Origin of the sequence: Actinomadura sp. NPDC023710 (assembly GCF_040639875.1) — a bacterium.
Lineage (GTDB): Bacteria > Actinomycetota > Actinomycetes > Streptosporangiales > Streptosporangiaceae > Spirillospora > Spirillospora citrea.
In genome coordinates, this window is record NZ_JBFAGB010000031.1 from 1 (window position 1) to 53304 (window position 53304).

67 protein-coding genes (1 of these 67 only partly in view) are annotated in these 53304 nt (G+C 70.1%); 52 read left to right on the forward strand and 15 right to left on the reverse strand.

All coding sequences use genetic code 11. The features are described 5' to 3' along the window. Positions 1-597 precede the first annotated feature (597 nt). On the forward strand, positions 598-789 hold the full coding sequence (locus tag AB0H37_RS30750; RefSeq protein WP_360616556.1) for a hypothetical protein: 192 nt from the start codon (positions 598-600) through the stop codon (positions 787-789). 226 nt (positions 790-1015) lie between these two features. Here AB0H37_RS30750 and AB0H37_RS30755 read toward each other — a convergent pair whose 3' ends face one another. Then, the gene (locus tag AB0H37_RS30755) at positions 1016-4375 is read right to left on the reverse strand and encodes a DUF4132 domain-containing protein (RefSeq protein ID WP_360616557.1); all 3360 of its coding nucleotides are present in this window, start codon (positions 4373-4375) and stop codon (positions 1016-1018) included. A 258-nt stretch (positions 4376-4633) separates the two neighbouring features. Here AB0H37_RS30755 and AB0H37_RS30760 point away from each other — a divergent pair, with 258 nt between their 5' ends. Then, positions 4634-5551, forward strand: a complete 918-nt coding sequence (locus tag AB0H37_RS30760) for an NADP-dependent oxidoreductase (RefSeq protein WP_360616558.1) — start codon at positions 4634-4636, stop codon at positions 5549-5551. A gap of 80 nt (positions 5552-5631) precedes the next feature. On the opposite strand, the gene AB0H37_RS30765 is transcribed toward AB0H37_RS30760, so the two are convergent. After that, the gene (locus AB0H37_RS30765) at positions 5632-7212 is read right to left on the reverse strand and encodes an MDR family MFS transporter (protein ID WP_360616559.1); all 1581 of its coding nucleotides are present in this window, start codon (positions 7210-7212) and stop codon (positions 5632-5634) included. Positions 7213-7218: 6 nt separating this feature from the next. After that, positions 7219-7812 carry an NAD(P)H-dependent oxidoreductase gene (locus AB0H37_RS30770; RefSeq protein ID WP_218935420.1) on the reverse strand — a complete coding sequence of 198 codons (594 nt, stop codon included), beginning with the start codon at positions 7810-7812 and terminating at the stop codon, positions 7219-7221. Positions 7813-7930: 118 nt separating this feature from the next. On the opposite strand from AB0H37_RS30770, the gene AB0H37_RS30775 reads away from it, so the two are divergent. Beyond that, on the forward strand, positions 7931-8662 hold the full coding sequence (locus tag AB0H37_RS30775; RefSeq protein WP_179837697.1) for a TetR/AcrR family transcriptional regulator: 732 nt from the start codon (positions 7931-7933) through the stop codon (positions 8660-8662). A 51-nt stretch (positions 8663-8713) separates the two neighbouring features. Next, positions 8714-9229, forward strand: a complete 516-nt coding sequence (locus tag AB0H37_RS30780; RefSeq protein WP_360616560.1) for a hypothetical protein — start codon at positions 8714-8716, stop codon at positions 9227-9229. On the opposite strand, the gene AB0H37_RS30785 is transcribed toward AB0H37_RS30780, so the two are convergent. After that, positions 9222-10103, reverse strand: a complete 882-nt coding sequence (locus tag AB0H37_RS30785) for an NAD(P)H-binding protein (protein ID WP_360616561.1) — start codon at positions 10101-10103, stop codon at positions 9222-9224. The genes AB0H37_RS30780 and AB0H37_RS30785 overlap by 8 nt on opposite strands. 51 nt (positions 10104-10154) lie before the next feature. Here AB0H37_RS30785 and AB0H37_RS30790 point away from each other — a divergent pair, with 51 nt between their 5' ends. Beyond that, entirely contained in the window at positions 10155-10523 is a 369-nt protein-coding gene (locus AB0H37_RS30790) for a MerR family transcriptional regulator (protein WP_218935419.1), read from the forward strand. A gap of 250 nt (positions 10524-10773) precedes the next feature. Next, entirely contained in the window at positions 10774-11631 is an 858-nt protein-coding gene (locus tag AB0H37_RS30795; RefSeq protein ID WP_360616562.1) for a phosphotransferase, read from the forward strand. A gap of 39 nt (positions 11632-11670) precedes the next feature. On the opposite strand, the gene AB0H37_RS30800 is transcribed toward AB0H37_RS30795, so the two are convergent. Next, positions 11671-12123, reverse strand: a complete 453-nt coding sequence (locus AB0H37_RS30800) for a pyridoxamine 5'-phosphate oxidase family protein (protein ID WP_179837694.1) — start codon at positions 12121-12123, stop codon at positions 11671-11673. A 160-nt stretch (positions 12124-12283) separates the two neighbouring features. Here AB0H37_RS30800 and AB0H37_RS30805 point away from each other — a divergent pair, with 160 nt between their 5' ends. Together AB0H37_RS30805 and AB0H37_RS30810 are read left to right on the forward strand one after the other, a co-directional pair. Further along, positions 12284-13306: a DNA polymerase IV gene (locus AB0H37_RS30805; RefSeq protein ID WP_360616563.1), complete on the forward strand. Its 1023-nt coding sequence runs from the start codon at positions 12284-12286 to the stop codon at positions 13304-13306. Between the two features lie 129 nt (positions 13307-13435). After that, positions 13436-13684, forward strand: coding sequence for a hypothetical protein (locus AB0H37_RS30810; RefSeq protein ID WP_179837692.1), 249 nt, complete (start codon positions 13436-13438; stop codon positions 13682-13684). 59 nt (positions 13685-13743) lie between these two features. Here the strand turns inward: AB0H37_RS30810 and AB0H37_RS30815 are convergent, their stop codons facing one another. Beyond that, a complete protein-coding gene (locus AB0H37_RS30815; RefSeq protein ID WP_360616564.1) occupies positions 13744-14952 on the reverse strand; it encodes a CU044_5270 family protein in 1209 nt (402 codons plus the stop codon). Between the two features lie 2 nt (positions 14953-14954). Beyond that, positions 14955-15518 (reverse strand): RNA polymerase sigma factor, encoded by a 564-nt coding sequence (locus AB0H37_RS30820; RefSeq protein WP_360616565.1) that lies wholly within the window; start codon positions 15516-15518, stop codon positions 14955-14957. 352 nt (positions 15519-15870) lie between these two features. Here AB0H37_RS30820 and AB0H37_RS30825 point away from each other — a divergent pair, with 352 nt between their 5' ends. Then, positions 15871-16323 (forward strand): hypothetical protein, encoded by a 453-nt coding sequence (locus tag AB0H37_RS30825; protein WP_360616566.1) that lies wholly within the window; start codon positions 15871-15873, stop codon positions 16321-16323. Positions 16324-16572: 249 nt separating this feature from the next. Here AB0H37_RS30825 and AB0H37_RS30830 read toward each other — a convergent pair whose 3' ends face one another. After that, positions 16573-17055 (reverse strand): Lrp/AsnC family transcriptional regulator, encoded by a 483-nt coding sequence (locus AB0H37_RS30830; protein WP_329085231.1) that lies wholly within the window; start codon positions 17053-17055, stop codon positions 16573-16575. Between the two features lie 34 nt (positions 17056-17089). Here AB0H37_RS30830 and AB0H37_RS30835 point away from each other — a divergent pair, with 34 nt between their 5' ends. The 32 genes from AB0H37_RS30835 to AB0H37_RS30990 all read left to right on the forward strand — a co-directional run bounded on the left by AB0H37_RS30835 (position 17090) and on the right by AB0H37_RS30990 (position 38998). Continuing rightward, the gene (locus AB0H37_RS30835) at positions 17090-17929 is read left to right on the forward strand and encodes an EamA family transporter (protein WP_360616567.1); all 840 of its coding nucleotides are present in this window, start codon (positions 17090-17092) and stop codon (positions 17927-17929) included. A gap of 32 nt (positions 17930-17961) precedes the next feature. Continuing rightward, the gene (locus tag AB0H37_RS30840; protein WP_360616568.1) at positions 17962-18942 is read left to right on the forward strand and encodes an aldo/keto reductase; all 981 of its coding nucleotides are present in this window, start codon (positions 17962-17964) and stop codon (positions 18940-18942) included. Positions 18943-19185: 243 nt separating this feature from the next. Beyond that, positions 19186-20835 (forward strand): hypothetical protein, encoded by a 1650-nt coding sequence (locus AB0H37_RS30845; protein ID WP_360616569.1) that lies wholly within the window; start codon positions 19186-19188, stop codon positions 20833-20835. 560 nt (positions 20836-21395) lie between these two features. Further along, complete coding sequence (rpsL, locus tag AB0H37_RS30850; RefSeq protein WP_021597495.1) at positions 21396-21770, forward strand: 30S ribosomal protein S12; 375 nt, start codon at positions 21396-21398, stop codon at positions 21768-21770. Further along, positions 21770-22240 (forward strand): 30S ribosomal protein S7, encoded by a 471-nt coding sequence (rpsG, locus tag AB0H37_RS30855; RefSeq protein WP_067806994.1) that lies wholly within the window; start codon positions 21770-21772, stop codon positions 22238-22240. The genes rpsL and rpsG overlap by 1 nt, the downstream gene beginning before the upstream one ends. A gap of 42 nt (positions 22241-22282) precedes the next feature. Then, positions 22283-24394: an elongation factor G gene (gene fusA, locus AB0H37_RS30860; RefSeq protein ID WP_179837687.1), complete on the forward strand. Its 2112-nt coding sequence runs from the start codon at positions 22283-22285 to the stop codon at positions 24392-24394. Positions 24395-24474: 80 nt separating this feature from the next. Beyond that, on the forward strand, positions 24475-25668 hold the full coding sequence (gene tuf / locus AB0H37_RS30865; RefSeq protein ID WP_179837686.1) for an elongation factor Tu: 1194 nt from the start codon (positions 24475-24477) through the stop codon (positions 25666-25668). A gap of 108 nt (positions 25669-25776) precedes the next feature. Continuing rightward, on the forward strand, positions 25777-26085 hold the full coding sequence (rpsJ, locus tag AB0H37_RS30870) for a 30S ribosomal protein S10 (RefSeq protein WP_018657599.1): 309 nt from the start codon (positions 25777-25779) through the stop codon (positions 26083-26085). A 15-nt stretch (positions 26086-26100) separates the two neighbouring features. Next, positions 26101-26751: a 50S ribosomal protein L3 gene (gene rplC, locus AB0H37_RS30875; RefSeq protein WP_179837685.1), complete on the forward strand. Its 651-nt coding sequence runs from the start codon at positions 26101-26103 to the stop codon at positions 26749-26751. Then, positions 26748-27350 (forward strand): 50S ribosomal protein L4, encoded by a 603-nt coding sequence (gene rplD, locus AB0H37_RS30880; RefSeq protein WP_329085277.1) that lies wholly within the window; start codon positions 26748-26750, stop codon positions 27348-27350. Before rplC ends, rplD begins: the two co-directional genes overlap by 4 nt. A gap of 12 nt (positions 27351-27362) precedes the next feature. Further along, complete coding sequence (rplW, locus tag AB0H37_RS30885; RefSeq protein WP_329085279.1) at positions 27363-27662, forward strand: 50S ribosomal protein L23; 300 nt, start codon at positions 27363-27365, stop codon at positions 27660-27662. A gap of 45 nt (positions 27663-27707) precedes the next feature. Then, on the forward strand, positions 27708-28541 hold the full coding sequence (rplB, locus tag AB0H37_RS30890) for a 50S ribosomal protein L2 (protein ID WP_179837683.1): 834 nt from the start codon (positions 27708-27710) through the stop codon (positions 28539-28541). A 12-nt stretch (positions 28542-28553) separates the two neighbouring features. Next, the gene (gene rpsS / locus AB0H37_RS30895) at positions 28554-28835 is read left to right on the forward strand and encodes a 30S ribosomal protein S19 (RefSeq protein ID WP_089314946.1); all 282 of its coding nucleotides are present in this window, start codon (positions 28554-28556) and stop codon (positions 28833-28835) included. Positions 28836-28875: 40 nt separating this feature from the next. Further along, positions 28876-29259 carry a 50S ribosomal protein L22 gene (rplV, locus tag AB0H37_RS30900; protein WP_089314945.1) on the forward strand — a complete coding sequence of 128 codons (384 nt, stop codon included), beginning with the start codon at positions 28876-28878 and terminating at the stop codon, positions 29257-29259. Next, positions 29259-30113 (forward strand): 30S ribosomal protein S3, encoded by an 855-nt coding sequence (gene rpsC / locus AB0H37_RS30905; RefSeq protein WP_179837682.1) that lies wholly within the window; start codon positions 29259-29261, stop codon positions 30111-30113. Before rplV ends, rpsC begins: the two co-directional genes overlap by 1 nt. 7 nt (positions 30114-30120) lie before the next feature. Next, positions 30121-30540, forward strand: a complete 420-nt coding sequence (gene rplP / locus AB0H37_RS30910; protein ID WP_089314943.1) for a 50S ribosomal protein L16 — start codon at positions 30121-30123, stop codon at positions 30538-30540. Next, complete coding sequence (gene rpmC, locus AB0H37_RS30915) at positions 30540-30779, forward strand: 50S ribosomal protein L29 (protein ID WP_089314942.1); 240 nt, start codon at positions 30540-30542, stop codon at positions 30777-30779. The genes rplP and rpmC overlap by 1 nt, the downstream gene beginning before the upstream one ends. After that, positions 30776-31048, forward strand: a complete 273-nt coding sequence (gene rpsQ / locus AB0H37_RS30920) for a 30S ribosomal protein S17 (RefSeq protein WP_089314941.1) — start codon at positions 30776-30778, stop codon at positions 31046-31048. Before rpmC ends, rpsQ begins: the two co-directional genes overlap by 4 nt. Positions 31049-31158: 110 nt before the next feature. Then, entirely contained in the window at positions 31159-31527 is a 369-nt protein-coding gene (gene rplN, locus AB0H37_RS30925) for a 50S ribosomal protein L14 (protein WP_021596728.1), read from the forward strand. Next, positions 31527-31835, forward strand: coding sequence for a 50S ribosomal protein L24 (rplX, locus tag AB0H37_RS30930; RefSeq protein WP_141580642.1), 309 nt, complete (start codon positions 31527-31529; stop codon positions 31833-31835). Before rplN ends, rplX begins: the two co-directional genes overlap by 1 nt. A 5-nt stretch (positions 31836-31840) precedes the next feature. Beyond that, positions 31841-32416 (forward strand): 50S ribosomal protein L5, encoded by a 576-nt coding sequence (gene rplE / locus AB0H37_RS30935; protein ID WP_089314939.1) that lies wholly within the window; start codon positions 31841-31843, stop codon positions 32414-32416. Between the two features lie 2 nt (positions 32417-32418). Next, positions 32419-32604, forward strand: coding sequence for a type Z 30S ribosomal protein S14 (locus AB0H37_RS30940; RefSeq protein WP_018657585.1), 186 nt, complete (start codon positions 32419-32421; stop codon positions 32602-32604). A 147-nt stretch (positions 32605-32751) separates the two neighbouring features. Next, the gene (rpsH, locus tag AB0H37_RS30945; RefSeq protein ID WP_089314938.1) at positions 32752-33150 is read left to right on the forward strand and encodes a 30S ribosomal protein S8; all 399 of its coding nucleotides are present in this window, start codon (positions 32752-32754) and stop codon (positions 33148-33150) included. Positions 33151-33166: 16 nt separating this feature from the next. Beyond that, positions 33167-33703: a 50S ribosomal protein L6 gene (gene rplF / locus AB0H37_RS30950; protein WP_329085301.1), complete on the forward strand. Its 537-nt coding sequence runs from the start codon at positions 33167-33169 to the stop codon at positions 33701-33703. A gap of 2 nt (positions 33704-33705) precedes the next feature. Then, on the forward strand, positions 33706-34092 hold the full coding sequence (gene rplR / locus AB0H37_RS30955) for a 50S ribosomal protein L18 (protein ID WP_089314936.1): 387 nt from the start codon (positions 33706-33708) through the stop codon (positions 34090-34092). Between the two features lie 31 nt (positions 34093-34123). After that, positions 34124-34747, forward strand: coding sequence for a 30S ribosomal protein S5 (rpsE, locus tag AB0H37_RS30960; RefSeq protein WP_149259522.1), 624 nt, complete (start codon positions 34124-34126; stop codon positions 34745-34747). Next, positions 34744-34926 carry a 50S ribosomal protein L30 gene (gene rpmD, locus AB0H37_RS30965; protein WP_179837680.1) on the forward strand — a complete coding sequence of 61 codons (183 nt, stop codon included), beginning with the start codon at positions 34744-34746 and terminating at the stop codon, positions 34924-34926. Before rpsE ends, rpmD begins: the two co-directional genes overlap by 4 nt. A gap of 1 nt (position 34927) precedes the next feature. Then, on the forward strand, positions 34928-35413 hold the full coding sequence (rplO, locus tag AB0H37_RS30970; protein WP_179837679.1) for a 50S ribosomal protein L15: 486 nt from the start codon (positions 34928-34930) through the stop codon (positions 35411-35413). 230 nt (positions 35414-35643) lie between these two features. Beyond that, positions 35644-36939, forward strand: coding sequence for a preprotein translocase subunit SecY (gene secY, locus AB0H37_RS30975; RefSeq protein ID WP_179837678.1), 1296 nt, complete (start codon positions 35644-35646; stop codon positions 36937-36939). Continuing rightward, positions 36939-37589 carry an adenylate kinase gene (locus AB0H37_RS30980; protein ID WP_179837677.1) on the forward strand — a complete coding sequence of 217 codons (651 nt, stop codon included), beginning with the start codon at positions 36939-36941 and terminating at the stop codon, positions 37587-37589. Before secY ends, AB0H37_RS30980 begins: the two co-directional genes overlap by 1 nt. Before the next feature lie 107 nt (positions 37590-37696). Beyond that, on the forward strand, positions 37697-38521 hold the full coding sequence (gene map, locus AB0H37_RS30985; RefSeq protein ID WP_329085307.1) for a type I methionyl aminopeptidase: 825 nt from the start codon (positions 37697-37699) through the stop codon (positions 38519-38521). A 30-nt stretch (positions 38522-38551) separates the two neighbouring features. Continuing rightward, positions 38552-38998: a DUF1707 domain-containing protein gene (locus AB0H37_RS30990; protein ID WP_179837675.1), complete on the forward strand. Its 447-nt coding sequence runs from the start codon at positions 38552-38554 to the stop codon at positions 38996-38998. 19 nt (positions 38999-39017) lie between these two features. Here AB0H37_RS30990 and AB0H37_RS30995 read toward each other — a convergent pair whose 3' ends face one another. Both AB0H37_RS30995 and AB0H37_RS31000 read right to left on the reverse strand, forming a co-directional pair. Continuing rightward, positions 39018-39833 carry a phosphodiesterase gene (locus AB0H37_RS30995; protein WP_179837674.1) on the reverse strand — a complete coding sequence of 272 codons (816 nt, stop codon included), beginning with the start codon at positions 39831-39833 and terminating at the stop codon, positions 39018-39020. A gap of 203 nt (positions 39834-40036) precedes the next feature. After that, on the reverse strand, positions 40037-40648 hold the full coding sequence (locus tag AB0H37_RS31000) for a hypothetical protein (RefSeq protein ID WP_360616570.1): 612 nt from the start codon (positions 40646-40648) through the stop codon (positions 40037-40039). 262 nt (positions 40649-40910) lie between these two features. Here AB0H37_RS31000 and infA point away from each other — a divergent pair, with 262 nt between their 5' ends. The 8 genes from infA (at position 40911) to truA (ending at position 45844) form a co-directional block, all read left to right on the forward strand. Beyond that, a complete protein-coding gene (gene infA, locus AB0H37_RS31005) occupies positions 40911-41132 on the forward strand; it encodes a translation initiation factor IF-1 (RefSeq protein ID WP_018657567.1) in 222 nt (73 codons plus the stop codon). Between the two features lie 66 nt (positions 41133-41198). Further along, on the forward strand, positions 41199-41312 hold the full coding sequence (rpmJ, locus tag AB0H37_RS31010; protein WP_021596712.1) for a 50S ribosomal protein L36: 114 nt from the start codon (positions 41199-41201) through the stop codon (positions 41310-41312). Between the two features lie 198 nt (positions 41313-41510). After that, on the forward strand, positions 41511-41891 hold the full coding sequence (gene rpsM / locus AB0H37_RS31015; protein ID WP_329085315.1) for a 30S ribosomal protein S13: 381 nt from the start codon (positions 41511-41513) through the stop codon (positions 41889-41891). Between the two features lie 48 nt (positions 41892-41939). Further along, a complete protein-coding gene (rpsK, locus tag AB0H37_RS31020; protein ID WP_021596710.1) occupies positions 41940-42341 on the forward strand; it encodes a 30S ribosomal protein S11 in 402 nt (133 codons plus the stop codon). Between the two features lie 20 nt (positions 42342-42361). Beyond that, complete coding sequence (rpsD, locus tag AB0H37_RS31025) at positions 42362-42988, forward strand: 30S ribosomal protein S4 (protein WP_179837672.1); 627 nt, start codon at positions 42362-42364, stop codon at positions 42986-42988. 104 nt (positions 42989-43092) lie between these two features. After that, positions 43093-44106 carry a DNA-directed RNA polymerase subunit alpha gene (locus AB0H37_RS31030; protein WP_067454600.1) on the forward strand — a complete coding sequence of 338 codons (1014 nt, stop codon included), beginning with the start codon at positions 43093-43095 and terminating at the stop codon, positions 44104-44106. A gap of 96 nt (positions 44107-44202) precedes the next feature. Further along, positions 44203-44739, forward strand: a complete 537-nt coding sequence (gene rplQ, locus AB0H37_RS31035) for a 50S ribosomal protein L17 (RefSeq protein ID WP_329085319.1) — start codon at positions 44203-44205, stop codon at positions 44737-44739. Between the two features lie 208 nt (positions 44740-44947). Beyond that, positions 44948-45844 (forward strand): tRNA pseudouridine(38-40) synthase TruA, encoded by an 897-nt coding sequence (truA, locus tag AB0H37_RS31040; RefSeq protein ID WP_360616571.1) that lies wholly within the window; start codon positions 44948-44950, stop codon positions 45842-45844. A gap of 16 nt (positions 45845-45860) precedes the next feature. Here the strand turns inward: truA and AB0H37_RS31045 are convergent, their stop codons facing one another. The 3 genes from AB0H37_RS31045 to AB0H37_RS31055 form a co-directional block, all read right to left on the reverse strand. Beyond that, the gene (locus AB0H37_RS31045; protein WP_360616572.1) at positions 45861-47357 is read right to left on the reverse strand and encodes a hypothetical protein; all 1497 of its coding nucleotides are present in this window, start codon (positions 47355-47357) and stop codon (positions 45861-45863) included. Between the two features lie 24 nt (positions 47358-47381). Continuing rightward, complete coding sequence (locus tag AB0H37_RS31050; RefSeq protein WP_360616573.1) at positions 47382-48548, reverse strand: hypothetical protein; 1167 nt, start codon at positions 48546-48548, stop codon at positions 47382-47384. A gap of 120 nt (positions 48549-48668) precedes the next feature. Further along, positions 48669-49439 carry a CAP domain-containing protein gene (locus AB0H37_RS31055; RefSeq protein ID WP_329085326.1) on the reverse strand — a complete coding sequence of 257 codons (771 nt, stop codon included), beginning with the start codon at positions 49437-49439 and terminating at the stop codon, positions 48669-48671. Positions 49440-50197: 758 nt separating this feature from the next. Here AB0H37_RS31055 and rplM point away from each other — a divergent pair. The 3 genes from rplM (at position 50198) to glmM (ending at position 52747) form a co-directional block, all read left to right on the forward strand. Next, on the forward strand, positions 50198-50650 hold the full coding sequence (rplM, locus tag AB0H37_RS31060; protein ID WP_179837666.1) for a 50S ribosomal protein L13: 453 nt from the start codon (positions 50198-50200) through the stop codon (positions 50648-50650). A gap of 101 nt (positions 50651-50751) precedes the next feature. Next, on the forward strand, positions 50752-51261 hold the full coding sequence (gene rpsI, locus AB0H37_RS31065) for a 30S ribosomal protein S9 (protein WP_179837665.1): 510 nt from the start codon (positions 50752-50754) through the stop codon (positions 51259-51261). A 142-nt stretch (positions 51262-51403) separates the two neighbouring features. Beyond that, positions 51404-52747, forward strand: a complete 1344-nt coding sequence (gene glmM, locus AB0H37_RS31070; protein WP_329085330.1) for a phosphoglucosamine mutase — start codon at positions 51404-51406, stop codon at positions 52745-52747. 23 nt (positions 52748-52770) lie between these two features. On the opposite strand, the gene AB0H37_RS31075 is transcribed toward glmM, so the two are convergent. After that, a complete protein-coding gene (locus AB0H37_RS31075) occupies positions 52771-53094 on the reverse strand; it encodes a hypothetical protein (RefSeq protein ID WP_360616574.1) in 324 nt (107 codons plus the stop codon). A gap of 20 nt (positions 53095-53114) precedes the next feature. Beyond that, positions 53115-53304, reverse strand: partial view of an HNH endonuclease family protein gene (locus tag AB0H37_RS31080; protein ID WP_329085334.1) — the 3' end only. 500 nt of this gene lie beyond the right edge of the window; 190 of the gene's 690 nt are visible here — the last part of the coding sequence; its start codon lies beyond the right edge, outside the window — the gene reads right to left on this strand; its stop codon occupies positions 53115-53117.

Consider the following 53304-nt stretch of genomic DNA (forward strand, 5'->3'; position numbering starts at 1 on the left):
GCATGGTCGACTTCGGGGGCGCCCGGTTCGAGGATGGCATGGTCGACTTCGGGGGCGCCCGGTTCGAGGGCGGCATGGTCGACTTCCGCCGGCGACGCCGGGCCCGCTTCCACTGTGACAGGGACGAACGCACGCCGCGCCGATGCCCGAGTCAGCGTCCCGCCGGCCGCGTCCGGCACTCGAAGAGACGCTTCACGACCACCTCGGCAGCGGCCCTGACTCCGCCGCGCGGGTGCAGGCAAAGGCTCCGGCCCGGCCCCTTAGACAGCCCCGGCCCTTTCGACCGCTCCGGGACGGCAGGCGCGGTCACCACGATCTGCCCTCCTCGTCCGCCCGCGGGACACCAGGGCACCCGCGCGCTTCCACGCCGAGCGCGATGCCGCTGAGGAGCGACGAGCAGGCCCGGCCTGACCGGCGGAGGTGAATCCGCAGGGCGGCCCGCACGGAGCGGGCCTACTTCGCGTGGGATCTATCACATATATCGGTAGGACCGAAATACGTGCGTCCCTCTTCCTGGCAGGGACAGTCCCAACTGTCCCTGCTGATCGGAGGCAGGGTCGATCACAAGTCGCGCAAATCAAACAGCGGGAGTCACCGATGTCCGGAAACGGCAACGGCAACAACAACAGCGGCAACAACAACAGCGGCAACGGCGGGTCCGCCGAGTCCGGGCCGTCCCTCCAGGAGACCCTGGACACCACCAAGGGCCTGCTGGAGGCCAACCTGGACGCGGGTGTGCCCGCCACGGAAGCCCTGGAGAACTCGCGCCCGCGGAACTGGAACAGCTGACGGTTCCCGCGCTCGCAACACCTTTCGCCCCCCGTACTCGTCTGTGCGGGGGGCGCTTCTCTATGGTGACGCGCAGCTCGGAGTACCTGCCGTCGGCCCCGTACCGCTTGGGGGCGTTCCCGCACCGCCACGCCTCCGCGTGCGCCCGCCCCGCCCCGCCCCGCCGCGCAGCAGCCGACCGGCCCGCTCGTCGAGGTCGCTTTCCGCGCGGTTCGGGGGAGCGGGGTCAGGTGATCGACCGCAGGTCCGCCAGGACCTCGGAGGCGGTCACCTCGTCCAGTTCGGCGAACCGGTGCTCGGAGCCGGATTTCCAGGCGTGGTGGTCGCCGGGCTCGTCGGCGAGCCACACCGTGCGAAGGACCTGGTCGTCGTTGCCGTCGCCCCAGCCGACCTGGATCCCCGGGTCGAGCTCGACCACGACGTGCAGTCCGCCGGGGACGGGACGGGAGATCCAGCGTTCGGTGCCGTTGTCCATCGGCGTGCCGCGCCGCCAGCCGCGCCGCTCCAGTCCGACGACCTTGCCCCACGGGGCGGTGAGGTTCTCGAACCGCTCCAGCCGGACGGCTCGGCACTCCTCGCCGGTGAGGCGGTGCACGTCCCGGCCGAGCTGCGAGAACGGCTGGATGATCTCGTAGTCGGCGAAGACCTCCGACCAGGTGGTGAGCGTGTCGCCGAGCGACAGCGGATGCGCCACTCCGATCCGCGCGCCGTCCGGTGGGCTCAGAGTGTCGTCAGCGGCGTCGGCGAAGGTGCGGTCCTCCGCGAGCCGGAACGCGGTGACGGCCGTCTCCCTCTGTGCCCCCGTCCCAGTCTCCGTCTCCGCGAGCCAGACCAGGCGCCGCACGATGTGCCACATGAGCGGATGGTGCACCAGCAGCGTCGCGAACTCGCGCGGCGTCCACCGGCGCCCGGTCACCATCGCCAGTTCCAGCCGCCGGACCTGGTTCGGCATGGTCGTCCGGACGTCCTTCTTGAACTGCGTGAACGCGGCGTGGGCGGCGGGCGCGAGATCATGGTCGTCCTTGGCGCCGGGCTTGGGCAGCGCGGCACGGCGGCGGCCGTCCTCGTCCGCCACGAACGGCTTGAGCTGCTCGTCGAACCCGACGACGAAGCGCCGGGGACCGTAGTCGATGGTCATGCTCCCGTCCGCGTCCAGGCCGATTCCGGGGACGAGGCGGTCGGCGAGCTGCTCACCGGTCAGCCCGAGCCGCGCGGCGACCTCCTGGATCTTCTCCTCGGCCCGCTTCTTGATCGCCTTGAACGGGGCCTTGTGCGCGATGCCGTCGAGCAGCATCAGGGAGGTCTCGGTGCCGATCAGCGCCAGCACGTCCAGGCCCTTGACCGCCTTGTGGTGGCCGTTCTCGCCCGGCCAGGCGCGGATGGCGGGGGTGAGGCGCCGCGCGGCGTCGTCGTCGCCGAACCACCCGACCGCCGTGAGCGCCCACGCGTCCTCGGACCGTTCGCCGAAGAGCCGCCACCGCTCGAACAGCGCCCAGGCGAACGCGGCCAGCGACTCGCCGTCGCACGCGTCCCGCACGGCTCGGAGGCCGGGATCGGGGTCGTCCGGCGGTGACATCGCCAGGACGGTCAGCAGGTGCCGGACGGCGGTGGCCGGCAGCGCGCGCCCGCCGTCCGCCAGCCGGACCCGGGGCAGGACGGCCGGGTCGGCGAACGGCCCGATCTCCGGAATCTTCCGCGGGACGAGGTCGTCGGCGTCGCGGTCCAGCACCAGCGCCAGGGCGTCGCCGACCTCGCCCCGAAGCTCGCGCGCGGTCTGGACCACGCGGTCGCGTCCCAGCTCGCGGGCGAGGAAGTGCAGGGCGTACTCGGCCGCGTCACGGCGCTTGCCCGGCCTGCCGAACGCGGCGGGAAGCAGGAGCCGCACGGCTTGAGGGCCGTGCCTGCGCATCCACGCCTCCGCGTGCGAGCTGCCCGCACCGCCGCGCAGCAGCCAGCCGGCGACCAGCTCGGCGGCCGGTTCGGCGGCGTATGGGACGACCACGTGCCCGCAGTCCGAAGGCCGGCTCCGGGCGGCCTTCAGGACGACGGTGAGCGCGTCCGGGCCGAACCGTTCGGCGATCCTCGGCACCCACCTCTCCGGCTCCTGGTGGGTGCCGTAGCCGTCCTTGGGCACGTACCAGCCCGCGACGAGATGCCGGACCTGCTCGACGGGAGCGAGGCAGAGAAGGGCAACCTGTTCAGCGCTCCTCAGCCGGCCCGCTTCGAAGTCGGCGATCCGTCCCTCCCACGGTCCGCGCACCTCGCCGTGACGGCTCCATCCGTGGGGGACGGGCAGCGCCCACTCACACCGGGTGTCGCGCCCGTCCCCGGCCCACGCGACGGACGGTTCCGGAGCGGAAAGCCCCTTGATGACCACCGGTTCCAGCCGTTCCCGCTTCCGGGCCCAGGGCGGGTCCGCAAGGACGGCCGGCAGGTCCGCCGGGTCGGCCTCGGTGGTCGCACCGAGGTCCTCGGTGATCTGTTCGACCGCCGCGCGGGCGTCCTCCGGAAGCAGCGGGAGCGCGGCCTTGATCACGTCGAGGTTGCCGCGCACGTGCCCGTCGAGCAGGTCGGTGCCACCCTCCGCTGCCAGTTCCCGCACCGCCCGGACCGGGAACCGCTTCATCGCCCCCATCAGCTCACCGCTGACGTGCGGGTCGGAACGCCTCTTGAGCAGCGCGCGGAACGCCTCGTCGGACGGCAGGACGCCCAGCACGTCCAGCAGCGCGTCCCGTCGCTGCGGGGAGTCCAGGTGCTCGTCCAGTGCGGGGACCAGGAGCGCGACGGCGGCCGTCCCGAGACCGTCGGCGAGCGCGTGCAGGTTCTCCGGCTCATAGCAGTCGGCAGCGGTCAGCGCGGCGAGCCTCCCGAGAACGTCGAGGTGCGCGGAGGAGCCCAGGCACCTGAGGAGCACGTCGCGCGGTACCCCGCCGGGGTGCTCGCACAGCTCCATCACCCAGTCCTCCTGCGTCGGGACCAGGTAGGCGGTCAGGAGCCGCTGCCGGGCCGAGGTCCGCCGCTCGGCGAGCCGCTCGGCGGCCTCGGTGTACTCCTCACCAGGCGCGGCGGCCAGCAGGGAGCGAACACGCAGCGCACCGTCGGGCAGCCCCTGGACACCATTCCTGTCCGCGGCGACCGGGCGGACGATCTTGTTTCGCCGCCCGTCCCGCAACTCCCCGGTCCGGCTCGCCTCCAGGCCCCAGCGGTCGGCGAGCGCGCACGCGGCGAACGCGATGCCGTGCCGGAAGGCCCAGGCGTCCACGTACTGCCGGTGCTCGCGCGCCCAGACCGACTCTCCCGCCGTGACCAGCGACAGGACGGCCGCGCCGCACGGGTCCGGATCGCCTCCGAGATGGGCGCGCGCTGCGGCGGCGAGCACCGGTGCGGTGCCGGGGTCGCGCAGGGTCCGTTCGATCTCGTCCCGCGCGTCGTCCACCGCCTGTGCGACGGCCTTGCTCGCGCCCGCGTCGAGCGTGATCGGGGTTCCGGGCATGCCACCGCGCCGCGGATGCAGCCGGCTCCGCCAACGCTCCGGCGCGATCAGCACGTCTTCGTCGGGGAGAGTCTCCCGAGGGCTGTCGATCATGGCGGCGAGGCTAACAACGACGCCCGACACCCGGGGCGCACGCGGAATCTCCTGATGCGAGCGGACTGCGAGGGCGGGGCGAGACGATCCGGCTGCCACGCGGAACGCCGCACCGACGGCCTGCCGCAGTACGGCGTCCCACAACCTCGGACCGTCGATCCTAGGGAGAACGGTCCGTTTCTCAGCCGCCCGGACGAAGGCAGGCTTAAGGGGTGGCCATCTGGGGCCTGCCGAACGAGGAAGAGCGGTGATCACGCGATGAAGGCGGTGCGGTTCCACGAGTACGGCGGGATCGATGTCCTGCGGGTGGAGGAGGTGGAGCGTCCGGTGCCCGGCCCCGGGCAGGTGCTGGTGGAGGTCCGCGCGGCGGGGATCCAGCCCGGCGAGGCACATATCCGGCAGGGAGGGCTGCACGCGCGCTGGCCGGCGACGTTCCCCTCCGGGCAGGGCACCGACCTGGCCGGTGTCGTGGTGGAGCTCGGCCCGGAGGTACGGGGCTTCGCGGTGGGCGACGAGGTCCTCGGCTTCACCCACGACAGGGCGAGCCACGCGGAGTTCGTCGCGGTCGACGACGTCCGGCTGACCCCGCGTCCGGAGGGACTGTCCTGGGACGTGGCCGGGTCGTTGCACGTCGCCGGCGTGACCGCGTACGCCACCGTGTTCGCGGTCGACCCCGGACCGTCCGACACGGTCGTGGTCTCCGGTGCGGCGGGCGGCGTCGGGTCCCTTGCCGTGCAGCTCGCGCGGCGGCACGGCGCCACGGTGATCGGGCTGGCGAGCGAGCCGAACCACGCCTGGCTGAAGGAGCACGGCGTCATCCCGGTCGAGTACGGGGACGGTGTGGCCGACCGGATCAGGGAGGCTTCCGGCGGGACCGTCGACGCGTTCATCGACACGTTCGGCACCGGCTACGTCGATCTGGCGGTGGAGCTGGGCGTGCGGCCCCAGCGGATCAACACGATCCGCGACTGGGGGACCGCGGCCAAGGTCGGCGCACAGACCGCCGGAGAGAGCACGGCGGCGTGCGCGGCCGTCCTCGGCCAACTGGCCCGCCTGGCCGCCCGCGGAGAGTTGGAAGTGACCATCGCCAACGTCTACCCGCTGGCCCAGGTGCAGGACGCCTTCCGCGAACTGGAACAACGCCGCACGCACGGCAAGATCGTCCTCCACCCCTGACCGGACACGCCACCGCCTCGGCACCCCACCCGAGCCGGGCCTGTCGCGGTGATGGCAGAAGGGCTCCACACTCGCTGTTCCTACGCCTCGTCCGCACCTGTCGGCGATGACGGCCCCGGGTCGGACGTGTGTGCCTGGCGTGTTGGCCGTGTGAGGCTCGGGTCGGTGCGGAGTGGGGCTGCACGGATCAGCCAGGTGACGCCGAAGGCGAGGGCCGACAGGGCGGCGGCACCGAGGAGGACGCCGTGCAGGCCGCTGGTGACGGCGCTGCGGACGGCCTCGCGGGCGGACGCGGACAGATCGTCCAGCATCGCCGGCGTCACTGCGCTCAGCCGGTCCGCCTGCGCGGGGCCGAGACGATCGGTCAGGCCGGCGTGCATCCGGGCGGCGTAGAGGGCGCCGAGTAGAGCGATCCCCAGGGAGCCGCCGATGGTGCGCAGGAGGGTGACCGTCGCGGTGGCGGCCCCCATGTCGCGGGGATCGGCGCTGTTGATCGTGAGGAGCAGGGTGCTCTGCATGACCAGGCCGATCCCGATCCCGGCGAGGGCGGTGAGGGCGGAGGCGGTGGCCGTGCCGGTCTCCGTGTCGAGCAGGAGCAGGAGCAGGGTTCCGGCGGTCATCAGTGCGCCGCCCAGGATGGGGTACATGCGGTAGCGGCCGTTGCGGCTGATGACGTGGCCGGTGAGGGTCTGGGCGCCGAGCATGCCGAACATCAACGGCAGCAGCAGCATGCCGCTGGCCGCCGGGGACGCCTGCCGCACGTACTGCATGTACTGCGGCAGGTAGTTGACCACGCTGAGCATCACCGCCCCGGCCAGGAAGCTGAGGATCTGCGCGAGGGTGAAGTCGCGGTCGCCGAACAGCCGGGGCGGGATGATCGGCTCGGTGGCGCGGCGTTCGACCGGGACGAGGGCGGCCAGGGCCAGGACGCCGACCGCGGCCGGACCCAGAACCTGCGGGGACGTCCAGGGATGGGCGGTGCCGCCCCAGCCGGCCACCAGGGTCAGGGCCAGGACGGCGACGGTGAGCAGCGCCGCGCCCGCGTAGTCGATGGGCGCCTTGACGCGCTCGACGGGCGGCAGGTGGATGCGGGTGGCGATGAGCAGGAGGGCCAGGGCGCCGACGGGCACGTTGGCGTAGAAGGTCCAGCGCCAGCTCAGCCGGTCGGTGAGCAGGCCGCCCAGCAGCGGACCGCCGACGTAGGCGACCGGCATGATGGCGCCGATCATCGACTGCAGGCGGCCGCTGTCACGGGGCGGGACGAGCACCCCGATGATCGCGATCGCGCCGACCATGAGGCCGCCGGCGCCCAGCCCCTGAACCGCGCGGAACGCGATCAACTGGGGCATGTCCCGCGCCAGCCCGGCCAGCATCGAGCCGGCCAGGAAGATCGTGATGGCGGTGACGAAGGTGGCCTTGCGGCCGTACAGGTCGCCGAGCTTGCCCCAGACGGGGGTGGTGGCGGCGCCGGCCAGCATGTAGGCGGTCACCACCCAGGACAGATGGTCCAGGCCGCCCAGGTCGCCGATGATCGTGGGGAGCGCGGTGCCCACGATCAGGCCGTCCAGCATGGCCAGGAACATGCCGAGCAGCAGCCCGAACACGCCGAGGTGGAAGGATCGCGGACGCGCCGGTGCGGTCACGTCCGTCAAGGTGGTCACGCGGCCTCACGCCGCGTACGGGCGGGCGGCGCGGGCCTCGCGCAGGGCGTGCGCCCACCAGGCCAGCCGGTCGAGCATCACCGTCGCGGCGGCGTCGGCGGCCGGGTCGAGGGCCGAGCCGTCGGGCGCGAACTGCGACCAGGCGCCCTGGAACCCGACGCTGTCCCGGATGGTGACGGCGTGCAGTTCGGCCAGCACGAGCCGCAGCTGCTCGACCGCGCGCAGGCCGGCGGAGAAGCCGCCGTAGGACACGAAGCCGACCGGCTTGGCGCGCCACTCCGTCCCGTGCCAGTCGATGGCGTTCTTCAGCGGCGCCGGAAAGCTGTGGTTGTACTCCGGCGTGACGATGACGAACGCGTCGGCGGCGGCCAGCCGCGGTGACACCGCCGCCAGCAGGTCGGCGTCCTCCTGGGACGCTGGCGGCTCGCCGAGTACGGGGAAGACGGTGGGCAGCGGGGTCTCCACCAGGTCGACCAGATCGGCGGTCATGTCCTCCCGACGCCGCACATGGGCGCCGATCCAGCCGGACACCGCCGGGCCGAAGCGGCCGTCGCGGGTGCTGCCGAGGATGATCGCTACCTTCAGCCGGTCGTCGTTCATCGCGAACCCCTTGAATGTGTACAACGTATCTTGTGGCGGACAACGTACACATCAGTGTGTACGTTGTCTACTGCTGATACGTTGTATCGCGTTGTGACCGGGAGGGAGGCCGTACCCGATGGCGGCTGACAAGGACAGGCCCCGCGAGCCCCTCTGGCAACGCCTGGAGCGACCCGCCGCCGCCCCGCGGCAGACCCTCACCGCCGAGCGCATCGCGGCCGTGGCCGTCGCGGTCGCCGACGCGGAAGGGCTCGACGCCATCACCATGCGGCGGTTGGCCACCGAGCTGGGCGTCGCGCCGATGGCCGCCTACCGGCACGTGTCGGGCAAGGACGAGCTGCTGGAACTGATGGTCAACCACATCTACGCCGACCTGCGCCTGCCCGAGGACGCCGAATGGCGGGAGACCATGCGAGCCCTGGCACTGGGCACCCGGAAGCTGATGCTGGAGCACCTGTGGCTGGCGCAGCTGTCGCCCCGGGCCCTGCTCGCGCTCACGCCCAACCGGATGGCGATCGCCGAACGCTCACTGGCCTCCCTGCAGGACCCGGGCCTGCACGCCGACACCATGATGGCCGTCTTCCGCGCCGTGGACGCCTACGTCCACGGCGCCATGAACTACGAGCTCGCCCTCAAAAGCCTGATGCACGAGAACGATTGGACCGAGGGAGACCAGATCCGCGCCGACCTCGCCCCGCAGATGATGTGGCACATGCGAACCGGCCGCTACCCCACCTTCCAGCGCTACCTCGACACCGCCACCCGCAAGGACTCCCTGGAGTGGCAGTTCGAGACCGGCCTCGACTACGTCCTCGACGGCATCGCCGCCCATCTGGCGAGCATCCGCTGAGACGCCCTGGACATGTGTGAGCGGGAACGCCGGCGACCGACCGGCGGCGACTTGGAGGCGGCCTCCTCCATAAAGGACGACGCCGATCTGCCGAAAGCGACGGGCGCGATCAACAGATCGTCGGGGGAACTCGCCAGTGGAGAACCCAAGGTCCGTGAACTGGCGGCCGCCCATCTAGGGGATCTGCTCATCGGTGCATGCAGGGCCGGCCTGGACACATCCTCGATTGTGTTGCCGCTCGTCAATGCGCTCACACGAGAGGCCGATCCGGTGGTCCAGGAGGAGATCGCTCACTCCCTGGGACACCTCGTCGAGTACGGCACCGTTTCCGATGCCATCGTCGGGCCTCTCCGAGAGTGCATGCCACGCCTTTGCCAGGAAGCCGCGGACCACGTCACCGACGTCCTCGAAGCCGCTCCGGGCGCCTCGGACGGCCGCAACGACCAGGCCAGCGCCGATTCCGAAGCGGCGGAGGTCCCTCCTGAGCCCTCGGGTATTTCGCCGTTCGGGGCGATGAATCGACGGTTGTGCAATGGCAGTGAGGCGTGCCGCGATTTCGTCAGCTGAACTCGGCCGCGTGGTCCACGGCCCACTTCGCGAAGGTGCCGGCCGGTCGGCCGGTAAGGCGCTCAACGTGATCGGTGATGCGGTTCGACTCCGGTCGCCGCACCGAGGCAGCGATCAGCGCTTCCACCAGTGGCTCGGGGCGGCCGTCCGCGAGCATCCGCGATCGCGCGAGGTCGTCCGGGAGCGCCTGGAAGCGCAGAGGGCGCCGGAGAGCAGCACCGAGGCGGGCGACCTGATCGGCGCGGCTGAGGACCTCGGGTCCTGTCAACAGGTGCGGCCCCTGATCCAGCCGGTCGTGTTGCGCGAGCAATACGGCTACGGCCGCATCGGCGACATCGCGCTCGTCCACGACGGCTGTGCGCGCGATGTCCAGCCCTGAGACCATGTCGCCCGCCCGCAACTGGGGTGCCCAGCCACGGGTGTTGGAGGCCAACGTGTCGCTACGCAGGACCACCGGGCGCAGGCCGGCTCCGTGGAGAAGGGCTTCCATGTCCATGTGGACCTGAACGATGGGATCACTCTGGCGAGCGGCTTCGTCGTCTATGGCGGTCGTGGACAGGTAGACGACACGGGGTGCCGCCGCGTTGAGTTCCGCGACCAGGCCGTGAGCGGAGGAGGAATCAAGCAGCGGCCAGATGAGAAAGACGGCGTCGATGCCCCCGAGCGCCTCACGGACCACAGCGGGATCCGCGAGGTCGCCGACCACCGGCTCGACTCCGGCGCGTGGAGCGGGCTGATGGCGCGTGAGGCTTCGCACGTGCGCGCCGTGTGCTTGGAGACGGTGGACGACCTCTCGGCCGAGGTTGCCGGTCGCGCCGGTGACCAGGATCGATGAGCCGGGCCGGCGGTCCGCGGAGCGGGCGGTGTCAGGCATGATCGAGACGCTAGGGGTTCAGGTCGACATGAGGGCAAGGCGCGTGTGGTGATGAAAATCGGGGAAGTGGCCGCGGAACTCGGGATCGAAGCCCACGTGCTGCGGCACTGGGAGGACGCCGGGGCGCTCACTGTGCGTCGCGATGGCAACGGCTACCGCATCTACGACGACAGTGCTCTGGAGCAAGCGCGTACCGTGCTGAAACTGCGGCGGGTCGGGCTCTCATTGCCCGAGGTCACCGCCGCTATGGCGCCGACGAGGTCGGCGGCGCAGGCGGTCATCAGGGCGAAGATCGGCGCGCTCGAAAGTGAAGTCGTCCACAGGCAGCAGGCCATTGCCTTCCTGCAACACACCGTTGAGTGTCGGCATCGGTATCTCGACGACTGCCCGGACTGCGCGACTTTCGTCCGCGAAGCCTGAGCCACCCTCCCATGGGGAGGCTCCAGCACCCCGCCCACGTCTGCCCGCCCGAAACCCTCAAGCGGGTTGTCTGAGGTCTGCCGAAGGCCTCGGCAGTTGGGTGTGTCGGCTCGAAGGCTGACCTTGATTGGGCAAGTCGGTCTTTTGTGAGCCTCAAGCGATAGCGTCGGCGGGTGGTGAAGAGCGAGAGCAGGACGGGTGTCGACGCGTGGTGAGGCAGGGACGGGACCGTGTCGTAGACGTCCGGAACATGGTGGCCGCGCATGTGCCCGGCTACGGGGTCGACTCCGTGGTGCTGTTGGGGGAGGGCGAGGACAACATCGCCTTCCAGGTCAACGATGAGCTGATCGTCCGTTTCAGCAAGGAGTCCGATCCCGGGAACCGGGCCGCGCAGGTTCGCGACGAAGCCCGCCTGCTCGCCGCTGTCGCGGACGTGTCACCGGTGCCTGTGCCCGAGCCGAGCTTCACGGTCGCCGAGCAGGGCTGCCTGGCCTACTTCAAACTCCCCGGCCTTCCGCTGATCGACGCGGACCCACTGCGACGATCGGCCGAGTCCGGCTCGGTCGCCGTCGCACTCGGGGAGTTCCTCGGCGCGTTGCATGCCGTTCCGGTCGGCGAGATGGCGGACCTGGTGGAGACCGATGCCGAGCCGATGGCGGTGTGGGTGGAGGAGTCCGCGCAGATCTACGCCACGATCGTCGAAGCCGTGCCGCCCGCGCACCGACCCGCCGTGGAGGCGTTCCTCGGCGCCTCGCCGCCGGCCGACCCGCGTGATCTGGTGTTCTCCCACAACGACCTGGGGATCGAACACGTCCTCATCGACCCGGACGCGTGGACGGTCACCGGTGTCATCGACTGGAGCGATGCCGCGATCACCGACCCGGCCCGTGACTTCGGCCTGCTCTACCGCGACCTCGGACCTGATGCTCTTGATCTGGCCCTGGGCGGATACCGGGCCGAGGCCGGAGACGTCACAGCACGCGCGGGCTTTTACGCCAGGTGCGGCGTTCTGGAGGACATGGCCTACGGGCTCCAGACCGGGCACGGCAAGTACCTTGAAAAATCCGTCGCAGCACTGGAATGGCTCTTCCCTGTGGACGGCCTATAGGAGCGTGACGTCCAGGCCCGGTGAAGACTCGCCAGGGTGTCAGGTCAGCCAGTGGCCGTCGCGCATCAGTTCGCGGCCGTTCAGTTCGTTTTCCTCGCGCCATGCCTGGACGCGCCGCGGGGTGACGCGGAACCAGCGGTACGCCGTGGTCAGGGTGCGCGGGTCGAAGCCGGTGCGCTGGGCGAACCGGTCGCCCCGCTCCTGCGGCAGCGCAGCCATGTCGAGCACCTCGACCACGCCCTCGATCATGACCACGTCGCGGGTGGGGCCCAGCCCCAGCCGGGCGGTTCGGGTGGCGGCCAGGTTCCTGCCGGTCGGGCTGTCCGCCGGGGTGGCCAGCAGCAGCGCTTCGCCGTCCCAGTCGAAGGACAGGGGCACCAGGTGGGGCGCACCCTCCGGTGAGGCGCTGGCCACCCAGAGGTCCACATCGTGGCCGAGCCGGTGCTCGGTGTCGCGGCGGCGCTCGGCGCGAGAGCGGGGCTGGGCGCTCATCGGTTCCCCGGCGGCTGGGAGAGCCCGGACTCGAACGCCCTCAGAAGCTCCGCCCGCTCGGGCCCGAGATCTTGCCTTGTCATGGCGGCAAGGTAGCAGCAGGAGGGCCGCCGGGCGGGGCCCGTCGCGGTGTTCGCGCTGGTAGAGGGACAATGGGGGTGTGGCTCGGTGGGTCCTGCATGTGGACTTGGACCAGTTCATCGCCGCCGTCGAGGTGCTGCGGCACCCGGAGCTTCGCGGGCGGCCGGTCGTCGTCGGCGGGGACGGCGATCCGAGCAAGCGCGGCGTGGTCAGCACGGCCTCGTACGAGGCGCGCGAGTACGGCGTCCACTCGGGGTTGCCGCTGCGCACGGCGGTGCGTCGATGCCCGGACGCCGTGTTCCTGCCCGTCGACAGGGAGCTCTACGAGTCCGCCTCAGAGCAGGTCATGGCGACGTTGCGCAGCCTCGGCGTCGTGGTGGAGGTGCTCGGGTGGGACGAGGCGTTCCTGGCCGTCGACGGTGATGATCCGGAGGCGATGGCCCGGGAGATCCGTGACCGGGTGCGGGCGGCGACAGGGCTCGAATGCACCGTGGGCATCGGGGAGAACAAGCTCCAGGCGAAGCTGGCGACCGGGTTCGGCAAACCTGCCGGAGTCTTCCGGCTCACCGGGGAGACCTGGTTCGAGGTGCTCGGCGACCGGTCGACCGACGCGCTGTGGGGCATCGGGGCCAAAACGGCCAAGCGCTTGAAGGGACTCGGCATCGCCACGGTGGGTGACCTCGCGTCGGCCGATCCCGACGCCCTGGCCACGGAGGTCGGCCCCACGATCGGGCCGTGGCTGGTGCGGCTCGCCCAAGGGCGGGACCGTTCGCCGGTGAGCGACGCGCCGTACGTCCCGCGCTCGTGCGGCCGGGAGACCACCTTCCAGCGTGATCTGGACGAGTGGGAGGACGTGCGCCGCGAGGTCGCCCGGCTGGCGCAGCGGGTCGCCGGAGACGTGGCCGCGGACGGCAGGGACGTCGCGCGCGTCGTCGTCAAGGTCAGGTACGTCCCGTTCATCACCCGCACCCACGGCCGGACGCTGGACGCGCCGTCGAGTGAGCCGGCCCGGATCCAGGAGGCCGCCCTCGTCGCGCTCGACCGGTTCACCGGGCGGCGTCCGGTGCGGCTGCTGGGCGTCCGTGCCGAGTTCAACCGCTGACCTGGGAAGATGCCCGGAGGATGGTCGGCAGGTGGCGTCGTTTTCTTGACCTTTTGACGGGTTTTGGCGTTTTTGGCGGTGGGGATGAAGGCCGTCGTTGCTCGATGAACGCGACGGGGGAGAGAGCAGATGAAGAGGGTCATGACCGGGGCACTGATCGCCGCTGTGGTCGGAATCGGGGGAGTGGGCGGCGCGGCCGCCGCCCAGGCGTCCGACCCCGGAGAGCAGAACTCGCGCCAGGACTGCCGCACCTACTCCAGTGTCAAGGAGTGCGGCCAGCCCAAGCTGAACGACAAGCAGCGCGCGTGCGTGACTTCGGCGGTCCAGCAGGGCATGACCGAACGCCGCGCCACCGTGGAGTGCTCCGCCTTCGCTTAGGACGTGGCCCGCGAGAGGGGCCCGCACGCGGAGCGGGCCCCTCTCGGACTGCCGGGGAGTCAGCGCGGAGGCTGTGCGTTGGTCCATTCGGCGATCTCGAAGGCCCGGTAGGCGGCGACCTCGCCGGGCTTGTGGAAGCGGTCGGGCATGTCCTTCGCCCTCAACGCGCGCGGCCGGCCGTTGTCGCCGGGGGGAAGCGGCCGGCTGCCGTGCGGTGGCCTCGCCACGAGGTCACGGATGGCCAGCAAGGAACCGGTGGCGGGGTCGACGATGAACTGGCGCCGGTAGGTGCCGAGCTGCTTGGGGGCGGTGAACAGGCCGAGGGGCGCGGTGGTCGTCAGCGGAAGCGAGACCACCGTTCCGGAGCGGCCGAGCGGATCGGTCGTCCGGCCCTCGGGCTTGACGCCGGGCAGGCCGGCGAGCATCCGGAACACCGCCGCGCGCACTCTGGGCGGCGCCGGGGCGGTGGACAGCAGGTCCCCGGCGACGTCACTCAGAGCCCGCACACGCTCCTCCCCCCGCAGGGCGCGGATCGGCTCCGCCTTCTCGCCGTCCGCGGAGACCGCGTGCCAGTGCCCCTTGAGCCCGAGCAGGGCCTCCTTCAGCGCCTTCGGCTCCGTGGGCAGCTCGGTGAGCTCCTTCATGGTCATGCCGTCGAAGTCGTCGTCGGAGGGCATCCAGTTCGGTGCCCCCTCCCCGGACGCCATGTCCAGGAACACGGTCTGCCCCGTGCCTTCCGGATCCGGGACGGGGACCATCCTGGGAGACCCCGCCGCCACCCACTTCTGCTTGTCCTGAGCGGTGATCGGGACATCGGTGAACTCGATGTGGGAGCCGCGCCCCTTGCCGTCCGGGCCGAACCATGCCTCGTTCCCCTGCCTGGAGTCCACCTTGTAGTGGCTCGCGGCGCTCTTGCCGACCGCGTAGATGTCCCCCATGACGGTTCTGGTGTGCCAGTACCTGCCGGTGGGCGCCTTCAGCGCATTGGTGGCGGCGACCAGCAGCGCGTTGCCCTTCAGGGGGACGGTGTTCTCCGCGCCGGGGTCACCGGGCGGGCCGCCGTCCCCCGTGGAGGCGACGGCGGCGATCGCCCCGGCGGCGACTGCGGCCGTCGCCGCCACGCTGACCAGCTGGATCCGTAGACGGCGCCGGGGACGGGGACGCGCTGCGCCGCCGTCCCGCCAGTCGATGCGCTGGGCGAGCCGCTCCGGGGGCTCCTCCACGGCGAGACCCGTCCGCATCTCCCGCAAGACGTCGATTTCATCCATGTCTACTCCTCGGAGAGGGCCTTGCGGAGCTTGGCCCGGCTTCGGTGGATCTTGGCCTTGACGGTGCCGACCGGCAGGCCGAGCGTCACCGCGATCTCGGCGTAGGACATCTCGCCCCAGGCCAGCAGCAGGACGGCGTTGCGGTCCTGTGCGCCCAGCGAGGCCAGCGCCCGCGCCAGGCTGGGGCCGCACGCCGCCGCGGAGGCGCGTTCGCTCGCCCTGTCGGCGACGCCGTCCTCGGCGGGGTCGGCGCCGGTCCGGGCGAACGCCCGGTACATACGGGTCTCCTGGCGGTGGTGCTTGGCGATCAGGTTGCTGGCGATGCCCCACAACCAGGCCCCGAACTCGGCGCGCCCGTCGAACCTGTCGCGCCGCCGGAACGCGGTCGCGAACGCCTCCGCCACCACGTCGTCGGCGAGGGACCCGCCGAGGCGCCGCCTTACGTAGGCGTGCAGCCGCGGCGAGTGACGGCGGAACAGCTCGCCGAACGCTTCGGGGTCGTCCAGGGAGGCGGTGACGATCCGCGAATCGTCCAGCTCGTCCCTGGCATGGCTCACCATGCCCATAGGCGTCTCTTCATGGAATGCGGCCTCCGTGTCCGGGGGGTGCTGACGTCCCCTCTATCCCGAAGCCCGCCCCCCGGTTGCGCCTACTCGTCGGCCCAGCCGCGCGTATCCGGGACGGCCCGCGCAGCGGAGCGAATCTGGCACGGCGCCGCGAACGGGGTGAAGCGGTCGAGTATCGGTTCGAGGCCATGGCGCGGCTCAACCGGCAGCGTTCGGGCGCACTGCGGAGACGCAGAGACAGGCACTCCGGCTTGCCGGAACGGAGTACGCGCGGACTGTCCCAACCGCAAAGAACAAACCAGATCGGCGACGCCGTCTCGACGGCTGCGTCGCCCCAGAAGGAGGAGCTCTCATGGGCTGCCCGGAAACCATCCTCGAAATTCCCCCCGTCTTCGGTAACACCGCCGCCGAGATCGAAGAGGAGATCAAGCGCGTGGCGTGCGAGTTCTTCGGCTCGGACGTCAAGCTGCAGCTTCCTCGGGAGTACCACGCGAAACTGTCGAGCGACCAGTTCAGCGACTCGAAGCGGTTCGTGGTCGAGGGACTGACCGTTCAGCGTCGACCGAGGGACTGGCGGAACACGGTGCAGCGCAGCGTCGACCTTCCGCCCGCCTCCGGCGACAGCGCCACCGAGGTCGAGGCCGAGGTCGGTCGCCTGGCCATCGAGTTCTTCGGTTCGGACACCCGCATCACGTTCCGCAGCAGGAACTGCAAGGTGCAGGTCGTGCCGGACGCGAAGGGCGGCAAGAAGTACAAGGTCGAAGGCGTGCACGTCATGCAGACGGCCGAGTGGGCGGACGCGTGACGCCTGCGCCGTGACCCTCAACCAGGTCGTCATCACTCGGTGACGGCCCTCACCCTGTGGCCCCTCGTACGCGAGGGGCCACACTGCCGTCAGTCGGGCTCCACTCCCAACGCACGGGTGAGCTGGTGATGGACGCCCCAGGACGGGGGCGGTGTAGAGGCCCTGCACCCGCTGGGCGACCTCGACCTCGCGGCGGGCTCGCGCCGGACCCTTTCGGGGGCCCGCCGGTCCGATGGTCGCAGGCGGGCGTCAGGGCAGGGGCAGTGGGCGGCGGGGGACCGGGGACGACTGGAGGATCGACGTCGTCGTCTTCGCATACGGGGTGAAGCGGTCGAGGATCGGTTCGAGCTCCTCGACGGCGCGCAGGTGCGCGATGAAGTAGAAGCAGTCGTCGCCCGTGATGCGGTGGCACTCGACGATCTGCGGGACCTCGTCGGCGATCTTGGGGATGCGGCTCAGCTCGCGCGGGCTCGGGCTCACCCGGACCAGGACGGGGATCGGGAAGCCGAGCGTGACCGGATCGACGGTGGCGTGGTACCCGGTGATGACGCCGGTGTCCTCCAGGCGCTGGACGCGCTCGGCGACGGCCGGGGCGGACAGCCCGACACGGCGGCCCAGCTCGGCGATGGACGCCCGGCCGTCCAGCTGAAGCTCGGTGAGGATCCGTAGGTCGATCGGGTCGAGCGGCTTGGGTTCGTAGGCGCGGCCCGGTCGGCCCCTTCGGTTCGCCATTCCCCCAACTTACGGACAGACCGACGATACGACCATGCCGTTTCCGCCCTGGTCGTACTTTGTCGGGAGCGCGGTCTTCCACTACCTGGGGCCCTCGTTCGCCGTGCTGCTGTTTCCCAGCATCGGGCCCTTGGGCGTGGCCGGGATACGGATCTGGAGCGCCGCCGCCGTCTTCGCGGTCTGGCGCAGACCATGGCGGACGTTCACAGGGGAGCGGACGCTCACAGGCAAGGGGTGGCGGACGGTCCTGGTGTGGGGCACGGTCCTCGCGGCGATGAACTCGTCCTTCTATATGGCGATCGCGCGGCTGCCCCTGGCGACCGTGGCGGCGATCGAGTTCCTGCCTGTCATCGTCCTGGCCGCCATAGGGGTAAGGACAGGACGCAACCTGATGGCGCTCGGCGCGGCCGTCGGGGGCGTGTATCTCCTGACAGAGGTGCGCATAGAAGGGGAACCGCTCGGGTTCGTCTTCGCGTTCGCCAACGCCGCACTGTTCGCGCTGTACATCGTCGTCGCCCACAAGGCCGCGCAGTCCGACACCGGGGGCATCGACGGGTTGGCCATGGCGATGTCCGCCGCGAGTGTGCTCGTCCTTCCCATCGGCGGTGTGCAGGCCGTGCCGGCCCTGGCCGATCCGGTCGCGCTCGCTGCGGGAGTCGGCGTCGGGATCTCCTCGTCCGTCATCCCGTACGTGTGCGACCAACTCGCGATGGCGCGGCTCGGCCGCGCCACCTACGCGCTGATGGTGTCGCTGCTCCCGGCGACCGCGACCGTGACCGGGCTCGTGGTGCTGCGGCAGGTGCCCGCGCCGGCGGAGCTTGCCGGAGTCGGGTTGGTGATCGCCGCGGTCGCGGTGCACCGTGGAGAACGTTGAGCACCGTCCAGAACGTTGAGAGGAGAGAGGCCATGGAACAGGTACGGCTCGGTAAGACCGGTCTGAAGGTGTCGCGGATCTGCCTCGGCATGATGAGCTACGGCGATCCGGAGGTGCGGCCCTGGGCCTTGGCCGAGGACGCGGCGGAGCCCATCGTCCGGCGGGCCGTGGAGGGCGGTGTCACGTTCTTCGACACCGCCGACGTGTACTCGACGGGCGTCAGCGAGCAGATCACCGGACGGCTCCTGCCGAAGTTCTTCCGCCAGAGGGACGACTACGTACTGGCGACCAAGGTGTGCCTCCCCATGGGAGACGGCCCGAACGACCAGGGCCTGTCGCGCAAGCACATCATGGCGGGCATCGACGCATCCCTCACGCGTCTCGGCACCGACTACGTCGACCTGTACCAGATCCACCGCTGGGACTACGCGACGCCCATCGAGGAGACCATGGAGGCCCTGCACGACGTGGTGAAGTCGGGCAAGGCGAGATACATCGGGGCCTCCAGCATGTTCGCCTGGCAGTTCGCCAAGGCGCAGCACGTCGCCGACAAGCACGGCTGGACGAAGTTCGTGGCGATGCAGAACCACTACAACCTTCTCTACAGAGAAGAGGAGCGGGAGATGATTCCGCTCTGCCTCGACCAGGGGGTGGGCCTCATCCCGTGGAGCCCGCTGGCGCGGGGGATGCTCGCCGGCAACCGGGAGAGGGGCGGCGAGCGCAAGACCGTCCGGTCCCAGAACGACGCCTTCGGGGACAGCCTGTACGAAGAGTCGGACTTCGACGTCGTGGACGCCGTACGCGAGGTCGCGGCGGAGCGGGGGGTCCCGGCGGCGCAGGCGGCGCTCGCGTGGCTGCTCGCCAAGCCGGGGGTGACCGCGCCGATCGTGGGAGCGACGAAGCTCACTCACATGGACGACGCGATCGCCGCGGCGGACCTGCGGCTGGACGACAAGGAGATCGAGCGGATGCAGGCCCCGTACCGGCCGCACACGGTCATCGGACATTCCTGACGAATTCGACGGAGGACGCCTCCGGGGCGGAACGCTCCGGAGGCGTTCCGCGTCTATCAGGGGTGGTGATTTGCGATACCACCGGCGATCGGGGCAGGCTGGTGGCGAGAACGCCCACGCATGGCAAGCCCGCCAGGTGGGGACATGGGTGACAAGGTTCGGAGGCCGCGTTATGCGCCGCGCGTCTCCGGACTTCCGGGAGCTGAGGGAGCCCCGGGACGACGGCGCTGAAGGAGCCCGACGATGACCGAGAACGACGGCACGCAGGGACCGCAGCGGCCGACGCCGGAGGACGAGGGGCACCCCAGGCCGCCGGAGGGCCAGGAGCCTCCCGCCCGGCCGCTGGGTGACCGCACCGTGGTGTTCGGCGCTCCGCAGTTGGGCGGCCAGCCCCCGGCACAGCCGGCGCAGCCCCGCGAGGAGGAGCGCCAGGCGCCGCCCCCGCCGCCCCCCACGATGGTCGAACAGCCGATGCAGCAGTTCGGTGAGCAGCCCCCGCCGCCGCCCCCCTACGGCGCTCAGCAGGACCAGCAGCCCCAGTACGGACAGCCGGCCCCCGGGCAGATGCCCTACGGCACGCCTCCCGGGCCGGGTGGATTCCCGCCCCCGCAGGAGCAGCGGCAGCCCCAGTACGAGCAGCCTCAGCAGTACGAGCAGCCTCAGTATGAGCAGCCTCAGTACGGCCAGCCGCAGTACGGGCAGCGGCCGGAACAGTCCCCGTATGGGCAGCAACCTGAGCAGCAGTACGGGCAGCAGCCCGAGCAGCAGTACGGGCAGCAGCCTGAACAGCAGTACGGGCAGCAGCCGCCGCAGCAGTCCGGGTACCCGCAGCAGCCGATGCACGGTGCGCCCCAGGAGCAGCAGCCGCAGTACGGCCAGCCCCAGTACGGCGCGCCCGGAGAGCAGGCGCGGCCCGAGCAGCCGCAGGAGTCCGGGACGGACCGGACGCTGATCGTCCCGGGTCCGGCCGCGGGCACGCCCGAGCAGCCGCAGCGGCCCGTGGTGGACGACCAGGCGACGCTGCACTGGTCGCCCGGTACCGACATCCCGGTCGCCACCGGCCCCGAGCGTCGGCAGGAGCCCCCGGCCGAGCCGTGGCAGGCCCCGGCCCCGACCCCGCCGTCCACGCCGGAGCCGTGGGCGCCGGAGTCGTCCCAGCCCGCCGGCCAGGGGCAGTCCGACCACGAGCGGACGATGATGGTCCCGCCGCCCGACTCCGGCTACGGCGCGGGGTCGCAGCAGACGGGCCCCTCGGTGGACGACCTGTACCGTCCGCCCGGCGAGGGCAACGTGGAGGACGCGCGTCCGACCGAGGCGTTCGACCCGTCGGCCGCCTCCCAGGGACGGCACGCCGCCGAACCCCAGGGACGGCACGCCGCCGATTCGTCCGGCATGGGTGAGCACACCCGGCTCGACATCGGCCAGCAGCAGTGGGGCCAGCAGCCGCAGCAGGGCTACGGCCAGCAGTACGGCCAGGGTGAACAGCAGGGCTACGGCCAGCAGCAGTTCGGCGGCCAGCAGGGCGAGCAGCAGCAACAGCAGTTCGGCCAGCAGGGCTACGGCCAGCAGCAGTACGGCCAGGGTGAACAGCAGGGCTACGGCCAGCAGCAGTTCGGCGGCCAGCAGGGCGAGCAGCAGCAACAGCAGTTCGGCCAGCCCGGCGGCGAACAGCAGCAGGGTCAGCAGTTCGGCCAGCAGCAGTACGGCCAGCAGGGGCAGCCGGGCCAGCCGGGCCAGCACCAGCAGTACGGTCAGCAGGGGCAGTACGGCCAGCCGACCACCTACGGCGCCGAAGAGGGCGGCAAGGGCAACAAGAACACGCTCCTGCTGGTCGGCGGCGCCGTCGCGGTCGTCGTGATCATCGTGGTCCTGGTCGTCGCCTTCGTCCTGTAGGACGCGAAACTCCCGGAACACGAGACGGCCGGGGACGCAAAAGCTGCTCCACGACTTCCCCAAACACGGGAATGTGGGTCACAATGCAGCAGAGGCGACCCCGGCCGTCGCCGACCCGGCCCCCGCGATCGCGTGCGAACCTGATCGCGCAGTGAGCCGCCAGGCGAGCCGGAGCGATGCAGCGATCGAGCAGTACCCGACGATGGAGGGCCGCCAGGCCCGAAGGAGGCGGGAACTGCCGTGAACACTGCTCGCTTTGCACTTTGGCTGAGTGGTCGGTAACCTCTTCACTTGTGCCCGCTCTGCGGGCCGCTATGCGTGCGCGTCGGCGAGGCCGGTTGGCCAGCCCCAGCGTGCCGCATCTACTCCCCGGCTTGATTCGGCCCAGTTAAGGGCCGGGCGGTCTGTGTCGGTTTCGCGCGGTTGTACTTCCGTGGGGCGGCGACACGCCCGACCGCGGGGGTCGGAGAGGTCGGGAAACCGGCAGGTCACAGCCTCACCTGAGGTGGTGATTGCAGCAATAGGACTTACCGGCTCGGTACGAGGAAGACGGAGACGCGGTGCCCACGATCCAGCAGCTGGTCCGCAAGGGCCGCCAGGACAAGGTGACCAAGAACAAGACGCCCGCGCTCAAGGGCAGCCCCCAGCGCCGGGGCGTCTGCACGCGCGTCTACACAACGACGCCCAAGAAGCCGAACTCCGCGCTCCGGAAGGTCGCCCGTGTCCGGCTGACCAGCGGGATCGAGGTCACGGCCTACATCCCCGGCGTCGGCCACAACCTGCAGGAGCACTCGATCGTGCTCGTCCGCGGCGGCCGTGTGAAGGACCTCCCCGGCGTTCGGTACAAGATCATCCGTGGTTCCCTCGACACGCAGGGCGTCCGGAACCGCAAGCAAGGGCGCAGCCACTACGGCGCGAAGAAGGAGAAGAGCTGATGCCGCGCAAGGGCCCCGCTGGCAAGCGCCAGCTGATCGCTGACCCGGTGTACAACTCGCCGCTGGTCACCGCGCTCATCAACAAGGTTCTCCTGGACGGCAAGCGCTCCATCGCGCAGAGCATCGTGTACGACGCCCTGGAGGGCGCCCGCGAGAAGACCGGCAACGACCCGGTCGTCACGCTCAAGCGCGCGCTCGACAACGTCAAGCCGACCCTGGAGGTGCGCAGCCGCCGCGTCGGTGGCGCGACCTACCAGGTCCCCGTCGAGGTGCGGCCGGCGCGCAGCACCACCCTCGCCCTGCGCTGGCTGGTGCTCTACGCCCGGCAGCGCCGCGAGAAGACCATGACCGAGCGGCTGATGAACGAGCTGCTCGACGCGAGCAACGGTCTTGGCGCGTCTGTCAAGAAGCGCGAGGACACGCACAAGATGGCGGAGTCCAACAAGGCCTTCGCTCACTACCGCTGGTAATCCGGCGGATCTGCAACGACGAGAGACGACGCGAGGACGGCAGTGGCTACCAAAACCGGTGTAGACCTGGCCAAGGTCCGCAACATCGGGATCATGGCCCATATCGACGCGGGCAAGACCACCACGACCGAGCGCATCCTGTACTACACGGGGATGAGCTACAAGATCGGCGAGGTGCACGACGGCGCCGCCACCATGGACTGGATGGAGCAGGAACAGGAGCGGGGGATCACCATCACCTCCGCCGCCACCACCTGCGAGTGGCCCGTCGACGACGCCAAGCACACGATCAACATCATCGACACCCCCGGCCACGTCGACTTCACCATCGAGGTGGAGCGCAACCTGCGGGTGCTCGACGGTGCGGTCGCGGTGTTCGACGGGGTCGCCGGCGTGGAGCCCCAGTCCGAGACGGTGTGGCGCCAGGCCGACCGGTACGGCGTGCCGCGCATGTGCTTCGTCAACAAGCTCGACCGGGTCGGCGCGGAGTTCCACCGCTGCGTCGACATGATCGAGAACCGGCTCAACGCCACGCCGCTGGTGCTGCAGCTCCCGATCGGCGCCGAGTCCGACTTCAAGGGCGTCGTCGACCTCGTCCGGATGAAGGCCCTCGTGTGGAACGAGGAGGCCAAGCTCGGCGAGATGTACGACACCATCGACATCCCCGAGTCGCACGCCGAGACGGCCCGTGAGTGGCACGACAAGCTCGTCGAGACCCTCGCGGAGAACGACGACGAGATCATGGAGCTGTTCCTGGAGGGCAACGAGCCCACCGTGGAGCAGCTGCACGACGGCATCCGTCGGGCGACGATCGCCGCGAAGCTCACCCCGGTGACCTGCGGCACGGCCTTCAAGAACAAGGGCGTGCAGCCGCTGCTGGACGCGATCGTCCGCTACCTCCCCTCGCCGCTGGACGTGGAGGCCATCGAGGGCCACGCCGTCCGCGACGAGGAGAAGGTCCTCATCCGCAAGCCGAGCGAGGACGAGCCGTTCTCCGCGCTCGCGTTCAAGATCGCGAGCGACCCGCACCTGGGCAAGCTCACCTTCGTGCGCGTCTACTCCGGGGTCCTGGAGTCCGGCGCGAACGTGATGAACTCCGTCAAGGAGCGCAAGGAGCGCATCGGCAAGATCTACCGGATGCACGCCAACAAGCGCACCGAGATCGAGCGCGCGGGCGCCGGCGACATCGTCGCGGTGATGGGTCTCAAGCAGACCACCACCGGTGAGACGCTGTGCGACGACAAGAACCCGATCGTGCTGGAGTCGATGAACTTCCCGGCGCCGGTCATCCACGTCGCGATCGAGCCGAAGACCAAGGCCGACCAGCAGAAGCTGGGCACCGCGATCCAGCGGCTGGCCGAGGAGGACCCCTCCTTCCAGGTCCGCACGGACGAGGACACCGGCCAGACCGTCATCTCGGGCATGGGCGAGCTCCACCTGGAGATCCTCGTCGACCGGATGAAGCGCGAGTTCAAGGTCGACGCCAACGTCGGCAAGCCGCAGGTCGCCTACCGCGAGACGATCAGCCGCAAGGTCGAGAAGGTCGAGTACACCCACAAGAAGCAGACGGGTGGCTCCGGCCAGTTCGGCCGCGTGATCATCGACCTGGAGCCGCTCGGCGGCGGGTCCGACGGCTACGAGTTCGAGAACAAGGTCACCGGTGGCCGCATCCCGCGGGAGTACATCCCGTCGGTCGACGCGGGCTGCCAGGAGGCCGCGGAGTTCGGTGTCCTCGCCGGCTACCCGATGGTGGGCGTCAAGGTCACGCTGAGGGACGGCGCCTACCACGAGGTCGACTCGTCGGAGATGGCGTTCAAGGTCGCCGGTTCCATGGCGTTCAAGGAGGCCGCCCGCAAGGCGTCCCCCACGCTGCTGGAGCCGATGATGTCCGTCGAGGTCACCACGCCCGAGGACAACATGGGCGACGTGATCGGCGACCTCAACAGCCGTCGCGGTCAGGTCCAGTCCATGGACGAGCGGCACGGCATGCGCGTCATCAAGGCGCTCGTGCCTCTGTCCGAGATGTTCGGCTACGTGGGTGATCTGCGCAGCAAGACCCAGGGCCGGGCTGTCTTCACCATGCAGTTCGACTCCTACGCCGAGGTTCCCACGAACGTCGCGCAGGAGATCATCGCCAAGGCGCGGGGCGAGTAAGCACCCGGGCCTGCCCACAGATCACCAGAACGTAAACGAAGCGGTCGTCTAGGCGGCCGAGGAGCAACAAGGAGCAACCAGTGGCGAAGGCCAAGTTCGAGCGGACGAAGCCGCACGTGAACATCGGCACCATTGGACACATCGACCACGGTAAGACCACGCTTACCGCGGCGATCACCAAGGTGCTCCACGACAAGTACCCGGACCTCAACCCCTTCACGCCGTTCGAGGACATCGACAAGGCGCCGGAGGAGCGCGAGCGCGGCATCACGATCTCGATCGCGCACGTCGAGTACCAGACCGAGGCCCGGCACTACGCGCACGTGGACTGCCCGGGGCACGCGGACTACATCAAGAACATGATCACCGGTGCGGCGCAGATGGACGGCGCCATCCTCGTGGTCGCCGCCACCGACGGCCCGATGCCGCAGACCAAGGAGCACGTGCTCCTGGCCCGCCAGGTCGGCGTCCCCTACATCGTCGTCGCCCTGAACAAGTGCGACATGGTGGACGACGAGGAGATCCTGGAGCTCGTCGAGCTCGAGGTCCGCGAGCTGCTGTCGGAGTACGAGTTCCCGGGCGACGACGTCCCGGTCGTGCGCGTCTCCGCCTTCCAGGCGCTGCAGGGCGACGAGAAGTGGTCCGCGTCGATCGTCGAGCTGATGGACGCCGTCGACGAGAACGTGCCGGAGCCGGTGCGTGACACCGAGAAGCCGTTCCTGATGCCGATCGAGGACGTCTTCTCGATCACCGGCCGCGGCACCGTCGTGACCGGCCGCATCGAGCGCGGTGTCGTCAACGTCAACGAGACCGTCGACATCATCGGCATCAAGCCGGAGTCCACCTCGACCACCGTCACCGGTGTCGAGATGTTCCGCAAGCTGCTCGACCAGGGCCAGGCGGGCGACAACGTCGGCCTGCTCCTGCGTGGCATCAAGCGCGAGGACGTCGAGCGCGGCCAGTGCGTGATCAAGCCGGGCACGAACACCCCGCACACCGAGTTCGAGGCGCAGGTCTACATCCTGTCCAAGGACGAGGGCGGTCGGCACACGCCGTTCTTCAACAACTACCGTCCGCAGTTCTACTTCCGGACCACCGACGTCACCGGCGTGGTGAACCTCCCCGAGGGCACCGAGATGGTCATGCCGGGCGACAACACCGAGATGCGCGTCGACCTGATCCAGCCCGTCGCCATGGAGGAGGGCCTGAAGTTCGCCATCCGTGAGGGCGGCCGGACGGTCGGCGCCGGTCGCGTCACCAAGGTCATCAAGTAACACCCCTCGTCACGCGGCGGCCCGGTCGTCGGGCAACCTCAACCGGGCCGCCGCGTCACGACCACTGAAGTAACCAGCGGCACTACAGCAAAGGACACCGAGGCCACCATGGCGGGACAGAAGATCCGCATCCGGCTCAAGGCCTACGACCACGAGGTCATCGACACCTCCGCGAAGAAGATCGTTGAGACGGTGACGCGGACGGGCGCCAAGGTCGCGGGCCCGGTGCCGCTGCCGACCGAGAAGAACGTGTACTGCGTCATCCGTTCGCCGCACAAGTACAAGGACAGCCGCGAGCACTTCGAGATGCGCACGCACAAGCGGTTGATCGACATCATCGACCCGACGCCCAAGACGGTCGACTCGCTGATGCGACTCGACCTTCCGGCCGGCGTTGACATCGAGATCAAGCTCTAAGGGACGCACCGAGAGATGAGTACGCAGAGGAAGGGCGTCCTGGGCGAGAAGCTCGGCATGACCCAGGTCTTCGACGATGAGGGCCGGATCGTTCCGGTGACCGTCGTCCAGGCCGGGCCGTGTGTCGTCACCCAGCTCAAGAGCCAGGAGAAGGACGGCTACACCGCCGTCCAGCTCGGGTTCGGGCAGATCGACCCGCGCAAGGTGAACAAGCCGAGCACGGGTCACTTCGAGAAGGCCGGCGTCACGCCGCGCCGCTACCTCGTCGAACTGCGGGCTGACGACACCACCGAGTTCGAACTCGGCCAGGAGATCACCGCCAGCGTCTTCGAGGCCGGCCAGAAGATCGACGTTACCGGCACCAGCAAGGGCAAGGGCACCGCCGGTGTCATGAAGCGCCATGGCTTCAAGGGCCTCGGCGCCTCGCACGGCACCCAGCGCAAGCACCGCTCGCCGGGTTCGATCGGCGGCTGCGCGACCCCTGGTCGCGTCTTCAAGGGCCTCCGCATGGCGGGACGGCACGGCAACGCCCGTACCACCGTGCAGAACCTGACCGTCCACGCCATCGACGCGGAGAAGAACCTGCTGCTCATCAAGGGCGCGGTTCCCGGTCCCAACGGCGGCGTGGTGCTGGTCCGCGACGCAGTGAAGGGAGCGGGCAAGTGACCTCCAAGCTCGACATCGAACTGCCCGCCGAGGTCTTCGACGCGAAGACCAGCGTGCCGCTGATCCACCAGGTCGTGGTGGCGCAGCTGGCCGCGGCGCGCCAGGGCACGCACGCCACCAAGACCCGGGGCGACGTCTCCGGCGGTGGCAAGAAGCCGTACCGGCAGAAGGGCACCGGCCGCGCCCGCCAGGGCTCGACCCGCGCGCCCCAGTTCGCCGGCGGCGGCGTCGTGCACGGCCCGCAGCCGCGGGACTACTCGCAGCGGACGCCCAAGAAGATGAAGGCCGCCGCACTGCGCGGCGCCCTGTCCGACCGCGCCCGGTTCGGCCGGGTGCACGTGGTCGACAACCTCATCGAGGGCGACACCCCGAAGACGAGGACGGCGCTGAAGGCGCTGCGCGACATCACCGAGGCCAAGCGCGTCCTGCTGGTTCTGGACCGCGAGGACGACGTGACCTGGAAGAGCCTGCGCAACGAGCCGAGCGTGCACGTGATCGTCTCCGACCAGCTCAACACCTACGACGTGCTGGTGAACGACGACGTCGTCTTCACGAAGACGGCGTACGACGAGTTCGTCTCGCGCGCGAAGAAGAAGTAAGGAGGGTCGCACATGAACAAGATCGCTGACCCCCGCGACGTCATCATCGCGCCGGTCGTCTCGGAGAAGAGCTACGGGCTGCTGGACGAGAACAAGTACACCTTCGTCGTCCGCACGGACGCCAACAAGACGCAGATCAAGCAGGCCGTCGAGTCGGTGTTCGGTGTCAAGGTGACGAGCGTGAACACGCTCAACCGGCAGGGCAAGCGCAAGCGCACGCGGTTCGGCTACGGCAAGCGCAAGGACACCAAGCGCGCCATCGTCAGCCTTGCCGAGGGCGAGCGGATCGACATCTTCGGCGGCCCGGCCTAAACAGGCCAGGTCGTCCCGAAGACTGACAAGGGATGAACGAAAAAGATGGGCATCCGTAATTACAAGCCGACGACTCCGGGTCGTCGCGGGTCCAGCGTGGCCGACTTCGTCGAGGTCACGCGCCGCGAACCCGAGAAGTCGCTGCTGCGTCCGCTCCCCAAGAAGGGCGGCCGCAACAACCACGGCCGCATCACGACCCGGCACCAGGGCGGCGGGCACAAGCGCGCGTACCGCCTGATCGATTTCCGCCGGCACGACAAGGACGGCGTTCCGGCCAAGGTCGCGCACATCGAGTACGACCCGAACCGCACCGCGCGGATCGCGCTGCTGCACTACGCGGACGGCGAGAAGCGTTACATCCTCGCGCCGCGTGGCCTGCGCCAGGGCGACCGGGTGGAGAACGGGCAGGGCGCGGACATCAAGCCGGGCAACTGCCTTCCGCTGCGCAACATCCCGACCGGTACGGTCGTGCACGCCATCGAGCTGCGGCCCGGCGGCGGCGCCAAGATCGCCCGCAGCGCGGGCGCTGGCGTCCAGCTGCTGGCCAAGGAGGGCAAGTACGCCACGCTGCGCATGCCTTCCGGCGAGATGCGGATGGTGGACGTGCGCTGCCGCGCGACGGTCGGCGAGGTCGGCAACGCCGAGCAGTCGAACATCAACTGGGGCAAGGCCGGCCGCATGCGGTGGAAGGGCAAGCGCCCGACTGTCCGCGGCGTGGCCATGAACCCGATCGACCACCCGCACGGTGGTGGTGAGGGCAAGACCTCCGGTGGCCGGCACCCGGTGAACCCGGCCGGTAAGAAGGAAGGCCGCACTCGCCAGGCGAACAAGTCGAGCGACCGGCTGATCGTCCGTCGTCGCAGCAAGAAGAAGCGGTAGGAGTCGCTCGTCATGCCACGTAGCCTGAAGAAGGGCCCGTTCGTGGACGACCACCTCATCAAGAAGGTGGACGTCCAGAACGAGAAGGGCACCAAGAACGTCATCAAGACGTGGTCGCGGCGCTCCATGATCGTGCCGGACATGATCGGTCACACGATCGCCGTGCACGACGGCCGCAAGCACGTCCCGGTGTTCATCACCGACTCGATGGTGGGACACAAGCTCGGCGAGTTCGCGCCGACGCGTACGTTCCGCAGCCACGTCAAGGAAGACCGCCGCAGCCGCCGAGGCTGAGCAGGCAGAGCAGTTAGCACGTAGGAGAGAGGGAACAGCGATGGAAGCCAGGGCCCAGGCGCGGTTCATCCGCGTCACGCCCAGGAAGGCCCGCCGCGTGGTGGACCTCATCCGCGGCCTGCCTGCCGCGGAGGCTCAGGCGGTGCTGCGGTTCGCCCCCCAGGCAGCCGGTGAGCCGGTGGGCAAGGTGCTGGCGAGTGCCATCGCCAACGCCGAGCACAACTTCAAGCTCGACTCGGGCACGCTCGTCGTCAGTCGCGCGTGGGTGGACGAGGGGCCGACGCTCAAGCGTTTCCGCCCCCGCGCCCAGGGCCGGGCTTACCGCATCAACAAGCGCACGAGCCACATCACCGTGGTCGTGGAGTCGCGAGACGACGCTGTGGCCGCGTCCGGCGGCGGTAAGAAGACGAGGAGGGCCCGGTAGTGGGTCAGAAGATCAACCCGCACGGGTTCCGGCTCGGCATCACCACCGATCACAAGTCCGTGTGGTTCGCCGACAAGCTCTACAAGGACTACGTCAAGGAAGACGTCCAGATCCGGCGCATGCTGCAAAAGGGCATGGACCGGGCGGGCATCTCCAAGGTGGAGATCGAGCGGACCCGTGACCGCGTCGAGGTCAACATTCACACCGCCCGGCCGGGCATCGTCATCGGCCGTCGCGGCGCGGAGGCAGAGCGCCTGCGCGGCGACCTGGAGAAGCTGACCGGCAAGCAGGTCCGGCTGAACATCCTCGAGGTCAAGAACCCCGAGATCGACGCGCAGCTCGTCGCGCAGGGCGTGGCCGAGCAGCTGTCCAGCCGCGTCGCGTTCCGCCGTGCCATGCGCAAGGCGATCCAGTCCGCGATGAAGTCCGGTGCCAAGGGCATCAAGGTCCAGTGCGGCGGCCGCCTCGGCGGCGCCGAGATGTCGCGGTCGGAGTTCTACCGCGAGGGCCAGGTCCCGCTGCACACGCTGCGCGCCGACATCGACTACGGGTTCTACGAGGCCCGGACGACGTTCGGCCGCATCGGCGTCAAGGTGTGGATCTACAAGGGCGAGGCCGCGCAGACGCGCGCCGAGCGCGAGCAGCAGGCCGCGCAGCAGCGCGCCGCGGGCGGCGGCGGTGGCCGTGAGCGTCGCGGTGAGCGTCGTGGCGGCGGCCGTGGTGGCCGTGGTGGCCGTGGCGGCGCCGGTGGCGCCGGTGGCGGCGGCGGTCGCGGCGGCGAGCAGAAGCAGCAGCAGGGTTCCGAGCAGCCGGCGCCGACCGCCGAGGCTGCTCCGCAGGGTGAGGGGAGCTGAGTAACCGATGCTGATCCCTCGCAAGGTCAAGCACCGCAAGCAGCACCACCCGAAGCGCCGCGGCATGGCCAAGGGCGGCACGAGGGTGACGTTCGGCGAGTACGGCATCCAGGCCGTCGAGAGCGCGTACGTGACCAACCGGCAGATCGAGGCCGCTCGTATCGCCATGACCCGCCACATCAAGCGTGGCGGCAAGGTCTGGATCAACATCTTCCCGGACCGTCCGCTGACCAAGAAGCCCGCCGAGACCCGCATGGGCTCCGGCAAGGGTTCCGTGGAGTGGTGGGTGGCCAACGTCAAGCCGGGCCGCGTGCTGTTCGAGATCTCCTACCCGAACGAGCAGGTTGCTCGGGAGGCGCTCACCCGCGCGATCCACAAGCTGCCGATGAAGTGCAAGATCGTCAAGCGAGAGGTGGGTGAGTCCTGATGGCCAAGGGTCTTACCGCCGACGACCTGCGGACCGAGCCCGAGGACGTCCTGGTCACCAAGCTCAAGGAGGCCAAGGAGGAGCTGTTCAACCTCCGCTTCCAGGCCGCGACCGGCCAGCTTGAGAGCCACGGGCGGCTGCGCACCGTCAAGCGCGAGATCGCTCGCATCTACACCGTGATGCGGGAGCGCGAGCTCGGCATCGTGACGGTCGAGGACGCCGCGGAGGGCAACGAATGACCGAGCAGCAGACCGAGCAGCGGAGCAGCCGCAAGATCCTTGAGGGTCTCGTGGTCAGCGACAAGATGGACAAGACCGTGGTCGTGTCCGTCGAGGACCGCGTGAAGCACCCCAAGTACCACAAGGTGATCCGCCGCACGAAGAACTACAAGGCGCACGACGAGGCCAACGAGTGCGGCGTCGGCGACCGTGTCCGTCTCATGGAGACCCGCCCGCTGTCGGCCACCAAGCGGTGGCGCGTGGTGGAGATCCTCGAGAAGGCCAAGTAGGGCCGCAGGCCCGCGGGACGCAGTCCCGCTATTGACCACAGTCTGGTTCCACCAGGCTCGGCGCCCGCGAAGGGGGCGCCGAGAACCGGTGTGACGAACAGGAGTTAGACGTGATCCAGCAGGAGTCGCGACTCAAGGTCGCCGACAACACGGGTGCGAAGGAGATCCTTTGCATCCGGGTTCTCGGCGGCTCGGGTCGGCGCTACGCGGGAGTCGGCGACATCATCGTCGCGACGGTGAAGGACGCCCTTCCCGGCGCCGGCGTGAAGAAGGGTGACGTCGTCAAGGCGGTCGTCGTGCGCACCCGCAAGGAGCGCCGGCGCCCGGACGGCTCCTACATCCGCTTCGACGAGAACGCCGCCGTCCTCATCAAGGACGGCGGCGACCCCCGCGGCACCCGTATCTTCGGCCCGGTGGGCCGCGAACTGCGCGAGAAGAAGTTCATGCGCATCATCTCGCTCGCGCCGGAGGTGCTCTGATGAAGATCCGTAAGGGCGACGAGGTCATCGTCATCGCCGGCAAGGACAAGGGCGCGACGGGCAAGGTCCTGCGCGTCATCCCGCGCGAGGAGCGGGTCGTCGTCGAGGGCGTCAACCTCATCACCAAGAACATCAAGGCCGACCAGCAGCGTGCCGGCAAGGAGAGCGGTCGCGTCACGGTCGAGGCGCCGCTGCACGTCAGCAACGTCGCGATCGTCGAGGACGGCAAGCCGGCACGGGTCGGTTACCGCACCAACGACGACGGCACGAAGGTTCGGATCTCGCGCCGTAGCGGTAAGGAGATCTGAGACCGATGACCGAGACCGTTACCGAGCGTCCCGTGCCGACGCCGAGGCTCAAGGTGCGCTACCGCGAGGAGATCGCGGGCCAGATGCGCGAGCAGTTCGGCTACGCCAACGTCATGCAGATCCCCTCGTTGACCAAGATCGTGGTCAACATGGGGGTCGGTGACGCGGCCAAGGACGCCAAGCTGATCGAGGGCGCGATCCGCGACCTGGCGGCGATCACCGGGCAGAAGCCCGCGGTGAACCGGGCCCGCAAGTCCATCGCGCAGTTCAAGCTGCGCGAGGGCATGCCGATCGGCGCGCACGCCACGCTGCGCGGCGACCGGATGTGGGAGTTCCTGGACCGCCTGCTCGCCACGGCGCTGCCCCGTATCCGCGACTTCCGCGGGCTGTCGCCGAAGCAGTTCGACGGCAACGGCAACTACACCTTCGGGCTGACCGAGCAGGTCATGTTCCACGAGGTCGACCCGGACAAGATCGACCGCTCGCGGGGCATGGACATCACGGTCGTGACGTCCGCGAAGACCGACGACGAGGGCCGGGCGCTGCTCAAGCTCCTGGGCTTCCCCTTCAAGGAGAGCTGAGCATGGCGAAGAAGTCGCTGATCGCCAAGGCGGCGCGGAAGCCGAAGTTCGGCGTGCGCGCGTACACTCGGTGCTCGCGCTGCGGGCGTCCGCGCTCCGTCTACCGGAAGTTCGGCCTGTGCCGTGTGTGCTTCCGGGAGATGGCCCACCGCGGCGAGCTGCCTGGCATCACGAAGTCCAGCTGGTGACCGCGTCCCCCGGAGCGCGGCTCCGGGGGCGGCGGGAGCCGGCCTGTAATGACCAACCGGGCGCCTGAGAGGGCGCCCACGACCGCGCCAAAGGTCCACGGGCCGCATCAATCCGAGGAAACCGTGGCGAGGGAGGGCCAGTAGGCCATGACGATGACCGACCCGATCGCAGACATGCTGACGCGTCTGCGTAACGCGAATTCGGCGTACCACGACTCCGTGGCGATGCCGTACTCGAAGATCAAGGCGCACATCGCCGAGATCCTCCAGCAGGAGGGCTACATCTCGGGCTGGACCGTGGAGGACGCCGAGGTCGGCAAGAAGCTCCTGATCGAGCTGAAGTTCGGCCCGACCCGCGAGCGTTCGATCGCCGGCATCAAGCGCGTCTCGAAGCCGGGTCTGCGCGTGTACGCGAAGAAGGACAACCTGCCGAAGGTCCTGGGCGGGCTGGGCGTCGCGATCATCTCGACGTCCTCGGGCCTGATGACGGACCGTCAGGCCGGCAAGCGTGGAGTGGGCGGGGAAGTCCTCGCCTACGTTTGGTGAGGGGAGGGCACTACAAATGTCTCGTATCGGACGTCTCCCCATCGGCCTGCCCAGCGGTGTCGAGGTGAAGCTCGAAGGCCGCGAGGTCACCGTCAAGGGCCCGAAGGGCACGCTCTCGCACACCGTCGCCGAGCCCATCGAGGTCAAGCAGGAGGACGGCCAGCTCGTCGTCTCCCGGCCCAATGACGTCAACAAGGTGCGCGGCCTGCACGGGCTCACCCGAACGCTGATCAACAACATGGTCGTCGGGGTCACCGACGGCTACAAGAAGACCCTGGTCATCCAGGGCGTCGGCTACCGGGTGGTGGCCAAGGGCAAGAACGTGGAGTTCTCGCTCGGCTACAGCCACCCGATCCCGTTCGAGGCGCCGGAGGGCATCACCTTCACGGTGGAGAGGCCGACGCAGCTCGTCGTCGAGGGCATCGACAAGCAGCTCGTCGGTGAGATCGCCGCCCGCATCCGTAAGCTGCGCAAGCCCGACCCGTACAAGGGCAAGGGCGTGCGCTACGAGGGCGAGCAGATCCGCCGCAAGGTCGGAAAGGCTGGTAAGTAGTCATGGCAGGCACCAAGACCCTGGCCGGCAAGGCCACGAGCGGTCGCCAGCTTGCTCGCAAGCGCCGGCACCTGCGGGTCCGCAAGAAGGTCGTGGGCAGCGCCGCACGGCCGCGCCTGGTCGTGACCCGCTCCAGCAGGCACGTGTTCGTCCAGGTCATCGACGACGACAAGGGCCACACGCTGGCCAGCGCGTCGACGATGGAGGCGGACCTGCGCGCCGACTCCGGCGACAAGACGGCCAAGTCCCGCAAGGTCGGCGAGCTCGTCGCCGAGCGGGCCAAGCAGGCCGGCGTCCACGCGGTCGTGTTCGACCGCGGCGGCAACAAGTACCACGGTCGCATCGCCGCTGTCGCGGACGGTGCGCGTGAGGGGGGCCTCGAGCTCTGATGGCCCTTTACAAGGTGAACGAGAGGAACCACTGATGGCAGCGCAGAGGCGTGGCGGCGGTCAGGGTGGCGACCGTCGCGACCGCCGCGACGACCGCCGCGGTGGCGCCGACAAGGGCCAGTCGTACATCGAGAAGGTCGTGGCGATCAACCGTGTCGCCAAGGTCGTCAAGGGCGGACGTCGCTTCAGCTTCACCGCCCTGGTGATCGTCGGTGACGGCAACGGCACCGTCGGCGTCGGCTACGGCAAGGCCAAGGAGGTGCCCGCGGCGATCGCCAAGGGCGTCGAGGAGGCCAAGAAGCACTTCTTCAAGGTGCCGCGGATCCAGGGCACCATCCCGCACCTGGTGCAGGCGCGCGACGCGGCGGGCGAGGTCCTGCTCCGTCCGGCCAGCCCCGGTACCGGCGTCATCGCCGGCGGCCCGGTGCGCGCGGTCCTGGAGTGCGCTGGCATCCACGACGTGCTGAGCAAGTCGCTGGGCAGCGACAACGCGATCAACATCGTGCACGCGACGATCGCGGGTCTGAAGTCGCTGAAGCGTCCCGAGGAGATCGCGGCCAAGCGCGGCCTGCCGATCGAGGACGTCGCCCCGGCGGCCATGCTGCGCGCGCGTGCCGCGGGCAGCGAGCCGAGGGCGGAGGTCGCGTCGTCGTGAGCAACCTGAAGATCACGCAGACCAAGTCCGTGATCAGCGAGAAGCAGAACCAGCGTGACACGCTGCGCACCCTGGGCCTGAAGAAGATCGGGCAGAGCGTGGTCCGCGAGGACCGCCCCGAGGTGCTCGGCATGATCCGGACGGTGGCGCACCTGGTCGCCGTCGAGGAGGTCGACTGACATGGCGGCTGATCTCGGTAAGGACTCCGCCGCGGAGACCGAGGGCACCCCGCTCAAGGTGCACGACCTGCGTCCGGCCCCCGGCGCCAAGAAGGCCAAGACCCGCAAGGGCCGTGGCGAGGCGTCCAAGGGCAAGACCGCAGGCCGCGGCACCAAGGGCACCAAGGCCCGCAACACCGTCCCCGTCGGTTTCGAGGGCGGCCAGATGCCCCTGATCCGCCGGGTTCCGAAGCTGAAGGGCTTCAAGAACCCGAACCGGGTCGAGTTCCAGGTCGTGAACCTGGACAAGCTCACCGCGCTCTACCCCGAGGGCGGCGAGGTCACGGCGGAGGACCTGGCGAACAAGGGCGCGGTGCGCCGCGGCCGTCCGGTCAAGATCCTCGGCACGGGCGACATCTCCGTCGCGGTCCAGGTGAAGGCGCACGCCTTCTCCGGCGCCGCCAAGGAGAAGATCGCCGCCGCCGGCGGATCCGCCGACGAGCTGTAAGAAGGAACACCTTCGATGCCGGGGCCGTGCCCGCGTGAGGCCCGGGGCCGTCAGGCCGCCGGGTCAGGCGGGGCGGCCCCGGTGTCATCTGCTGTTAGAGTCACACGAGCGAAGGTACTCGGCGTGAGATTGCGCACTCTGCCGTCACACCGGGTATTCTCCGCCCGAACTCATGGATCTGAAACCGCCCCCTCGGCGGCCATGAACCCGCCAGTCGCGCAGGAGGAATGGTGCTGACCGCGTTCGCTCGGGCTTTCCGTACGCCTGACCTGCGTAAGAAAATCCTCTTCACGTTGTTCATGATCGTGGTGTTCAGGATCGGCTCGATCCTGCCCACGCCCAACGTGAACGTGAAGGTGCTGAAGGAGACCGCGGACGCGGCCAAGGACAGCAACCAGCTCTACGGCCTGGTCGATCTGTTCAGCGGCGGCGCGTTGCTGAAGCTGTCGGTCTTCGCGCTCGGCATCATGCCGTACATCACGGCCAGCATCATCTTGCAGCTGCTGACGGTGGTGATCCCGCGGCTGGAGGCCCTCAAGAAGGAGGGCCAGGCCGGCACGACGAAGATCACCCAGTACACCCGGTACCTGACGGTCGGGCTGGCGATCCTGCAGGCGACCGGCATCGTCGCGATGGCGAGCACCGGCCAGTTGTTCCAGGGCATCTCCGGCAGCGGCGACATCCTGTACGACAAGGGCATCTTCCCGATCATCACCATGGTGGTCATCATGGTGGCGGGCACGAGCGTCATCATGTGGCTGGGCGAGCTGGTCACCGACCGTGGCGTCGGCAACGGCATGTCCATCCTGATCTTCACCCAGGTGGTGGCGGTCTTCCCCGCCCAGTTCTGGAGCATCTACAAGACCAAGAACGGGTTCGTCTTCGCGATCGTGATCCTGGTCGGTCTGGCGATCATGGCCGGGGTGGTGTTCGTCGAGCAGGCGCAGCGGCGCATCCCCGTCCAGTACGCCAAGCGGATGGTGGGGCGCCGCATGTACGGCGGCACGTCGACCTACATCCCGCTGAAGGTCAACCAGGCCGGCATCATCCCGATCATCTTCGCGTCCTCGCTGCTCTACCTGCCGGTTCTGGCCACCCAGTTGTGGCCCAACACCAAGTGGCTGCAGAAGGTGCAGCCCTATCTCCAGCAGGACAACGCCTGGCATATGGGGATCTTCTTCGTCTTCATCATCTTCTTCACGTACTTCTATGTGGCGATCACCTTCAACCCCACTGAAGTCGCCGACAACATGAAGAAGTATGGTGGATTCATCCCAGGTATCCGTCCTGGTCGGCCGACCGCCGAGTACCTCGACTTCGTGCTGACCCGGATCACCACACCCGGTGCGCTCTACCTGGGGCTCGTGTCCCTCATCCCGATGGTCGCCTTCGCACTCATGAAGGCGAGCTCGGACTTCCCGTTCGGCGGCACGAGCATCCTCATCGTCGTCGGCGTCGGACTGGATACCGTGAAGCAGATCGAGAGTCAGCTCCAGCAGCGCAACTACGAGGGCTTCCTCCGGTAGTGCGTATCGTCCTGGTGGGCCCCCCGGGAGCGGGCAAGGGGACGCAGGCCCAGTTCATCGCATCTCATCTGTCGGTCCCGAAGATATCGACAGGTGACATCTTCCGCGCGAACGTCAGCGGCGGGACGCCGCTCGGCCGGCAGGCCAAGCAGTACATGGACCGCGGCGACCTCGTCCCCGACGAGGTCACGATCGCGATGGTCCGCGACCGGCTCGGCGAGGACGACGCACGCGACGGGTTCCTGCTGGACGGGTTCCCGCGCAACGTCCCGCAGGCCGAGACGCTGAAAAAGATCCTCGCCGAGTGGGACACCCGCCTCGACATCGTGCTGGAGCTCGTCGTCGACGAGGACGAGGTCGTCCGGCGGCTGTCGGGGCGGCGCACCTGCGACAAGTGCGGCCGGATCTGGCACGTCGACTTCGACGACAAGCAGGACGACATCTGCGACGACTGCGGCGGTCGCCTGTTCCAGCGGGACGACGACAAGGAAGAGGTCGTCATGCACCGCCTGGAGGTGTACCGGCACGACACGTCGCCGCTGGTGCAGTTCTACGCCGACGAGAACATCCTCGTCGGCATCGACGCGACGGGACCGGTCGAAGAGGTCACCAAGCGCGCCCTCACCGCCCTGCGCCCGCTGGAGAAGTGACGGGCCCGCGGGAGAAGTGACGGGCCGCCGTGAAGCCGTAGGCGCGGACGCGGGTGATCCCGCGTCCGCGCGGCCGTTTCGGCGCCAGAACCGGTGCAAGGGGAGAGATGTTCAAACGGCGTAGGCTCACGATCCAGATGAAGACCGCGGAGCAGATCGAGCTGATGCGCGCGGCGGGGCTGCTCGTCGGCCGGACGCTGGAGCTGCTGCGCGAGGCCGTCAAGCCCGGCATGAGCACCCTGGACCTGGACGCGCTCGCCGAGCGGCACATCCGCGACAACGGCGGCGTCCCCTCGTTCAAGGGCTACCACGGCTTCACCGGCACGATCTGCGCGTCGGTCAACGAGGAGATCGTGCACGGCATCCCGCGGGCCGACAAGATCCTTCGCGAGGGCGACGTGCTGTCCATCGACTGCGGCGCGATCGTGGAGGGCTGGCACGGCGACGCGGCGATCACGGTCCCGGTGGGGGAGATCACCGACGAGGAGCGGCTGCTGCTGGAGGTCACGGAGGCGTCCCTGTGGCGCGGCCTCGCGGCCGGGCGCGCCGGCGCCCGCCTCACGGACATCTCCCATGCGATCGAGGCCCACATCCGTTCTCAGGGTCCCTACGGCATCGTCGAGGGCTACGGCGGGCACGGCATCGGGACCGAGATGCACATGGACCCGCTGATCCCCAACCACGGGGCGCCCGGGCACGGGCCCGTCCTGGAGCCGGGCATGTGCTTCGCGGTGGAGCCGATGGTGAACCTCGGCACGAAGGAGACCGCCGAGCTCGACGACGGCTGGACGGTCGTGACGACCGACGGGCGCGCCTCGGCGCACTTCGAGCACACGTTCGCGGTCACGGCGGACGGGCCTCGCGTGCTGACCGCGCTCGACGAGGGCCGCGATCGGTTCGCGAAGCTCGGATCCGCGCCGCAGAATGGATAGAGAAGGCAGGTCCTGAGGAGCGGAGGAACGATGGCGCCGAACCCTGAGATCCGGGCGTCGGACGCCGACCGCGACCGGGTGGCGGCGAGTCTGCGCGAGCACTGCGCGGAGGGCCGGATCACGATGGACGAGCTGCAGGAGCGGCTGGACGCGGTCTACGGGGCGAAGACGCTCGGGCAACTCCAGGAGGTCACGTCCGACCTGCCGGAGGAGGACCTTTACCAGCTCCCGGTCCCCGCGACGCAGAGCAAGGGCACCGCGTCGCCGGCGCGGCGGCCGTCCGGCGACCTCGAACCGCAGCGGATGTGGGCGATGTGGGGCGCCTGGGCGACGGTCAGCGCGATCAATGTGACGGTGTGGCTGATCATCCTGGTGACGGCGGGCGCGGTCTACCCGTGGTGGATCTGGGTGGCGGGCCCGTGGGGCGCCGTCCTGCTGATGCGCACGCTCTTCGGCGGGCGCCGGGGCGACTGCTGACGCGCCCGCCCGGCGGGGCTCACTCCACGTCCATCAGGGGCCGGTAGTTCCCGGTCGGGGCGAAGTGGGTGGTGGCGGTGCCGTCCTCGCCGACCAGGTGGAGGGCGAACCCGGCGGGCTCCCCGGTGACGGCCGCGCGGCCCCGCTGGGTGAGGTCGAGGAACAGCTGCCGGTAGGTGCTCGGGCAGGTGGTGCAGACCCGTCCCGCCAGCGATCCGACCGTCGCCCGGTGCGCGTGCCCGGAGATCACCCGGACGACCTGCGGGTGCCGGGAGATCACGGACGCGAATCCGGCGGGGTCGACGAACCGCAGGTCGTCGATGAACCGCATCCCGATCGGGTACGGCGGGTGGTGCGTGGCGATGACGGTCGGGACGCCGGGCGCGGCGCTCAGCGTCTCCTCCAGCCAGTCGAGCCTCTCCTCGCTCATGTGCCCGTGGGGATGGCCGTCGACGGTGGTGTCGCAGCACACCAGGCGCACGCCGGCCACGTCGACGGCGTACTGGACGGGAGCCCCGGGCCCGGTCCCCGTCGCCGCGACCGCCGGATGGTCGGCGAACATCCGGCGCATCTCGTCGCGGTCGTCGTGGTTGCCGCACATCGGGTAGACGGCCATCGGCAGCGGCGACAGCAGCGCGTGCAGCCGGGCGTACTCGGCGGGCTGGCCGCGGTCGGCGAGATCTCCGGTCAGGACGACGGCGTCCGGCCGCGCGGGCAGCGACAGCAGGCTCGACACGGCGGCCCGCAGGGCGCGGACCGGCCCGGAGTCGTCGTCCATCCCGCCGTCGCGCCCGGCCGCCAGATGGATGTCGCTGAGCTGCGCGATGATCGCCATCGATCCCCTCCCCGTTGCCCCCAGCACATCACGGAACCCCGCGCCCCGGGCAGCCCCGGGCGCCGGGCGCCGGGACGATCTTCGCGTCCGCGTGGCCGCACTGTCGACTCGCCCCCCGGCGAGGACCTCGTCGCCCGGGCGTGAAGGTGCGCGGGGCACGTCCGTCCGCGCCCCGGGCGGGAGCCTGGCCGCCTGGGCGCCGGTCAGGCGACGTGGGGGATGACCAGGGACAGGGCCGAAGTGATCTCTTCGGGGGCGGGGGCGACGTCGGGGACGACGTCGCGGAGGGCGAGCCAGCCGTTGATGGCCTGGACGGTCGGCTTGGCCTCGATGAGCTGGGGGTCGTCCAGCCCGTACCAGGCGGCGACCTTGGACCACCGCCACAGCCGGTGACCGGCGGTGGACATCTCCGAGGACGGGAAGCCGGTGGCGCCGCGCGCCCCGGTGATCGCGTGCCGGACCGAGTCGAGGGACCGGCCCACCCGCTCGGCGATGTCGCGGATGGTCAGCAGCGGGTCGGCCTCCACCTGCAGGACGTGCAGGCCGGGCGCGCTCTCCTCGACATGCCCGACCACCTCCATGATCGCCACGGCGAGGGTGGCGCCCGGCCAGGTGCACGAGGCGTTGCCCAGACGGTCCGCCGAGCGGAGCTCGTCGTTCGGACGGTGGTGGGTGGGGGCTGGAGCATGGTCGGCGTGCTGCGGCTCGCTGATGATCGACACCGTGACCGCGCCGTACGTGCGGTCGAACAGCGGGTCGAGTTCGTCCTCGTAGAGGGGACGGCTGAGGATCAGCGCGAAGTCATAGCTCGGCATGCTGACCCTCCTCGTACGTCTCTCCTCCTGGAAAGGTACAACGCGCAGGCGATGTATGCTTGACTCGGGAGCAGTCTCCGGACGCGTGTCATGCGTCGATTTCGCATTGGACGGCCGGTTGACGTAGACTCCCTTGTCGGTCCGTCGACGGCCGCCCGATTTCCCCTTCCTGGCGCTTCCGCGCCGCGGTGCGGGTTGCGGCCGATTCTCCCCTGGAGAGCCGGGCCGCGTCCAATGAGCCGATCAGCGAAGCGCGGAGGACATGCCCAAGAAAGAAGGGGCCATCGAGATCGAGGGCACCGTCATCGAGTCGCTGCCGAACGCCATGTTCAGGGTGGAGCTCGACAACGGGCACAAGGTGCTCGCCCACATCAGCGGCAAGATGCGGATGCACTACATCCGAATCCTGCCGGACGACCGCGTTGTTGTGGAGCTGAGCCCCTACGACCTCACGCGCGGTCGGATCGTCTACCGCTACAAGTAAATCCCACTGGGGTTGCCTTCCCTGTGCGTGGCGGCGCGGGGGTGACCCTTATCTCTAGGAGACCCAGTGAAGGTCAAGCCGAGCGTCAAGAAGATCTGCAACAAGTGCCGCGTCATCCGTCGGCACGGCCGGGTCATGGTCATCTGCTCCGACCCGCGCCACAAGCAGCGTCAGGGCTGACGCTCACCACCCAGCAAGCGCACCGCAGCCTTCACACGGCCGTACGTGCCGGGTCCGGGAAATCCGGAGTCCAGCACGTACGGCAGTGTCGTGTGGAGGAGCACCCCCGGACCTTCGGAGGCCGGGGCCGCCACCCGGGCAGGGTGTTCGCGGAAGCGGTGCGTCCATACCTCCGGACGAATGAAGGGAACTGCCCACATGGCACGCCTCCTCGGCGTCGACCTCCCGCGCGAAAAGCGCCTTGAGGTCGCTCTCACCTACATCTTCGGCATCGGCCGGACGCGGGCGCTGGAGACCCTCTCGGGTACCGAAATCAGCGGCGACCTGCGCGTGCACCAGCTCGGCGACGACGAGCTGGTCAAGCTCCGCGACTGGATCGAGGCGAACTACAAGATCGAGGGTGATCTTCGCCGCGAGGTCCAGGCGGACATCCGCCGCAAGATCGAGATCGGGTGCTACCAGGGCATCCGGCACCGCCGCGGGCTTCCGGTGCACGGTCAGCGCACGCAGACCAACGCGCGCACCCGCAAGGGCAAGAAGAAGACCGTGGCCGGCAAGAAGAAGGCCGGCAAGAAGTAGTCCGGAGTCGGTCCTCCGGATCGATGACCTCAAGAGTAGAGAGAGCACATGCCTCCTAAGAGCCGTGTCGGCGCCAAGAAAGTGCGCCGCAAGGAAAAGAAGAACGTCGCTCACGGGCACGCCCACATCAAGAGCACGTTCAACAACACGATCGTTTCGATCACCGACCCCAACGGCAACGTGATCTCCTGGGCCTCCTCGGGCCACGTCGGGTTCAAGGGCTCGCGCAAGTCCACCCCGTTCGCCGCGCAGCAGGCCGCCGAGGCCGCCGCCCGGCGCGCGATGGAGCACGGCATGCGCAAGGTCGACGTCTTCGTGAAGGGCCCGGGCTCGGGCCGCGAGACCGCCATCCGGTCGCTGCAGGCGACCGGCCTCGAGGTGGGCTCGATCCAGGACGTCACGCCCGTTCCGCACAACGGCTGCCGCCCGCCGAAGCGTCGCCGGGTCTGAGGCAGGGGAGATCTAGAACAATGGCTCGTTACACCGGTGCGGACTGCAAGCTCTGCCGCCGCGAGAAGATGAAGCTGTTCCTCAAGGGCAGCAAGTGCGAGGGCCCGAAGTGCCCGATCGAGATCCGTCCCTACCCGCCGGGTGAGCACGGTCGCGGTCGGCCCAAGGAGACCGAGTACCTGCTGCAGCTTCGCGAGAAGCAGAAGGCGCGGCGCATCTACGGCGTGCTGGAGCGGCAGTTCCACAACTACTACGTCGAGGCGACCCGCCAGCAGGGCAAGACGGGTGACAACCTGCTCACGCTGCTGGAGCGCCGGCTCGACAACGTCGTCTACCGGGCAGGCTTCGCCAAGTCCCGCGACATGGCCCGCCAGCTCATCCGGCACGGCCACATCCGGGTCAACGGCAAGAAGGTCAACATCCCGTCGGCCCTGGTCGGCGAGGCCGACATCCTCGACGTCAAGCCCAAGTCGCTGGAGATGACGCCGTTCCAGGTCGCCAAGGCCGAGGTCGGCGAGCGTCAGGTCCCGGCGTGGCTCGGGGTCGACGGCGAGAAGATGCGGATCCTCGTGCACTCCCTGCCCGTCCGGCAGCAGATCGACGCTCCCGTCCAGGAGCAGCTGATCGTCGAGCTCTACTCCAAGTAAGGGCTCAACGCCCGCCGGGGTCCCCCGTTGGGACCCCGGCGGATCGGGGAAGAATCCAGAACGCGGTAGTCAAATAGCGGGCACCGCGGAAAGAAGGCACCACCATGCTCATCGCTCAGCGTCCGACTCTCACCGAAGAGCAGGTCGACGAGTACCGGTCGCGGTTCACCATCGAGCCGCTGGAGCCGGGCTTCGGGTACACGATCGGCAACTCGCTGCGCCGTACCCTGCTCTCCTCCATTCCCGGTGCCGCCGTCACCAGCATCCGGATCGAGGGCGTCCTGCACGAGTTCTCGACCGTGCCGGGGGTGAAGGAGGACGTCACCGACATCATCCTGAACCTCAAGGAGCTCGTCGTCTCCTCGGAGCACGACGAGCCCGTCGTCATGTACCTGCGCAAGCAGGGCCCGGGCGAGGTGACCGCGGCCGACATCGCGCCTCCGGCGGGCGTGGAGGTCCACAACCCGGACCTGCACATCGCCACGCTGAACAACAAGGCCAAGCTGGAGATGGAGCTGACGGTCGAGCGCGGCCGCGGCTACGTCTCGGCCGCGCAGAACAAGCAGCCGGGCCAGGAGATCGGCCGGATCCCGATCGACTCCATCTACTCGCCCGTGCTCAAGGTCACCTACAAGGTCGAGGCCACCCGAGTCGAGCAGCGCACCGACTTCGACCGCCTCATCCTGGACGTGGAGACCAAGCAGGCGATGCTGCCGCGCGACGCGGTCGCCTCCGCCGGCAAGACCCTCGTCGAGCTGTTCGGGCTGGCCCGGGAGCTCAACGTCGAGGCCGAGGGCATCGACATGGGCCCGTCCCCGACGGACGCCGCGCTGGCCGCGGACCTCGCCCTGCCGATCGAGGAGCTGAACCTCACCGTCCGCTCCTACAACTGCCTGAAGCGCGAGGGCATCCACTCGGTGGGCGAGCTCGTCGCCCGCAGCGAGCAGGACCTGCTCGACATCCGCAACTTCGGCGCCAAGTCGATCGAAGAGGTCAAGCAGAAGCTCAACGACATGGGCCTGTCGCTGAAGGACTCCCCGCCCGGGTTCGACCCGAGCGCGGCGGCCGACAACTACGGCGACGACGACCAGGGCTACGCCGAGACCGAGCAGTACTAGGAACCCGAGTCCGGCGGCCGGGGGCCCGAGGCCCCCGGCCGGTCCGGAACCAGCTGACACCGGTACCTGACACGGCCGGTGCAGGAAGGAAACGACATGCCCCAGCCCACCAAGGGCGCCCGCCTCGGCGGCGGCGCCGCGCACCAGCGCCTGATCCTGGCCAACCTGGCCACGGCGCTGTTCGAGCACGGCCGCATCACCACCACCGAGGCCAAGGCCCGGCGGGTGCGTCCGCTGGCGGAGAAGCTGATCACCAAGGCGAAGAAGGGCGACCTGCACAACCGTCGCCTGGTCGCCAAGACGATCCGCGACAAGGGCGTCCTGCACGAGCTCTTCACCGAGATCGCGCCGCGCTTCGAGAGCCGTCCCGGCGGCTACACCCGCATCACCAAGATCGGGCCGCGCAAGGGCGACAACGCCCCGATGGCCGTGATCGAGCTGGTGCAGGAGCAGCTGGCGGCGTCCACCGGCGGGTCCGCTCCCGCCGCCAAGGCCGCCCCGGAGCCGAAGGCCGAGGAGAGCGACGCCAAGGCGGACGAGGCGGCGACCGAGGCGGACGACACCGCCGCCGCCGACGCCAAGGACGAGGCCGCCGGGGACGCGGAAGCCAAGGACAAGGGCGAGAAGGAGTAATCCGCCGTTTGACCTGGTCGAGCGTTTGCTCGACATTCGTGAGGGCCCGCCGTTTCCATCGGGACGGCGGGCCCGAACTTTGCCAGACTTGATCGCATGGTCATGGCAGGAGGGCGAGGGTTCACCGGGGAGCGTGTCAGGGGAGTGCCCGACGAACGCGGTGTGCCCGGAGGGATGACGGACGTTGCAGAAGGACGACTCGGCTGACATGACCGCACTGGTACGACTCCGGCTCGACATCTCCTACGACGGGTCGGACTTCGCGGGCTGGGCGAGGCAGCCGAACCAGCGGACGGTCCAGGGCGTCATCGAGGACGCGCTGGCCCGGATGCTGCGTCTGGACCCGCCGCCCATGCTCACCGTCGCCGGCCGCACCGACGCCGGCGTCCACGCCCGCGGGCAGGTCGCCCACCTCGTCGTCCCCGTCGCCGCCTACTCGGCGATCAACGGGACGATGCCGCGCCGTCTCGCCGGGCTGCTGCCCCCGGACGTGCGGGTGTGGCGCGTGTCGATCGCCCCGGAGGGGTTCGACGCGCGGTTCTCCGCGCTGTCGCGCCGCTACGTGTACCGGGTGTGCGACAACCCCTTCGGGGTGGAGCCGCTGCGCCGCCACGACGTGCTGTGGCACCCCCGCCCCCTGAACCTCGGCCGGATGAACGAGGCCGCCCGCAGGCTGGTCGGCGAGAACGACTTCGCCGCGTACTGCCGCAGGCGGGAGGGCGCGACGACGATCCGCGAGTTGCTGCGCTACGAGTGGGCGCGCGACGACCGCGACCCGCACCTCGCGCTCGCCACCGTGCAGGCCGACGCGTTCTGCCACTCGATGGTCCGCGCGCTCGTCGGCGCGCTGCTGATGGTGGGGGACGGGCGGCGCGAGATCGAGTGGCCCGCGCAGGTGCTCGCGGCGCGCGTCCGCGACTCCGGCGTGAACGTGGCGCCCGCACACGGCCTGTCGCTGGAGGAGATCCGGTATCCCGAGGACGAGAGCCTGGCCAGGCGGGCCCAGGAGACCCGCCGCGTACGGACGCTGAACGCCACGGCCGCCGCGGCCGCCGACCAGCCGCCCGCCCCGCCCGGCGGCGCCGCGCCCCGGCAGGGCGGCTGACCCGCCGTCCCGGGGCTCAGCCCCGGGACCGCGCCACGATCGGGCGCAGGTCGTAGTCCAGGAAGAGCTGCGCCGCCTTCTTGATCGTCGGGTCGCCGGGCTTGGCCTTCCTGCCGTTCGCCCACTGGACGTAGGCGTAGGCGACGTACCGGCCGCGGACGGTCGCCGCCGCGTACCCGCCGGCCTGGTCGATGTCGGGGGACCGCTTGCCCGCCATGCCGCGGAACCACTCGTAGCGGGCGGGGTCGCCCGACTTGCTCACGGCGATCGCGGCCGCCTTCGTCGGCATCACCGCGATCCCCGAGGTGACGGCGAGCTTGCTCTCCGGGTCGATGTAGGTGGCACGGACGATCTTGCGGCACTGGTCCTTGCGCAGGGCGGCGAGCATGGAGCCGCGGGCCGCGTAGGTGACGTCCCGGTTGAGCGACCAGCGGTCCCGGAGGTAGGTCCGGTCGCCGAACCGGATGGTCTCGGTCGGGAAGACGTCGTGGAACGTCAGGTCGGCGGTGTCGGTCTTCTCGTTGGTGATGTCCACGGGGGCGGCGGCCGTGGCGGACGGTGTGACCGCGGGCGTGGTCTGCGCCGCCGCGGGCGACTCGGGGGTCCTGCGGTCCTTGCCGCCGTCGCCGTCCGATCCCGTTCCGCCGATGAGGAACAGGGCGCCGACCGCCGCGAGGATGACGGCGGCGACGCCGCCGATCAGCACCGGGCGCCCCTTGCCGCCGCCCCGGCCGGTGACGGGCATGCCCTGCGGGGGGCGTCCGGGCGGCGGGGCGTCGGCCGGGGCGGCGCCCTCGCCAGGGAAGAGCGGCGTGCCCACCTGGGGCTGTTCGGCGTCCGCCGCGCCCACCGCTGCCGGGTCGGCGTGCGGGAACGGGCCGCTTCCGGTGGGCGGGACGACGCCGGGCGGCAGGATGGCGTCCGGGACGAGCACGGGCGCGAGCGAGGCGGAGTCCTCCGCCTTCTTGGCCTTCTCGAACGCCGAAAGCGACGCGGGGACGTCCGTCGCGGTGTCGGTCGCGGCGGGGTGTTCCACGGTGGCCTCGGTCTCTGGTGTGACGACCCCCGCGCCCTCGCCTCGTGGCGTCGCGTCCGGGAACCCGCCCTGCGCGGGCGGGACGGGCGGGAAGCCTTCGGGGTCGGTCTCGTCGGGGGAGATCGGTGGCTTGACGATCGGCTCGGCGGGGACGGCGCCGCGGGAGTCGACGCGCGGGACGCCCCTCCCGGCGACGAGCGTCCCGGGCGGGGCCGAGGCGATGTGGGGAGCGGTGGGGACCTCGGGGAGGCGGGGGGCCTCGGGAGCGGAGACGTCCGCCTCGGCGAGGGCCTCCTCGGCCAGGGCCTCCTCGACCACGGGCGCCGACAGCATCTCCGGCGCCTGCTCGGCCGGCGGGGCGGCGTCCGCGGACTCCGCGGCCCACCAGGGGGCCTCCAGCCCGAAGGCGGGGAGCTTGAGGGGAGCGGCCTCGTCGGCCTGCTCGCCGTGCTCCCGTGCGTCTCTAGGTCCAGACATAAGCAGTGAGGGTATTCATGGGGGTCACTTCTGAAGGGGCTTGCCTTCGGTCTCCCGGTAGTGCAGCGCCAGTGCCAGGTTGCTGCCCTTGACCAGCTGGGTGCCGAAGACCCGGACGGCGGCATGGTACTTGGTGGAAATCTTCTTGCCGTCCGGCCGCTGCACCCAGGTCATGATGACGTAGTGGCCGCGCGCCTGCGAGGTGCCGAGCGCCTCGCCCTTGCCGTTGTTCTTGCTGACGCCCTTGCCGGGCAGCGCCACCAGGAACGCGTCCTTGGCGGCGGCGGCCTTCACGGCCGTCTTGGCCGCGGCCTCGGTCTGCAGGTTGAACACGCCGACCGTGCCGATGAGGGAGCCGTTGCTGAGCGCGTAGGTGGCCCGGAGCGACTGCGTGCAGCGCCCCTTCTTGAGGGCCTTCGCCAGCGCCGTGCCGCCGACGACGCCGGTGCAGCTCTTCTTCCCGGTGGCGGCCGTCCGCACGTACTTGAGACGGCCCGACTTGAACGTCGCCTTGCCGAAGACCTCCTTGAGGGTCAGCGGCGCGGGGTCGGTGGTGCGGCTCTGGAGCTTCACCGGAGCAAGGACGGGCTGCGTGGGGCTCGGCGTGGCCTGCGGCTGCCGGGACGTGGCCTGCGTCGGCTTCGACTCCGGCTTGGAGTCGCCCTTCAGCATCGACGACAGTCCGACGCCGCCGCCGATGAGGAGGATCCCGGCGACCGCGGCGCCGCCGATGATCAGCGGGAGGTTGCGGCGGCGCTCGGGGCGCTCGGGCGGGCCGGACGGCCCGGGCGGCATGCCCTCGTAGGAGCCGAAGCCGCCCTCGCCCGGGGGGTTCTCGCCATAGGCGCCGCCGGCGACGGGCTCGTCGCCCCATGCGGGCGGCTGGTCGGACCAGGCCGCGGTCTGCTCGCCGGGCGCCTCGCCCCCGGGCCCGCCACCGGGCGCACCGCCGCCGTAGGGGGCGTTGCCGAACCCGTCGTTGCCGAAGTTGTCCTGGCCGAACTTGTCCTGGCCGAAGCTGCCGCCGCCGCCGAACGGCGGCGTGCCGGGCCCCTCGTCACGTGGTGCGAAAGGGGATTCGTCGTTGTCCTGGCCGTACGGTGGCGCTTCGGCTCCGGGTCCGTACGGCGCGTGCGGCGACTGCCGGGGAGGCCAGTCGCCGGGTTTGCCTTGATCGCCCGGATAACCCATGGGTTGGACCTTACCGTTCCTCGTTCAGGGTTCTGGACCTTCGCGACACCCACCATGACATGGGGGCGAACCGGACGCCGGTGATTTGCCGAAGGTCGTGTCCCCGCCGGGCGGGGGCGGTCACTTCCAGCCGAAGTCCTGCGTCCACAGCGGCCCGCCGGACCCCGAGGCCATCCCGACGCCGATGGCGCGCAGCCCGCAGTTCAGGATGTTGGCCCGGTGGCCGGGGCTGTCCATCCAGCCCTTCACGACGGCCGAGGCGGTCGGGTAGCCCTTGGCGATGTTCTCCGCCCCGGGGCTGCTGTACCCGGCGTCCTCCATCCGCTTCCACGGGCTGTCGCCGTTGCGGGACGTGTGGTCGAAGTAGTTGTTGGCCGCCATGTCCGCCGAGTGCTTGCGGGCCGCGGCGGCGAGCCGCGCGTCGGTGCGCAGCGCCGGGCACCCGTGCTTGGCGCGTTCGGCGTTGGTGAGCGACACCACGCTCGCCTCGGGACCGGACGCTCCGCCGGAGCCGCCGGACCCGCCGCCCGGGGTCGTGCCCCCGCCCGGCGTCGAGGGGGCGTCCGACCCGGGGGACCTCTTGGGCTTGGAGGGCTTGGCCGACGCGCTCTTCGGCGGGTGGATCACCTTCAGCGGCGGCGTCTGCTCCTCGGCGGTCGGCGCGGGAGAGGCGCTCGTCCGGCCGCCCGCGCCCGAACCGGAACCTGAGCCGGAACCGGAACCGTTGCCGGTCGCGGCGAGCGGGTCGCTCTGCGGTCCGGTCGGGACCTCTACGGACGGGTCGCGCTGCGCCCCGGAGGCGGACGTCTTCTCCGACCGGAACTGAGGCAGGACGAGGCGGTCGATCACGACGCCGGTGCCGATGGCGAGGGCGGACGCGGTGGCGGCCACGACGATCCCCCTCGCGCCTTTCCGCTTCGTGCGCTTCCCGCGCGGCGGGCGGTCGTTCCAGAACGCGTCGCCGTCGCCCGGCCGCGGCCCCGCGGGCGGGGGTTCCCGGTGGGCGCGCCGCGGGCCGCTGGCGACGAGTTCGTCCCGGTAGGGAGGGCCGTCGGGCCGCGCGGGGACGTCACGGGGCGCCGAGGCGTCGCGCCGCGCGGGGCCGGAGCGCCCGGCGTTGCCGGGCCGGCGGCCTCCGGCGGGATCGGCTGGTCTGCGGGGAGTAGTCAGCGGGGGCTCCCGGGTGCGGGCCGGCGTGAGCCGGCGTGGACCGGTCGCCCGGCACCATATCCCGATATGGACCCTCCGTTACCGAAATGATTCCAGAAAAGGCCGGATCGCTACAAAGCGTGACCGTTGCGGTGCTGAACGTCCTCTTTCGGGCATTCCGGGAGATGCGGCATACTGGGCACGCGGCTGGAAGCGCCACGGCGGCTCGTTTTGACCCGTGTGCGCGCGGCCGAGTATCCTGCGTGTTTGTTGTGTGCGTCGGCGCCTGCTCGCTGCAGGCGGGAGGCGCGACGACCTGTCGGTGTGTCCCCATCATGTGCGCCCCCGTGGCCGCGTGCGGGCCCCGGCATCCCGGAGCGCCGGGTCGGGTGATCCTCTGATCGGCGCGAGCAGGATTCCGCTGCCAGTGGCACCCGTCCGCGAGGACGGGTGGAGGATCGAGACCGCTGAGAGTCGACGAGAAACGAAGGCTGACGACCGTGCGCACGTACACCCCTAAGCCCGCTGACGTCCAGCGTCAGTGGTACGTCATCGACGCGACCGATGTCGTGCTGGGCCGTCTCGCCAGTCAGGTCGCACAGCTGCTCCGGGGTAAGCACAAGCCGATCTACGCCCCGCACCTCGACACCGGTGACTTCGTCGTCATCGTGAACGCCGACAAGGTGGCGCTGTCCGGCAACAAGCTGGAGCAGAAGCGGGCCTACCGGCACTCCGGCTACCCGGGCGGTCTGCGCTCGGTGAGCTACGCCGACCTGCTGGCCAAGCACCCCGAGCGGGCGGTCGAGAAGGCGATCAAGGGCATGCTGCCCAAGAACTCCCTCGGCCGGAAGATGTTCGGCAAGGTGAAGGTCTACGCCGGGCCGGACCACCCGCACCAGGCGCAGAAGCCGGTCCCGTTCGAGATCACGCAGATCAGCCAGATCAAGAAGTGACGCCCCGCGCACGAGCGATCGTGCGCGACCCGGAAGCAGAGGCCGCCGGGGCACCCGCCTGACGGGCCAGCCGCCCTGGCTAGAACACCACAAGGAGAACCGTGGACGACACCACCGGCGCCGAGCAGGCCGCCGAGCTCGACTCGTACGAGGAAGCTCCCTCCGAGTACAGCACCGAGACCCCCGAGTCCGCCGGCGAGGGCCTCCTCGGCCAGCCGGTCGCGACCGGCCCGGCGGCCGGCACCGGCCGCCGCAAGCAGGCCATCGCGCGGGTCCGCATCGTTCCCGGCAGCGGCCAGTGGAAGATCAACGGCCGCACCCTGGACCAGTACTTCCCGAACAAGGTGCACCAGCAGATCGTGAACGAGCCGTTCGTGCTGCTGGGCCTGGAGGGCCAGTTCGACGTGCTCGCGCGCGTGAACGGCGGCGGCACCACCGGCCAGGCCGGTGCGCTGCGCCTCGGCATCTCCCGCGCGCTGCAGTTCGCCAACATCGAGCACCGCCCGGCGCTGAAGAAGGCCGGCTTCCTCACCCGCGACGCGCGGGTGCCCGAGCGCAAGAAGGCCGGTCTCAAGAAGGCCCGCAAGGCTCCGCAGTACAGCAAGCGTTGATCGACGGCACGAGCCGTCGCACCCCGTGGCTTCTCCGCAGCCGGCCCGCATGGCCGGCGCACCCGGGTGCGGCGGCTCGTCCGCTTTTCCGGGTGTCCTCTCCCTCTTTTCCGGAACCTTTCCTCTGATCGGGAGTTGAACTGTGGCTCGTCTGTTCGGGACCGACGGCGTGCGCGGACTCGCCAACCGCGACCTGACCGCCCCGCTCGCCATGGACCTGTCCGTCGCGGCGGCGCGGGTGCTGGGGGAGCAGGGCGCGTTCAAGGGGCACCGCCCGGTCGCGGTGGTCGGCCGCGACCCCCGCGCCTCGGGCGAGTTCCTGGAGGCCGCGGTCGTGGCGGGCCTCGCGAGCGCCGGGGTGGACGTGCTGCGGCTCGGCGTCCTGCCGACGCCCGCGGTGGCGCACCTGGCCCACGCGCTGGACGCCGACCTCGGCGTGATGCTGTCGGCCTCGCACAACCCGGCCCCCGACAACGGGATCAAGTTCTTCGACCGCAGCGGCCACAAGCTCCCCGACGAGCTGGAGGACCGCGTCGAGGCGCGGCTCGGCGAGGCGTGGGAGCCGCCGACCGGCGCGGGCGTCGGCCGCGTCCGGGAGGCGCACGGCGCGGTCGAGCAGTACGTCGCGCACCTGCTGACCACGGTCCCGGTGTCGCTGGACGGCCTGCGCGTCGTCATCGACTGCGCCAACGGCGCGTCCAGCGACGTCGCCCCGGAGGCGCTGCGCCGCGCGGGGGCCGAGGTCATCACGATCGGCGCGGCCCCCGACGGGCTGAACATCAACTCCGGCTGCGGTTCCACGCACCTGGAGGCGCTGCAGAAGGCCGTCCGCGAGCACGGCGCGGACGCCGGCATCGCCAACGACGGCGACGCCGACCGGTGCCTGGCGGTGACCGCGGGCGGCGAGGTCGTCGACGGCGACCAGATCATGGCGATCCTGGCCCTGGACCTGCGGGAGGCCGGCGCGCTCGCCGGCGACACCGTGGTCGCGACCGTGATGTCGAACCTCGGCTTCAAGCTGGCCATGCGGGAGGCGGGCATCACCGTCGTGGAGACCGCGGTCGGCGACCGGTACGTCCTGGAGGCGATGAAGGAGGGCGGCTTCGGCTTCGGCGGCGAGCAGTCCGGCCACGTCATCATGCTGGACCACGCGACGACCGGGGACGGCGTCCTCACCGGCCTGCACCTGCTCGCCGCGATGGTCCGCCGTGGGCGCCCGCTGGACGAGCTGGCCAAGGTGATGACGCGGCTGCCGCAAGTCCTCATCAACGTCAAGGACGTCGACAGGGACCGCGCCAAGACCTCCCCCGAGCTGGCCGCGGCCGTCTCCGCCGCCGAGGCCGACCTCGGCGACACCGGACGCGTCCTGATCCGCCCGAGCGGCACCGAGCCGATGGTGCGCGTGATGGTGGAGGCGGCGTCCGAGCCGCAGGCCCGGTCGGTGGCCGAGCACCTCGCCGGCGTGGTCCGCACGACCCTCGGCTAGCCGGACGGGCGCCGCCCGCCCGGCTAGCGCTCGTCGATCTCCAGCCGGCCGACCTTCAGGTGCCGGATCTCGACGGTCCCGGCCTGGAGATGGTCGACGACCGCCCGCTTCACGACGAGCTTGCCGATCGCGACCGCGCCGACCGCGACCGCGCCGAGGGCCATGGCCCCGAGCGCCAGGGAGCCGAGCCCGTTCCCGGCCCGCAGTGTGAGCCCGGTCGCGGACGCGCCGGTCACCTCCGCACCGGTCGCCCGCGCCCCCACGCCCCGTTCCGTCCGCACCCGCGGCGGCTTCCGCTCGGCGCTCTCCACGTCCTGCTCGGCGTCCTTGCCGCCAGATTCGCTCATGGGGACGAGCTTACGGCCGGTCAGCAGCGGGCGAGGAAGTCCTGGAGCGCGTCGTGGTCGGAGCGCGTCACCGGGAGCGAGTACTCCTTCGCGACCGCGATGTACTTGATCGCGTAGACGCACTGGAACCCCTTCTGGGGCTTCCACTCGCCGGGGCCGGAGTCGCTCTTCTGCCGGTTGGGCACGCCCCAGACGGCGAGCAGGTTGTCG

Excerpts from the sequence above, each read along its gene's own strand:
- AB0H37_RS30835 (WP_360616567.1), top strand. The coding sequence starts at position 17,090 with ATGCCGTTTCCGCCCTGGTCGTACTTTGTCGGGAGCGCGGTCTTCCAC.
- AB0H37_RS31045 (WP_360616572.1), bottom strand. The coding sequence starts at position 47,357 with ATGTCTGGACCTAGAGACGCACGGGAGCACGGCGAGCAGGCCGACGAG.
- AB0H37_RS30785 (WP_360616561.1), bottom strand. The coding sequence starts at position 10,103 with ATGCCTGACACCGCCCGCTCCGCGGACCGCCGGCCCGGCTCATCGATC.
- AB0H37_RS30990 (WP_179837675.1), top strand. The coding sequence starts at position 38,552 with ATGGCGCCGAACCCTGAGATCCGGGCGTCGGACGCCGACCGCGACCGG.
- AB0H37_RS31000 (WP_360616570.1), bottom strand. The coding sequence starts at position 40,648 with ATGCCGAGCTATGACTTCGCGCTGATCCTCAGCCGTCCCCTCTACGAG.
- AB0H37_RS30845 (WP_360616569.1), top strand. The coding sequence starts at position 19,186 with ATGACCGAGAACGACGGCACGCAGGGACCGCAGCGGCCGACGCCGGAG.
- rplP (WP_089314943.1), top strand. The coding sequence starts at position 30,121 with ATGCTGATCCCTCGCAAGGTCAAGCACCGCAAGCAGCACCACCCGAAG.
- rpsJ (WP_018657599.1), top strand. The coding sequence starts at position 25,777 with ATGGCGGGACAGAAGATCCGCATCCGGCTCAAGGCCTACGACCACGAG.
- rplF (WP_329085301.1), top strand. The coding sequence starts at position 33,167 with ATGTCTCGTATCGGACGTCTCCCCATCGGCCTGCCCAGCGGTGTCGAG.
- AB0H37_RS30820 (WP_360616565.1), bottom strand. The coding sequence starts at position 15,518 with ATGGGCATGGTGAGCCATGCCAGGGACGAGCTGGACGATTCGCGGATC.
- AB0H37_RS31030 (WP_067454600.1), top strand. The coding sequence starts at position 43,093 with ATGCTCATCGCTCAGCGTCCGACTCTCACCGAAGAGCAGGTCGACGAG.
- rpmC (WP_089314942.1), top strand. The coding sequence starts at position 30,540 with ATGGCCAAGGGTCTTACCGCCGACGACCTGCGGACCGAGCCCGAGGAC.
- AB0H37_RS30810 (WP_179837692.1), top strand. The coding sequence starts at position 13,436 with ATGAAGAGGGTCATGACCGGGGCACTGATCGCCGCTGTGGTCGGAATC.
- rpsD (WP_179837672.1), top strand. The coding sequence starts at position 42,362 with ATGGCTCGTTACACCGGTGCGGACTGCAAGCTCTGCCGCCGCGAGAAG.
- AB0H37_RS30775 (WP_179837697.1), top strand. The coding sequence starts at position 7,931 with ATGGCGGCTGACAAGGACAGGCCCCGCGAGCCCCTCTGGCAACGCCTG.
- AB0H37_RS30770 (WP_218935420.1), bottom strand. The coding sequence starts at position 7,812 with ATGAACGACGACCGGCTGAAGGTAGCGATCATCCTCGGCAGCACCCGC.
- rpsM (WP_329085315.1), top strand. The coding sequence starts at position 41,511 with ATGGCACGCCTCCTCGGCGTCGACCTCCCGCGCGAAAAGCGCCTTGAG.
- AB0H37_RS30815 (WP_360616564.1), bottom strand. The coding sequence starts at position 14,952 with ATGGATGAAATCGACGTCTTGCGGGAGATGCGGACGGGTCTCGCCGTG.
- AB0H37_RS30840 (WP_360616568.1), top strand. The coding sequence starts at position 17,962 with ATGGAACAGGTACGGCTCGGTAAGACCGGTCTGAAGGTGTCGCGGATC.
- rplO (WP_179837679.1), top strand. The coding sequence starts at position 34,928 with ATGGCGGCTGATCTCGGTAAGGACTCCGCCGCGGAGACCGAGGGCACC.
- AB0H37_RS30760 (WP_360616558.1), top strand. The coding sequence starts at position 4,634 with ATGAAGGCGGTGCGGTTCCACGAGTACGGCGGGATCGATGTCCTGCGG.
- rpsS (WP_089314946.1), top strand. The coding sequence starts at position 28,554 with ATGCCACGTAGCCTGAAGAAGGGCCCGTTCGTGGACGACCACCTCATC.
- rpsG (WP_067806994.1), top strand. The coding sequence starts at position 21,770 with ATGCCGCGCAAGGGCCCCGCTGGCAAGCGCCAGCTGATCGCTGACCCG.
- rpsK (WP_021596710.1), top strand. The coding sequence starts at position 41,940 with ATGCCTCCTAAGAGCCGTGTCGGCGCCAAGAAAGTGCGCCGCAAGGAA.
- AB0H37_RS30795 (WP_360616562.1), top strand. The coding sequence starts at position 10,774 with ATGGTGGCCGCGCATGTGCCCGGCTACGGGGTCGACTCCGTGGTGCTG.
- rpsQ (WP_089314941.1), top strand. The coding sequence starts at position 30,776 with ATGACCGAGCAGCAGACCGAGCAGCGGAGCAGCCGCAAGATCCTTGAG.
- rplW (WP_329085279.1), top strand. The coding sequence starts at position 27,363 with ATGAACAAGATCGCTGACCCCCGCGACGTCATCATCGCGCCGGTCGTC.
- rplE (WP_089314939.1), top strand. The coding sequence starts at position 31,841 with ATGACCGAGACCGTTACCGAGCGTCCCGTGCCGACGCCGAGGCTCAAG.
- rplQ (WP_329085319.1), top strand. The coding sequence starts at position 44,203 with ATGCCCCAGCCCACCAAGGGCGCCCGCCTCGGCGGCGGCGCCGCGCAC.
- AB0H37_RS31050 (WP_360616573.1), bottom strand. The coding sequence starts at position 48,548 with ATGGGTTATCCGGGCGATCAAGGCAAACCCGGCGACTGGCCTCCCCGG.
- AB0H37_RS30755 (WP_360616557.1), bottom strand. The coding sequence starts at position 4,375 with ATGATCGACAGCCCTCGGGAGACTCTCCCCGACGAAGACGTGCTGATC.
- AB0H37_RS30940 (WP_018657585.1), top strand. The coding sequence starts at position 32,419 with ATGGCGAAGAAGTCGCTGATCGCCAAGGCGGCGCGGAAGCCGAAGTTC.
- AB0H37_RS30790 (WP_218935419.1), top strand. The coding sequence starts at position 10,155 with ATGAAAATCGGGGAAGTGGCCGCGGAACTCGGGATCGAAGCCCACGTG.
- rplV (WP_089314945.1), top strand. The coding sequence starts at position 28,876 with ATGGAAGCCAGGGCCCAGGCGCGGTTCATCCGCGTCACGCCCAGGAAG.
- rplC (WP_179837685.1), top strand. The coding sequence starts at position 26,101 with ATGAGTACGCAGAGGAAGGGCGTCCTGGGCGAGAAGCTCGGCATGACC.
- AB0H37_RS30995 (WP_179837674.1), bottom strand. The coding sequence starts at position 39,833 with ATGGCGATCATCGCGCAGCTCAGCGACATCCATCTGGCGGCCGGGCGC.
- rplR (WP_089314936.1), top strand. The coding sequence starts at position 33,706 with ATGGCAGGCACCAAGACCCTGGCCGGCAAGGCCACGAGCGGTCGCCAG.
- infA (WP_018657567.1), top strand. The coding sequence starts at position 40,911 with ATGCCCAAGAAAGAAGGGGCCATCGAGATCGAGGGCACCGTCATCGAG.
- truA (WP_360616571.1), top strand. The coding sequence starts at position 44,948 with ATGACCGCACTGGTACGACTCCGGCTCGACATCTCCTACGACGGGTCG.
- rpsH (WP_089314938.1), top strand. The coding sequence starts at position 32,752 with ATGACGATGACCGACCCGATCGCAGACATGCTGACGCGTCTGCGTAAC.
- AB0H37_RS31075 (WP_360616574.1), bottom strand. The coding sequence starts at position 53,094 with ATGAGCGAATCTGGCGGCAAGGACGCCGAGCAGGACGTGGAGAGCGCC.
- rplB (WP_179837683.1), top strand. The coding sequence starts at position 27,708 with ATGGGCATCCGTAATTACAAGCCGACGACTCCGGGTCGTCGCGGGTCC.
- AB0H37_RS30800 (WP_179837694.1), bottom strand. The coding sequence starts at position 12,123 with ATGAGCGCCCAGCCCCGCTCTCGCGCCGAGCGCCGCCGCGACACCGAG.
- AB0H37_RS30825 (WP_360616566.1), top strand. The coding sequence starts at position 15,871 with ATGGGCTGCCCGGAAACCATCCTCGAAATTCCCCCCGTCTTCGGTAAC.
- AB0H37_RS30830 (WP_329085231.1), bottom strand. The coding sequence starts at position 17,055 with ATGGCGAACCGAAGGGGCCGACCGGGCCGCGCCTACGAACCCAAGCCG.
- map (WP_329085307.1), top strand. The coding sequence starts at position 37,697 with ATGTTCAAACGGCGTAGGCTCACGATCCAGATGAAGACCGCGGAGCAG.
- rplX (WP_141580642.1), top strand. The coding sequence starts at position 31,527 with ATGAAGATCCGTAAGGGCGACGAGGTCATCGTCATCGCCGGCAAGGAC.
- AB0H37_RS30750 (WP_360616556.1), top strand. The coding sequence starts at position 598 with ATGTCCGGAAACGGCAACGGCAACAACAACAGCGGCAACAACAACAGC.